The organism is Pseudomonas amygdali (assembly GCF_002699855.1).
GTDB classification, from domain to species: Bacteria; Pseudomonadota; Gammaproteobacteria; order Pseudomonadales; family Pseudomonadaceae; genus Aquipseudomonas; species Aquipseudomonas amygdali.
Genome location: NZ_LKBW01000035.1, coordinates 1 through 57,671 on the forward strand (window position 1 = coordinate 1; position 57,671 = coordinate 57,671).

Genomic DNA, 57,671 nt, shown 5'->3' on the forward strand with positions numbered 1-57,671 from the left:
CCGAGTCTGCCCAGGTGGCATGACTCAAACAAAAGGGTCTCCGAGAAACCCGGGGCGGTTCACCATCCTCGATACTGAGCCAGCTCTTGCCATGATTATTGATGGCCTGGTAAGTCACCAGCATATCTTTAGGCTCAAGCCCGGGAATGTAACTTCTTGTAAAACCCAATTGCTGTTCGACACGATTAAGCGAGGTGGGAATGTTCAGGGCGTGACGCTCGTAACTCTTAAGACTGAGGATGTCTTCCTTGGTCAAAATAAGTGCCGCGCTCCGGCCTCCGCTTTTTTCATCATCGAGTATGACGCTCAAGTACTCTACGGGTTTTAAAGTAACCCGTGCGATATCTTCGTTTTCCAAGAGTGCTGCTTGACTCAACATACTGCACGTTCCTTGTACAAGTTATTCTGTTAGAGCAAAAAGCTCCAGGAGTGAGATCTGATCGTCTGTCATCAGTGATGGCGACTATAAAGGTGTTTTTGCGCGCTACAAGTAATGGCTCGTGATTTTCGGCAGGGATTGTTTTACGGTTTGTGTGTGTTTCTCTTTGGTGTGTAGGGCCGTGCAAACAGTGTGTGTAGTATTTGAAAAATAGGGGTGCCCTTGACGCGCCGACGCGCCTAAAATGCCGGTCTGATTTTTCGAGTCCCGGCCGGGACGCTTGAGGCACATTTTCAATGTCAGTCATTACCCCCACGTCATCCAGCACTGCGCCCGATCACCGCGCGCAGTTTCTTGGCCTGCTGGACACCAGCCTTTCACAGAACTCGTTGATCAAGCTGGTGCTGGCCAAATACGTGGGCAGCGAGGCCGAATTACAGCGGGTCATCATTAAACCGCTGACCGTCAAGGAACAGCCATGCCTTACCTTTGTGTATCGCTACAAGACCCGCGATATCACCAAGAATTTTCCGCTTGCAGAAGCGGTGGGCGCTATTGCCAGCCTGATACCTGAATCGTTCAAGAACGCGCATCTGCTGTCGCTGACCGACGAGGTGCAGCTGGAGTTCAGCAAGAAGGGCAAGAGCACGCTGTTCAAAAGCAAGGCTCAGCAGGAGCGTGAAGCTCCTTCGGCCGGGCATGATCGTGAGAAAAAGCGCTATCTGGAGCTGAGCCGCCCGTTCCTGGCCGACTTGGGTGTCACCAATCGGCAGCATGAACTGATCCCTGCGATGTCGCGCAAGTGGAAGCAGATCAACAAGTTCATCGAAGTGTTTTCCCATGCCTTGAGTTCATCGCCACTCAAGCTAGATCAGCCGATCAAGGTGGCAGACTTCGGCTCAGGCAAGGGCTACCTGACCTTCGCGATCCATGACTACCTGTGCAATACCTTGCAGGCGCAAGGGCAGGTGACCGGTGTCGAGCTGCGTGAGGACATGGTCACCTTGTGCAACAACGCTGCGGCGGGTCTTGAACACCCCGGCCTGACGTTCCAGCACGGCGATGTGCGTACTGTCGCGCCCAGCGCGCTGGATGTGATGATCGCGCTGCATGCCTGTGACATCGCAACCGACTACGCCATTCATATGGGCATTCGTTCCGGCGCCTCGATCATCATGTGCTCGCCGTGCTGCCACAAACAGATTCGCCTGCAGATCCAGAGCCCGGCCTTGCTGAAACCGATGTTGCAATACGGCCTGCATATGGGCCAGCAGGCAGAAATGGTCACGGACAGCCTGCGTGCCTTGTTGCTGGAAGCGTGCGGTTACGAAACCAAGGTCTTTGAGTTCATCTCTCTGGAGCACACCAACAAGAACAAGATGATACTGGCGGTCAAGCGCGCCGAACCGGTCAACCCGGACCTGTTGATCGCGCGTATCCAGGAGCTGAAGACGTTTTACGGCATCAGCGAGCAGTGCCTTGAAACGCTGCTGAGGGCGGACGGCTTCATCGGCTGAAACCGCCACCCTGCACACGTAGACCGAAGAGTCTTCGACCAACGGTCTGCTATCAGGCTGCTTCATTGCGCCAGGTCAATGGTTGTGCCTCGCACACGGCGGATGCTTGGGCTATCACCCAAGCATCCGAGCTACCCACGAGGGTCCGTCATGATCAGCACCTTTTTCATCCCCGCAGTGAACATCATCGGCACTGGCTGCATTGATGAAGCCATGCTCGCCATTCGCAAATACGGATTTCTCAAGGCGTTGATCGTGACCGACGCAGGGCTGGCCAAGGCCGGTGTGGCCAGTCAGGTCGCGGGGCTGTTGGTGGAGCAGGGCATCGACTCGGTGGTATATGACGGTGCCAAACCCAAACCGACCATCGCCAACGTCGAGAACGGTCTGGCCTTGCTGCGGGAACGCCAGTGCGATTTCGTGATTTCTCTGGGCGGCGGTTCACCTCACGACTGCGCCAAGGGCATTGCCCTGTGCGCCAGTAACGGTGGGCATATCAGCGACTATGAAGGCGTCGACCGTTCGGCAAAACCGCAGTTGCCGCTGATCGCGATCAACACCACCGCCGGAACCGCCAGCGAAATGACCCGCTTCTGCATCATTACCGACGAAGCGCGCCACGTAAAAATGGCCATCATTGACCGTAACGTAACGCCACTGTTATCCGTAAACGACCCGAACATGATGATTGCCATGCCCAAGTCACTGACCGCCGCCACCGGTATGGATGCCTTGACTCACGCGATAGAGGCCTATGTCTCGACGGCTGCCAATCCGATCACGGATGCCTGCGCGTTGCAGGCCATGGCACTGATTGCCAACAATCTGCGCGATGCCTTCACCAATGGAGCGAACATTACTGCACGCGAGAACATGGCATACGCACAGTTTCTGGCCGGCATGGCGTTCAACAACGGATCATTGGGCTATGTACACGCCATGGCGCATCAACTGGGCGGCTTCTATGATTTGCCGCACGGTGTGTGCAACGCCGTATTGTTGCCTCATGTTCAGCGTTTCAACGCCAGCGTCAGCTCTGCGCGCCTGACTGATGTTGCGCATGCGATGGGCTGCAATATTCGTGGTCTTTCTCCGCAAGAAGGTGCTCAGGCGGCAATCGAGGCCATTCGCGCACTGTCGGCTGCCGTGGAAATCCCGGCGGGGCTGGCGGTGCTTGGCGTCAAGGAAGAGGATTTCCCGATCCTGGCCACCAATGCCCTGAAAGATGCGTGCGGTCTGACCAATCCGCGTCGTGCCGATCTTGAGCAGATTAAGGAGATATTTCGTCAGGCAATGTGATTAACCGCAACAGACAGGCTAAAAATGGCAACGCTCTTACCCTACACACTTTCGGCCCGGAATATCTGTCTGGATATTTTCGACAGCAACGTACCGCGTTACTTTGATCCTGCGGAGCGCAAGCAATTTGCCAGCTTCCTGATGGCACCGTTGGGTCAGTACTTCGTTGTCGAGCGTGATGGCGATGTTCTGGCTTGCGGAGGATACCTCGTGCTGTCAGACCCGTCAGTGGCCGAGCTTACATGGGGCATGGTCCACGGTGAGCAACACGGTAGCGGCCTGGGGAGGTTTCTGACCCAGGCGAGACTTGATGTCGTAAGGTCATTACCGGGCGTTACACGTTCCCACATCGATACCAGCCAGCACGTTCAGGGCTTCTACTTGAATCTGGGGTTTGTCGTGACCTCTGTCGAAGTGGACGGGCATGGTCCTGGAATCGACAGTATCAGAATGGAGCTCGCGTTTTCGTGAGGGATGCTCGCGGCTGAACAGAGCCTGACCAAGGCTACAGAATATGAGTAAGGCAGGCCGCTCTGCGTTTAGCATTCAGACTGTTTTCGCGACCCTTCGCGAATAGGACTGGAAGTTCAACAAATGAGGCTTTGGGGTGCTCTTTTGCAATGCGTTTCTGCTTTGTTCCTGATGCTGTCGGGTGCGCAATACCTGGAGGCAGCGGACTTGCCGGAAGGTTTTGCCAAAGGGGTTACGGGTGGCGGAGCCGCCGCGGCAGTAAACCCTTCAACGCTTGACCAGCTTCGGTCTGCACTGTGCGCGTCTTACGACTCGCGCGGTGCCTGTACCGATGAAACCCCGCGGGTCATTGTGCTGGAGCACCTGTTCGACTTTCGCGGGAGTCTCGTTGCCAAAGGCAGCGCCGAAACCACCGAACCGGGCTGCATGGTCAAGCAGTGTCCGCATGGCGGCGAGCAGCTTGCTCTCAATGGTCCCAACAACTTCTGCCAATCCAGGCCACCGGTCATGGTGACCTACGACAATGCAGGGCTGAAGCCACTGAAAGTCGGATCGAACAAGACCCTGATAGGCGTGGGCAAAAAGGCCGGTATCCAAGGTGCAGGACTGTTCATCGGTGACGGCGCGCATAACGTGATTGTCCGTAACCTGACGCTTTCAGACATCAACCCGAGTGTCGTATGGGGCGGAGATGCGCTCACTCTGAACAAAGCCGATGGCGTGTGGATTGACCACAACACCTTCGCCCGTATCGGCAGACAAATGATCGTGACAGGCTGGGGCACTGCTTCACACGTCACCATTTCCAGCAATGAGTTCGATGGTCGCACGCCTTACTCGTCGACCTGCGATGGCCATCATTACTGGGTCTGGCTGTTCCTCGGCAGTCAGGACACGCTGACGCTGTCAAAAAACTACATACACGACGCCTCGGGAAGAGCGCCGCACTCCGGAGGCATGAATAATGCGCAAGTCCGCGCTCAACTGGTCAATAACGTTTTTCAGCGCATGACCTACCAGGGCGCAATCATGTCGCGGACTTCATCCTCACAGTTGCTGGTGGAAGGAAACGATTTTGAAAACGTAGCTCATCCACTGTTCAACGATACGGATCAGCCGGGTACCGCGTTTGCTTTGTTTGGGCCGGGTTCAGCTGGCGCAAACGATGTATGTATGAGTGTTATTGTAAGAGCATGTGTGGCGAATCAGCAGCAGATGAGTGGCGATGACTATCGTCCTCAGGACACATCTGTGCTGGAGGCTTTCAGGGATTATCGGCAGTTTCTGGTGGCGCCGGTTTCGGCGCAAGAGGCCAGGGCGCGCGTGCCGGAAGACGCAGGCGTGGGGAAGGTAGGTGTTGGTTTACGATGATGATTTCAATAGTTGAGTCGTATCGATCATCGAATAAACCGACTCACTGCCGGTCTTCATTTTGTGAAACAGTTTCAGGTCCACCAAACCATTCAGTACAGTTGCCGCTGTATTGTAAGCACACCCCAGCTTGTTTTTGACATCGGTCACGGTGAAAGACTTTATGTCTGATGAGTTGGCCACGTTGAAGATGATTCGTTGTTTGTCGGACAGCTTCGTGTACAGCCCCGACTCGTAAAGGAACGCGTTGAAGCGATCAATTGCAGCCACGTTCGCTTCGTGATTTCTCGTAAACTCTTTGATGGCCCGTGCAATGACCTGGCATTGATAGTCGATGAAGTACGTCAGGTCCATGTCATCCGTTTCGGTGTACAGGTAGCTTTTTCCATACTTGATCGGAGCGATTTTCAGAAGCGTGCTGATGGCGATATACCTGAATCCGCCAAAACCACATTTGAACAGGTACCAATAAAATAACGACCTGGCGACTCGACCGTTGCCATCGTGAAATGGGTGCTCATAACCAATCACGAAATGGAGGATGACCGCTTTTATCAACGGATGAATGTAGGTTGGACTGTCCAGGTCCGAGTGCTCGCTATTCGCCCACGCAATAACCGACAGAAGCCGTTTCTGAATGCCTTGAGCGGGCGGTGGCTGATGAACAATGTTTCCGTTTCCATCCTCGACAACAACGTCATCCACTGACCGTAATTCGCCTGGATAATAACGCTCGTCTTCTATCCCTTCGACACCCACCTGATGCAGGTCGGTTATCAGCTCAAGCGACAGTTCCTGGTCCCGGCATTCCCACGCATGTTGCATCATCCGGAAATTACCGATGATCATCTTTTCGTCGGGAGTCCGGGCGCTACGCTTTCTTTTCAGCAACTCCTTTGCTGCTTTGGTAGTCGTTGCAGCCCCCTCAAGCTGGCTGCTGCTGATCGCCTCGTCTTCGACCAGATCGTTAAGCAGGTACGTCAGTTGCCTGGACTCTCCAATTCTGGAGCACATCCATTCCAGCGCCGCTGTGGTCGTATTCTGGTCACCGGCAGAGACAGCCATTTGCATTGCAGGCGTATAGAGAAAGCCGCAGGGCCGAGATGGTTCACCCAGAGATATGGCCGTGACTAGCTGGCGATTTCTGGCTTGCCTGACGACCGACCAGGCCAGAGCTGCATCCAGCGATTTCGGAAATCTGAAACGCAGTTTATCGAAATGCAGATAACGTCCCTGCGCATCGAAGGGCTGCGCAAGCTCAAGATAGGCGTCTGCCTGATCGGCGTGGTCGCTGATAATCATGGCGAACGGATTCTGGATGAGCGCAGGCGGCGACTTGACCATGATTTCAAATTTCCAGGAATTTGAGATGGAGAGTACGGAGGTTGGGGTTTTATTTCAATTTTTTGCAAAATTGAAATAAGTATCAAAGCGAAACCGGGCACTCTATCTGGAGTGTCTACCCACTATTCGAGTCACCACCGCCGATCTCCTCTATACCGCCCACCCCAGCGTGATCGCTGTCAGCGTCAAATAGCGTAAAGCTTTTGCAAAAGTGACAACCAGCAGAAAGCTCCAAAGCGGCTCACGCAGGACACCGGCGATCATGGTGATCGGGTCACCGATGATAGGCACCCAACTTAGCAACAATGCCCAGCGTCCATGGCGTCTGTAAATGATTTGAGCTTTGTCGAGGTGTCGCTCGCTGATGGGGAACCAGCGCTTGTGCCGAAAGCGTTCAACCGAGCGCCCCAGATACCAGTTCACGACCGACCCCAGAACATTGCCCGTCGTTGCGGTCAGCAACAGAAGTGTCGTCACGTAATGTTCCGAAAGGAGCATGCCAGCCAATACCGCTTCAGATTGCAGCGGCAGAAGCGTTGCGGCACCAAATGCCACGGCAAAGAGGCCCAGATAGCTGGTCAGCTCGAACACGATGTCATCTCACGAATACAATCCGTTCCAGCCGTGGACACCCACGTACACGCCGACGCAAATGATCAATACGCTGGAAAGATACGGGGCTCGTCGGGCAGCTGCATTGAGCCAGGGAAAACGGTTTGATGCTTTGCGAGCGCCGATAGCGGCAGCGGCTCCGACAGTCACCAAAGTGATTGCCAAACCAATGCTGAAACAAAGCACCATCGCGGCCCCCAGCGTGACTTGCTTCACTTGCAGGCACAACAGCAAAACAGTGATTGCAGCTGGGCAAGGGATGAGCCCGCCGGTCAAACCGAACATCAGAATCTGACCGTTGCTGACCTCACGGTGGGAGAACCGCTTGCGAATGTCTTCGGCATGGGCCTTCTCATGAGCATCCTGATAACCCTCGGCAGCTAGCGTGAATCTTTGCGGATTGCCGTGATCATGGCTATGGCCGTGCTGGTGTTCCAGGTCATGGTCATGGCTTTGATGGTGTATTTCGTGGTCGTGGTGATCGCAGTGGGCACCGTTTTCTTCTTCGAATTTAAACAGCTGCTCGCCACGCCATGTGCGCCACAACATCCACAGCGCGATGGCGATGATCAGTGCCGAGGATGCAAGTTGAAAGTAGGGCTCGGTCGTTTCGGCATCCAGGCCCTGACCCAAATACATGCCGCCGATGGCGACCAACCAGACAACAGCGGTATGGGAAAGCGTTGCCGCCAGCCCGAGCATGACAGCCTGCTTCACCGATCCCCGAATGGCCACGATGAATGCCGCCATCATGGTTTTGGAGTGCCCCGGCTCCAGGCCGTGCAATGCCCCTAAAAGGATGGCGCTGGGGAAGTACAGCCAAGCGTGGGCACCGCCTCGCTGCAATAAATCGGCAAAGTCGGGCATGTGAGGCCTTACAGGTATTTAGTGATTTGCTTGAAGGCTTCAAGTGGCGCTCGCTCGCCTTTGGCAAGAGCACCCATGGTGTTTTCAAGGCAGTGATCGATATGATCCTGGATCAGCGTGCGTTTCGCCTGACATATCGCTTTCTCGACTGCATGAAGCTGTTGAGCAATGTCCACGCATTCGCGGCCGTCTTCGATCATGGTGATGATGCTTCGCAAGTGGCCGTCTGCACGCTTGAGACGTTTGATGATCGCCTCGTGTGACTGGTGCGTATGGTCGTGTGGGTGGTCGTGCTCACTCATTGCCTGAGCCTGTTGGGTGAATGATCCAGGCTGACACCTTATCCTCCCTGGGGGGATAAGGTCAAAGGTGTTGCGCCTGACGTTGCTATTTGGTTGATTGAGGATGGGACTGGCAGGGTGTTGGTTACCCTCAGGCCCCTCTGAACTTGAGGGCTTGGGTGCAACGGATAGTGGCCTGTTAACGTTCGCAGGCCATCTTCAAAAAACAGTCAGGTAGTTGATTTCAGTTTCCAGGGTTCTGACGCTTGAGCTGGCGCGAGCACGTGCTTCCTGCCAAGTCGTTAGCATGTACCCAAGCTTGGTAAGTCGTCATTCCTGACGCTGCGTACTATCGCTTTTTCGGCGATCAGGTGGCTGGAATGCGTTGATGTATGGATATCAGTCTGACTGAAGATAGAAGCGATACCGAACATGAGCAGCTATGCGAAGGAGCGTAGATCCCGCTCGGACAGCGGTAGAGGTTGTCACGCTACGTGCCATTCGGAGATTTGAGGAGAATTAACGAGTTAGGAAAAATATGGAGCGGGTAGAGGGAATCGAACCCTCAACTAAAGCTTGGGAAGCTTTCGTTTTACCACTAAACTATACCCGCTCTGGGAGCTGCTCTGAGCGGCTGACTTTTTACCAGAACCCTGCCTTGATTTGAAGCGCTAATTTCACCGCGCANGCGATTTCCCCCCTGATCCCCCCCCCCCCCCCCGCCAGCTGCACATGCGTGTGGGCTGACGGAGAGGCGCTCACGGGTTTCAGAAGGCGAAAGTATGGTGGCCCTGAACCCGGTTGTAGACGCTGGATGACGCTTGTGCCGGTTGCAGGAAGTTCATGAGCGCCTGTTTCGAGTCGCGGCAGGCGGCCTTGTGTTCCATGTCCAGAAAGTGGCCTGTGGCTTCGATGGTGTTGAAGCTGCAGTTCTGCAGGTATCGGGAGAACTGCGCGGCGTCGTTCGCGGAGGTGTACTCGTCCCAGGCACCATTGATGAAAAGCACCGGCACCTTGATGCGCTGCCCTGCTGTCAGGTAGTTGTCCGGGTCAAGCTCCAGTACCTGACTGAAGTGATGGTGCATCTGGTCATATTCATGACCGTCCAGGCTGCTGACATGGCGATAGTTGACGCGCTTGAACAGAGCCGGCAGGTGCTTGCCGATAGTGTTGTTGATCAAATGCCCCATGTCGTAACGGCTATGTGCGCCGAGGTAGTCGAGGCCTTTGTCCAGGTACTCGCGCATTGGGCCGTTGATGACCGGTGAGAACGAGCTGATGACTGCGCTTTCGATGCGTCTTGGTTGATGCGCCAGCGCAACCAGCGTAGCTGCGCCGCCCCAGGAGAAGGACAGAACGTGCTCGGCGTTGAAATGGTCGATCAGTTCCAGCAACAGCTGACCTTCCTCTTCCCGGGTCAGCGGTGCGCCGTGCACGTTATGTGGCTTGGACCTGCCCGAGTAAGGCTGGTCATACAGCACCACGTTGAAGGTGGGGTAAAGGTTGCGGACGGTCTGAGCAAATGACGCGGTGGTGGCCAGTGAGCCGTTGACCAGAATGATGGTCTTTGCGGCGGCATCGGTGTGATAGAATTCGGTATAAACCCGAAACTGTCCTTGTATGTCCAGCACTGCTTTTTCTGGCGACATAGGTGTTACTCCTGGCGTAAACAGGTAGACGTGCACATGACGTTGCACGAGTTTCGTGACAGGCAGGCGATAGCCGATTAAAGGCCCATGTCGATCCGATAAGCTGTTCGACAGGTATTGTTATTGGCGGGCTATGTGTCGCGAACCAGCGGCTCGATACGACAAAGTGTTTCTTGGAATAATGGATTGACTCATCAGTCGCATAAGGACTGATAATCCCAGTCAAGCAGTCGATCCGTTAACCCGCAAGTGTCATTCGTACCTTGTTTGCGTAATCCGCCAAACGGTTGTGACTTTTCAGAACAGGCTGATTTCCGCAGCGTGCAACGCCCGGTAGCCGCCGGGTGCCAGGGCAGGGTCCAGCGCCAGCGCGCCAATATTCTCCCGGTGCAGGCGCAGCACTTTGTTATTGAAGTGACCGAACATCCGTTTCACCTGGTGATAACGACCTTCGACAATAGTCAGGCGTGCGCTACGTGGCCCCAGCAGGGTTAATTGCGCCGGTTGCGTGGTGATGTTCTCAAATGAAAAATACATACCGGCAGCGAATGTGGCTGCGTAGCGTTCGTCGATCGGTTGTTCGGTCTCGACGTAATACACTTTGGGCATTTTGGTCTGCGGCTGGGTGAGGCGTCGTGACCATTGACCATCGTTGGTAATCAGCATCAGGCCAGTGGTGTTGAAGTCCAGCCGCCCGGCGATATGCAGCTCGTGTCTGTCAGGCTCGTCCAGCAAGTCGAGAACTGTCGGGTGCTGTGTATCAACTGTCGCGCTGACGCAGCCTTCAGGTTTGTGCAGCATGAAATAGCGGGCAGCTTTGCCGGCTTGCAGTATTTCCCCGTCGAGCGCTACGCGACTGAACTCGCGCACTTCGTGGTGCGGGTCGCTGGTTGTTTGCCCGTCTACCTGCACCCGCCCGCTGGCCAGCGCCAGGCGCACGCTTTTGCGATTGAGGCTTGGCAGGTTACTGAGGAAGCGATCAAGGCGCATAGCAACAGCGGCTGATAGGGGATGGGGGGCGCATCTTACTTGTTGATCCGGTCGGCAGACTGGCCGGATGCGGCCTCCTGGATCCCGGCGCAACGCGGACACAGACACGCCTTATCGCGGATGTCCGCAGGCAGGGCTTCAAGCAAAGCCGGGTCGATGCTTTCCGAAAAGCACCAGCAGGCCTGATCTGCCGTACGCGGGTCAGCCAGGCTGCACTGGTTGCTGAAACCGCATAGAGGGCAAAGGCGGGTGTCGTTCATGGCGATTGTCTTGCTCGATGATCGGGGCAGTTGGTTCAGGCGCTTCTGCCAATTGGCTATGTTGCAGGGGGATGATAAACCGGTGCGCGGCGCAACAGTGCAGATATTGCTGCGCATCGGCAGTGCACCAGCAGCACCCTGTCGTAATGAATGCCCTGTGTCGACAGGCTGTGGAACAGGTCGCTCAACGAAGGGGGCGCCTTGCCGAAGCGGTTGCGTACCGTCAGTACATCCATTGGCGTTGGCGGTAACCAGCCCTTGAGGGGCGATGCGTTCGAGTTGCCTACCACCCGTGCAATATCGTCATAGGTTTCGTAACTGGCTGTCTGGAACTTGGACAGGCTGTAGTTCTTCAGCCTGCCGGGCAGTGAAGTGCCCGCGATGATCTTGTCCGTCATCAGCAATGGCTCATGCGCGGCTACTGGATACATCAGGATATTTTCCTTTGTATTGGAAATGGCAAACGGCCGGGCATTCTTGTTGACGATACGGTGCAATTTGGGGTCGACCAATTCATAACCATGCGGCGCATAGGTGCGGATCTCCGTGCCGTTGGGGATCTTCACCGTCGCAGTCCACGGGGTGTAGTACCCGTGGGTGCTGACCACCAGTGTCCGCGCCTGACCTCTGTCCGACGTCCAGAGCAGGAAGCGGCGGCCCAGCTTCCAGGCATGCACCGGCACCAAACCGGGCGACACTATGCTGGTGATGGTCCAGCGTTTTAGCAGGGCGTCGGTATGAAAGAATTTTTCCAGTCGTGTATGGCGCGGTTTTAATGGCCGCGCGCCTAAATGACTGGAGCCTCGTGAGCCACCGGACAACACTAAAGACGCCCCCGCTGTATGACCGGCAGGTTTGACGATTTTGGTCAGTGTGCGCAGTAGTCTCGGTGTCTGCGGCCCAAGCTGTAACAAGCCCAGCGATAATGTTGCCTGCAGCGCCTGATTCTTTTCTGCGTAACGACTGCCCGGCAAATTCGCGGAGGCAACGCTCAGTGCAGTAAGGCCGACATCCGCTGCCAGCGACGCTAAAAACGCCGGTGTCAGCAACAGAGACATGGGCACCAGCAAACGCTGTAAATGGTGTAGACGGTCTGTCCAGTACGCCAGCGAAACCTGTGCGGAGGTCACGATCTGCTTTTCTGCATCAGCCATCGAATTCTGTTTCAGGAGTTGATGCAGATAACCGAACGGCGAGCCCTCCAGTTTTTTTTCACACAATGAGTGGTGCAGGGCTTTTCGAGTGTCAGGGTTGTACAGCGCATCCGCCCACGGGCGCAGGATGGAGACGGGCGGACCGGGTGCCTGAACGCCGCCCCATAGCTTGAACAGGTAGTCCAGACGTTGGTGATGGCGCACGGGAATGTAGCGCATCACGGCTTCACGCCAGTCCGGTTGGGCGGTCTTCAGGTTCAGATAGCGTTCAAGTGCATCGCCGTCCGTAAACTCGATAAAGGCTTCGGGATACCCAGGCTGATAGAGCACCTTCGGTTTACCGGGTTGCTCAAGTATCAACAGCCCGGTGTATTGATGTTCCATGCCGTCGATCAGCGAGCCCTGAACGAAGAAGCCAAGTACCAGCCAGTGATTGGGCGCAGAAGGGGCGAGCGCTTCAACGACTTGATCGAAACCGCTGCGTTTGAGGCTGCCGCGCTTCAGGCTGATCAGCGCCTGATGGATGAAGGCTGATTTGAGTGCCTGTTCGATGGCTTCTTTTTGCTGCCCCCAGAATTCTTGAATACGTTTGGTCATCCAGTTCAGAAAATCGAATGCCTTGATATAGTCTTCAAGTGCCTGCGGCGTGATCGCCAAACTCTGGCCCTGAGCGCGTACGCCCTGGCCGGTGGTGTCGAGAAAGACCTCTGTAATACCGTCGTGATCAATGTAGCCCTGAGGAGCATCCACCCGGTAGTTGATCACCAGCGCTTCGCTCAGGCTGATCGGTTTTTCATCGGGCGTGTGAACATGCGTGGGTGGATTGCGGGCTCCGCCCAGCGGGCTGATAGAGTTACCGGATTGATAGGCGATGAACACGTGGTCAGGGTTGAGCGTCAGACCGTGATGTTCCAGCAGATAAGTCTCCATGACCTGCGCAGCCATTCTGGAGGCCGAGGGGATGTGCTCCAGAAGAGCAGGGTTGGCCTGCCAGAGGTCTACCGCCCCGGCCAGCTTGAGGCTGCGCGATACAGTCTTGAGCAGGTCGATGTTCTGGCTGTTGAGCTGTGTCTCGGCAAATGATGCCTGGGTCAGTTCGGTAAAAACGTCTTCTGCGAGCAGCGGCGCGCTGGCAACTATGCCTGCGTCCTGATCAAGCGCATGCAACGCGTAGCCATAGAGCCTCGAGGCATTCAGGGCCGCCAGCAGCCTGTTGGTCATCTGGTCCGGATCATCGCTGATGTATTCGATGACGTTGCCCTTGGCACTCAGTATGTGAATGAAACAGTGGGAGGTGGTTTTCGACCTGACCTGAAAAATTCCCGGCACCGTTTTGCCGTTGAGTGACAAGATTCGAACCTCGGATTTCTCACCGCGGCCGCTCTGTTCCAGTGTCGCTACGTCGGCAGGGAAATCACTGAGCCCCAGAGCGTCCAGCGTCAGGAAATAGCCGTCGCGGCTGATGTGCCCGTGGAAGAACCGGTGAGCCAGCCCATCCAGAAAACCCAACCGCGACAAGGTGCGGCAGGTGACTGTGTGTCGTGTCCTGAAAGCCTCCAGAGCCATGCTGTAGTCGCGATCCAGCGGTGTCTCGCTGAGCCACTTGAGCACCTGCCTTGCGCTCAGTGACGGGGCTTCCTCGGACAAGGGCGTGTCGATGATTTCACTGCGATACAGGGCCACGAACTGTTCTGGATCGAAGACCGCCAGTGCTACGTTGGTCAGCGACATGTCAATGCTGTAACGCTCATGCCCCTCGTCGTTCAGGGCGGGCAGGGTCTGCGTGCTGAACGTGATCCGCAGCGTGTCCGGGTCCAGCGTCTTGCCGGTCTTTTGTTTGAGCAGCATGACGAGTTGTTGGTGGACATAGTGTTTTCGAGTCGGCGGGAAGTCCATATCCAGCTGGCACGCTTCAAGGAGCAACGCCGAGTTGGCGATCAGCTGGAAACCCGGGCTTTTGCGCAGTGCTTCGAGCGTGCGTTCGATGCGTGCGGTCTTATCTTGCGTAGCGTGCTTTTCGGCCAGCGGTGGCAGTGGTTGTTCACGGGGTGGAAACCGGAGCGCAGGCAGGGCCAAGGGCGCCCAGGCATTGAGCGTATCGTGTCGGCTGTTGCTGTGCTCGGGCAGCAGAACGCTTGGCTGTTCCAGCAGAAACGATGAGGCGTGAAAGAGGGTGTCCTGGCGAAGCGGACTCCAGATGTGGTTCATGACGGCTGGTCGAAGTGAGTGGATGCGTACTATGCCGGCAAGACCGTCCGAACATGACATAACTATGTAGTAGTGGCAGAGCCTTTGGAGTAACAGAGCTGTTTCAGAAAGGGCGGCACGTCAGAGCATGCCGCCTTTTCGCTTACATCTGTTGCAAGTGGGCACGCCAGCCGCCGAGATGACTGATGTCGCGAGCACCTGTCAGGCCGTAGGCTTCACAGATAAACCCGGTCTCCCAGCGGCCATCGGCCAGTTGCACCTTACCCAGGCCCAGCGGTGCCGGAATGCCGGTCAGAAACGAACCCAGCTCGACACTGGGCAACTCCCAGACTTCCACCTCAATGGCCACACCGTCTTCGGCCACCCGTACCATGCCTGGACGAAAAGGCGGGCCACCGGCCAGCGCGAACAATTTATAGTCGGCTGAGCTGTGTGTGCACTCCAGCAAACGGGCACCGCGTCGCTTGAGCTGCCAGTTCAACGCCAGTCCGTCCAGGTGCGCGCCGCATACCACCAGCCGGGCCATATCGTTACCTGCTACGGCCTTCGGCGCGGGCAATCGAGGTGCTTCACCTCCGATCAAAGGCAGGGCGGTGTGCCGCTGGAAAGCATCGGCCAGACTGAGCAGGTATTGATCGGTGAATGCCCGTCCTAACAACGTAATGCCCCACGGCAGACCGTTGCTCATGAAGGCACTGGGTACGGCGATGGCGGCGTAGTCGAGCAGGTTGACGAAGTTCGTGTAATAGCCCAGCTCCGAATTGCGCAGCACTGGCTCGGCAGCCAGTTCTGCTGAAGTTACCGGGCGGCCGATGCTCGGCGTTACCACGCAATCCAGCCCTTCAAGCGCCCGATCGCAAATCATTTTGAGCGCCTGTAGACGGTATTGCGCCCGAAACGTATCGACCCCGCTGATTTGGGGGGCCTTGGCCAGCACGTCGCGGATCACCGGCAATACCGCGTCAGGGTGTTCTTCCATTAACTGCCCGGCAACGCTGTAGCGTTCGGCCACCCACGGCCCCTCGTACAACAACCGCGCCGCTTCGAGAAACGGTGACAGGTCTACCATGACAGCTTCGCCGCCCAGCGCAGTGAGATGGGCGATGGCCGCGCTGAACAGCCTCGGTCCTTCGTTACAGCCAAAGAATTCCAGGTCTTCAGCGCGTGGTACGCCGAAGCGAAACGGTCGAGGTGCGCCGAATGCCGAAAGGTCATTCCACTGCGGGTTGCGTCGGCTGTATTCATCGTGCGGATCAAGCGTGGCAACCAGCCCCAGCAACTGGCTGGCTTCCCTTGCTGTGGCAGTAAAGATCGACACGCAATCCTGCGTGCGGCAAGCGGGTACGACACCAGCGGTGGAAATCAGCCCCTTGCTGGCTTTCAGCCCCACCAGATTGTTCAACGCTGCGGGCACACGGCCCGAACCCGCCGTGTCAGTGCCCAGCGAGAAGCTACTGACCTCCAGCGCTACGGCCAGTGACGAACCTGAGCTTGAGCCGCCGGACGGGTACTCTTTCAAGACACTGTTGGGGCAGGCGCCATAGGGCGAGCGGCTGCCATTCAGGCCGGTGGCGAACTGGTCCAGATTGGTCTTGCCCATGGGCACCGCCCCCAGCGCGATCAATTGCTCGACGATGGTTGCCGAGCGCTCTGGGGTGTAGGCGTACGCCGGGCAGGCAGCGGTGGTCGCAATGGCGGCCAGATCAATGTTGTCCTTGATCGCGAAGGGCACGCCATACAGTGGCAGGCTTTGAATATCGCGATTTTCCAGCGCGGCCAGATAGGGCTCCAGTTCAGCCGGGCTGAGCAGGTGAATGAACAGGTGATAATCCGCGTTGAGCGTTGCGGCTTTTTCCCGTAGCGCCAGAATCAGCTGGCGTGGGGAAATCTGGCCGGACAGGTAAGCAGTGCGTACGGTATCCAGGCGCAGGTCGTTGGGCAGTGCTGAGTCGTTCATGACGCAATTCCATTGAAAGTGAAAAGTTGATCGGTTCAGTCTGCTGCCAGCACCACCACCCGCTGCCCTGCGCGTACTGCCGAGCCGGGTTGCACCCTGACTTCCTGCACCACACCTGCGACTGGCGCGAGCAGGGGGATTTCCATTTTCATGGACTCCAGAATCACCAGCACATCACCCGCTTCGACACGCTCGCCGGGTTGCACCTGGACCTGCCAGAGATTGCCAGCGATGTGGCTGTCGACGCCTTGTTGGCCCGTTTGCAGTGGCAACTCTTCGGTGTTTGGCGCGACGCCTTCATCGCTCTGAAAGTCGGCCTGGCCGTTGGCGATCCAGCGTTCGCGTTCGGCGTTGAACGCGGACTGTTGCTGAGCACGGAATGCCGTGATGCCTTCGGCTTCGCGGGTCAGGAAGGCCTGGTAGTCAGCCATGTTCAAGGTGCTGTGTTCGATGTTCAGATCGAAGCGGCCCAGCGGGAAATCGCGACGGATGCGTAGCAATTCGTCGGCGCTGACCGGGTAGAAGCGGATCTGGTCGAAAAAGCGCAGCAGCCATGGCTTGCCTTCGAAGGCGGCAACGTTGCGGTAGCGATTCCACATCTGCAGCGTGCGGCCGACGAATTGATAGCCGCCGGGGCCTTCCATGCCGTACACGCACATGTAGGCACCGCCGATGCCGACCGAATTCTCGGCGGTCCAGGTGCGCGCCGGATTGTACTTGGTGGTCACTAATCGATGACGCGGGTCCAGAGGCGTGGCGACCGGTGCGCCGAGGTACACATCGCCCAGCCCCATGACCAGATAACTGGCGTCGAACACCGTACGCTGCACCTCGTCAAGATTGGGCAGGTCGTTGATGCGCCGGATAAACTCCAGATTGCTCGGGCACCACGGTGCGTCCTTGCGCACGGTGGTCATGTACTTCTCGATGGCCAGCTGACAGGCCGGATCATCCCAGGACAACGGCAGATGAACGATGCGCGACGCCACTTGCAGGTCTTTCGCTGCGCACACTGCGTCCCACTCTCCAGCGACGATGTCGAGCAGTTGTCGGAGGGGCAGTTGTTCGGGGCGGTAATGGACTTGCAGCGAGCGAATACCAGGCGTCAGGTCAATCACGCCCCCCAGTTGCTTGGCCTCCAGCGCCAGCATCAAGGCATGGCCGCGCAGACGCAGCACCAGATCCAGCTCTGGCGCCCCGATTTCCAGGAGCAGGTGGGTATCGCCGGACAGGCGTGCAACCAGGCGTTTATCGTCCTGACCTATGTCGAGAATGACCGGGGAGGGCAAATCCTCTATGCGCACAGCTTCGCTCCCACGGGAGTTTGCGATGCCTTGTGGGAGCGGACTTGTCCGCGAAGAGGGCGGTACAGTCGATGTATTTTCTGCGTCTGGAATATAGCCTTCGCGAACAAGTTCGCTCCTACTGGAGTCCGCGGTGCCTTGTGGGAGCGAGCTTGCTCGCGAAGAGGTCGGTACAGTCGATGTATTTTCTGCGTCTGGAATATAGCCTTCGCGAACAAGTTCGCTCCTACTGGAGTCCGCGGTGCCTTGTGGGAGCGAGCTTGCTCGCGAAGAGGTCGGTACAGTCGATGTATTTTCTGCGTCTGGAATATAGCCTTCGCGAGCAAGCTCGCTCCCACGGGAGTTTGCGATGCCTTGTGGGAGCGAGCTTGTCCGCGAAAAGGGCGGTACAGTCGATGGATTTTCTGCGTTTGGAATATAGCCTTCGCGAACAAGTTCGCTCCTACTGGAGTCCGCGGTGCCTTGTGGGAGCGGATTTGTCCGCGAAGAGGGCGGTACAGTCGATGTATTTTCTGCGTCTGGAATACAGCCTTTGCGAACAAGTTCGCTCCTACACCGTTCTGCATGACACGCCTCGACGCTTACCGGAGTGAATCGGACCCTGTCGCCAGCCTTCAACTGCCCCAGCTGCCACAAGTCCGCTTCGATAATGGTCACCGGGCATACGAACCCACCCAGGCTCGGTCCGTCCGGACCTAGGATCACGGGCATATCGCCGGTGAAATCCACCGCGCCGATCGCATAGGGGTTATCGTGAATATTGGACGGGTGCAGACCTGCCTCGCCACCGTCAGCGCGCACCCATTCGGGTTTCGGGCCGATCAGGCGCACGCCGGTACGGCTGGAGTTGAAATGCACTTCCCAGTCGGTTGCAAAAAACGTCTCTATGTACGCTTCGGTAAAGTATTCCGGCGCAGCATGGGGGCCGTAAATGACCCTTATACGGCGAATGTCAGGCAGCGCCTCAAGTGCGTCATCGGCAATCCGCTGGCCCGCGCTACGATCCACCAATGGCGCAATGTGCAACACATCACCGGCCCGCAACGCCCGCCCGCCATGCCCGCCGAACTGGCCGAGGGTAAAGGTGCTTTTGCTGCCCAGATAATCCGGCACGTCCAGCCCGCCACGTACGCACAGGTAGCTGCGTACGCCGGCACCTGCAATGGTGCCCAGCGCAAGGGTCGAGCCTGCGCACACCAGCAGCGCGGCGTTCATGGCGCGGGGTTCGCCATCGAGCGTGATCGGGATCTGCGCACCGGTCACGGCAATCACGGCATCGGTATTAAAGCGCAGCAACGGCCCGCTCATGGTGATTTCCAGCACAGCGCATCCTTCGGCATTGCCCAGCAGGCCATTGCCCTGGCGCAACGCGCGGCTGTCCATCGGCCCGGATGGCGGTACACCGACCGCCCAGTAACCCAGCCGCCCCGGATAATCCTGAACGCTGGTCTGCGTGCCGCCGCTCAACACTTCGAAGGTGTCAGCGTGATACACCAGACCTTCCAGGCAGCGGGTCCACGGCTGGCCGCTGGCCGCTGGCCGCTGGCGAACGGCGTGTCGGCAATGATCTGGCGCAGGTAGTCGCGATTGGTCTCGACCCCGTACAGGCGCGTTTCGTTCAGCGCATCGATCAGCCCGGTGCTGGCCTGCTCGCGGGTCTGCGCCCAACTGATCAGCTTGGCGATCATCGGGTCAAAGTACGGCGGTATCTCGCAGCCCGCTTCAACCCAGGTGTCGATGCGCATTGCATGGCCATCGGCAGGCGGAAAATTCACCGCCGTCAGCAGGCCGGGGCAGGGCTGGAAGTCACGGCCCGGATCTTCCGCGTACAGCCGTGCCTGAATGGCATGGCCGGACGGTTTCAGGCCGGCCTGCAATTGCTCCAGTGGCGGCAGGTCTCCGGCAGCCAGTTGTACCATCCAGCTGACCAGATCTACCCCCCACACCTGCTCGGTGACGCCGTGTTCGACCTGCAGACGAGTATTTACTTCCAGAAAATAGAAGCGCTGATCCTCACTGTCGAAGACGAATTCGACGGTGCCTGCGCTGCGGTAATTGACCGCTCTGGCGAGTTTGATGGCTGCCGCGCAAAGTTCATCGGCCATGCCGTCGGGCAGGTTGGGGGCCGGGTTTCTTCCAGCACTTTCTGGTTGCGGCGTTGCACCGAGCAGTCACGTACGCCGAGCGCAAGCACCTCGCCCTGACCATCACCAAACACCTGCACTTCCAGATGGCGGGCACGCTGAATGTATTTCTCGATGAACACACCCGCGTCGCTGAAATTGTTCTGGCCGAGGCGCTTTACCGCCTCGAACGAATCTGCCAGCTCTTCAGCGCTGCGGCACACTCGCATGCCAATGCCGCCACCGCCTGCAGTGCTCTTGAGCATGACCGGATAGCCGATATCACGCGCCGCTGCGATGGCTGATTCCACGCTGTCGAGCAGTTCGGTGCCTTCCAGCATGGGCACGCCGTGCTGTCTGGCCAGTGCGCGAGCGGTATGCTTGAGGCCGAAGACGCGCAGTTGCTCGGGCGTTGGCCCGACGAAGGCGATACCTGCGTCTTCACAGGCCTGGGCAAACGCGGCGTTTTCGGAGAGAAAGCCGTAGCCAGGATGAATGGCTCTGGCACCGCTGGCTTTAGCGATGGCGAGGATCTTGTCCACCGCCAGATAAGTTCCCGCTGCGCCGCCTTCGCCCAGGCTGTGGGCTTCGTCGGCCTGCATCAGGTGCAGGCTTGCGGCGTCGGCTTCGGAATACACCGCCACACCTTTAACCTGCAAGGTGCGCAGGGTCCGCAGGATACGGCAGGCAATGGCGCCACGGTTGGCGATCAGCAGTTTGTCGAACATGGCATAACCCCGGAAACCCAGACGCGCTTGGTTTCGTGATGGGAAGCGGGCCGTCCCGCTATTGATCTATCTACGCAACGGTCGTCCGTTGCTGAGGGTTGGTGCCGGGTCAGTCGCGAATCAGCAACTGCGCAGGCGTCGGGTTGTAGCCGTTGCAGGGGTTGTTGAGCTGCGGACAGTTGGAAATCAGCACGATCACGTCCATCTCGGCGCGCAGTTCAACGTACTTGCCGGGCGCGGAAATACCGTCTTCGAAGGTCAGGCCGCCTTCGGCTGTCACCGGCACGTTCATGAAGAAATTGATGTTCGGACCGATGTCGGCCTTGGTCAGACGCCCGTCGTGCAGGCAGGCGCGCAGGTAGTTGTCGCGGCAGCTGTGCATGTAGCGTTTTTCCAGGGCGTAGCGCACGGTGTTGCTCTCTTGCGCGCATGCGCCACCGAGCGTGTCGTGGCGACCGCAGGTGTCATCGACAATGGTCAGCATCGGCTGACCGAGGTTGGAAAACAGCACGCTGCCGGTGGTCAGGTACACGCTGTTCTGGCGGCGCAAGGTGCGTTGTACGTCGTAGCGTTCACGCGGGTTGGCGAGGCTGAAAAACAGCGTGTCGACCGCCTGGTTGCCTTGCAGATCGAGGATGCGCACGGTCTGCCCGGCCTTGACTTCGGCCAGGAACGGCTCGCCTGCCGGTATGGTTGCGTCGCAGCAAATGTGAGTGTGTGAATTCATGACAGGGCTCCTCAGGCGAACAGGCGGTCGGTGTTGATGAAGCCGCGCTCGTTTTCCGGGCGCGAGGTGCGGCAGTGCTCGGCAACGCTGGCGTCGGCCTTCATCCAGCTGAGTCTGAGCGGTTGTGGGGCGTATTGCGGGTTGGGGTCCATCGGATGTTGCAAGGCGGTCAGCACCACCAGCGTGTCCATCGGTGCGTACAGCTCGATGTAGTCACCGGCTTTCGAGTTGTTCGCGGCGAAGTGCAGGATTCCTGCCTCGTCGACATTGATGCGGCTGAACAGGTTGAGGGTCATCAGCAGGTCGGACAGCCCCAGCCCCCATTTGCCCAGCTCGACCAACAGGTTGTCGACGCCATTGCGAAAGAAGCCGTTGCGCAGTTCCTGATAGCGGCCCTGACCGTATTTTTCAGCGACTTCCTGAGCATTGAGCACGCCACCAATGCTGTCGCTCCAGCCACAGGTGTCGGTGACGATGGCCGCCAGCACGCGGCCCATGTCCGAATACAGGCAATGGCCGTTGCTCAACCTGGCGGTGTGCTGGCATTTGAGGCTGTCGGGCAGGTTCAGCCGCTCGGTTTTTTCGTGAGCGTTGAGCAGGGTCAGGCTGACGTTGGCGTTGCCGTGCAGGTCGGTCAGGCGCAGCAGTTCGCCGCGCTTGAGGATGAACGAACGATGGCCGCCACCGGGCAGCATCTCTTCGGCGAAAACCGGGTACAGCGTGGTTGAGTCAGTCATTGAACGGGCTCCTCTGAAACGTTGAGCAGCGAATCGATGGCGGCGCGTTCGGCGCGGCGTTCGCTGTTGAGGGGAATGTCGTAAGTGATGCGCGCGCCATACGCGCCGGGTTCGTGCGGGTCGTGGCGGACCTTGTCGAACACCAGCAGGCGGGTGCCGAGGTTGAAACCTTCGGACAGGTCGTGAGTGACCATGAACACGGTCAGCTTCGTTTCGCGCCACAGGTCCAGCAGCAAGTGGTGCATGTCTTTGCGAATGCCGGGGTCGAGCGCGCCGAAGGGCTCGTCCAGCAGCAGCACGCGGGGTTTCATGATCAGCGCCTGAGCAATGGCCAGACGCTGCTGCATGCCGCCGGACAATTGCGTGGGGTACTTATCCAGCGCATGCCCCAGGCCAACCTTGCCAAGCAGTAGCGCGGCGTGCTCGCGTGCCTCGCTTTTTGCCTGGCCGAACAGTCGGCCCAGCCACGCCGAGCGGGGCAGTTCCAGACCCAGCGCCACGTTGTCCAGCACCGACAGGTGCGGGAACACTGAATAGCGCTGAAACACCACGCCACGGCTGGCGTCTGGCTCATTGAGCAGGGCCTTGCCGTCCAGCGTGATCAGTCCACGGCTCGGAGTTTCCTGACCCAGCAGCAGGCGCAGAAAAGTCGACTTGCCGCAGCCCGATGCGCCGACCAGCGTGCAGAACTCACCTTCGGCCACGTCCAGATTCAGGCCTTCAAGCACCACCTGATCATCGTATTGTTGCCAGACATTGCGCACACAGATAAAGCTCATGCCCGCGCCCCTTCGTACCAAGGAAAGGCGCGTCGGGTCAGGGCTTTGAGGCCCCAGTCCATCAGCCAGGCAAGCAGGGTGATCCACACCACATAGGGCAGAATCACGTCCATCGCCAGATAGCGCCGCACCAGGAAGATCCGGTAGCCCAGACCGTCAGTCGAGGCAATCGCCTCGGCGGCGATCAGGAACAGCCATGCCGAACCCAGCACCAGGCGCAGGGCGATCAACAGGCGTGGCAGCAATTGCGGCAGGATCACCCGCAGGATCAGTGTCCAGGTCGAGGCGCCGAGGGTCTGCGCCTTGATCAGCAGCTCAACCGGAATTTCCCGGGCACGCTGTTCCAGATCCCGGGCCAGAATCGGCGTGATGCCGATCACGATCAGCATCACTTTCGACAGCTCGCCCAGACCAAAGACGATGAACAGAATCGGCAGGATCGCCAGCGGCGGCACCATCGACATTACCGTCAGCAAGGGCGACAGCGGCGCACCGAACAGCGGCAGGATGCCCGCCGCAATGCCCAGGCACAGTCCCAACAGCGCGCTGATCCCAAGGCCGATGGCCAGACGGTGCAGACTCGATGCCGTGTCCTGCCACAGCAGGTAGTCGCTGCTGCGGGTATCGGCGGTGAACGCCATGCGTTTGACCGCATCGGCCATCTGTACGGCGCTGGGCAGCAGTTTGTCGGTGGGGTTTTCCGCAAGCCGGGTGGCCGAGCCCATGAAGTAGGCGAACAGCAACAGGGCGAACGGCAGGATCACCAGAATCAGGCGACCGGCACGGTCCGGATGGCGGTTTATCAAACGCATGGCAATGACCTTTCTACTGAACGTGATTTACAGCTTGCCGTCGACGGCCATCTGCACGTAGCTGGGGTCAAAGTGCAGCTTGAGATTGCCCTTGTCGCCGAGCATCACGCCATTGGCGAACGACATGCCGACCGCGTTGGCATCGCGTGCGCCTTCACCGAGCAAACCATGGGCGAACGAGAAGTCAGCGCACCTTGCGCTGAGTGTCCGGCAGCTGTTTGCTGGTCGCGAACTCAAGCGCTTCCTTGGGCGTGGCAAACAGCTTGGTGGTGTCCAGTTGCGCCTGGAAGCCCGCCAGATCGGTGCCCGATGCCTTGGCCATGTGTTCCAGCGCTGCCTTGCTCTGGGCGTTTTTGGCGTTCATCAGCGCGACCACTTCAAACCAGGCACCGGTCAGGGCTTTGCCCAGCGCCGGGTTGTCCTTCAGGGTCTGAGTGTTGACGACCATCATGTCCATGATCTCGCCAGGAATCTGACTGGAGTTGAACACTTCGGTCACGCCGGGTTTGGCTTTAATGTCCGACAGCATCGGGTTCCAGGTGGTAACGGCCTGCACATCATCGGTATTGAAGGCTGCCGAGATATCGGCATCCGAGGTGTTGACGACCTTCAGGTCTTTTTCGCTGAGCTTGACGGTGTCCAGCGCCCGGGCCAGCAGGTAGTGAGACACCGACAGCTCGACCAAGTTGACGTCCATGCCTTTCAGGTCGGCGACTTTTTTGCCCTCGCCCTTGAGCACGATGCCGTCGTTGCCATTGGAGAAATCGCTGACGATCAGTGCCGTGCTTTCCACACCGCCCGCAGCCGGAATGGTCAGTGCGTCCATGTTGGTCATGGTGCAGCCATCGAACTGGCCAGCGGTGTACTGGTTGATGGATTCGACGTAGTCATTGAGCTGGGTGACATCGATCTTGATGCCGTATTTTTTCGCCCACTTGTCGACGATGCCCTGGCTACCTGCGTATTCCCACGGCATCCAGCCTGCGTAGATGGTCCAGCAGACATTGAAGTGATCTTTTTGGGCGGCATTCGCCGAGAGGCTCAACGCAGCAAGCAGGCCTGCCGTGAGCAGACCGAAGAGACAAGACTTTTGCATGTTGAGAAATCTCCAGTAGTGAAAAAAGGCGGCCAGGAGCAACGTGACACCACTGGTGTCCCTGTCTCCCGGGCTTTTGTCCCGCCGTGTAACCTCTACTGGAGGTCGCCAACTCTCGGACCAGCCACTTGCCTGTCGGCAAGCCGGAACCCTAGTCGGCTATTGCAAATTGTGGTGCCGCGAACCTGTGTTGACTCCTGCACGCCATTCATCAAGCGAGACTTGTGCCAACTCGCCAAGTCCTTTGTTTTTCAAGGCCTGCCCGGACCATCGCAGGTCAGCCCCGAGGGAAACTGCCTTGTGCTGGTGCGTAACCGCACTGTGTTGATGCATGGGTGCTTTGAAATGTTTTGTAGCATCTTTGCAGGAAGTCGAAACATGCCTGCATGCCCCGGCTTTAGAGCCCTTGAGTGAAGGATGGCCATCATCTTTACTAGGGTTTACACGCTGCGCCAACGCACTAGATTCCCTTTTCGGTGTCTGAACTTCTGTCCGTCAACCGCTTTGGCGGACGCCGATCAGCGTCGCTGATTCGTGCCCAATCGCGGTCCAGGAGGCCGCCATGTATCGAAGACCCTTGCTTATCACGTTGCTGACCCTTTTCCTTGCCGGTTGCTACGCAGGCCCTGGTTACTACGAATCCGATGTGTACACGCAGCCGACAACCGTCGTCGGTGGCGCTTACGCGTACGACAATGGCTACCGCTCCACCTACTATCAGGAGCAGCGCATCTATGTAGCGCCTCAGCCACGCTATTACACCCAACCACGCTACTACGCCCCGGCACCGCGTTATTACGCGCCGCCGCCAGTGCCACGCTACTACCAGCCGGGACGCCCACCGGGTTATGGCTGGAGAAACGACGGCTTTCGCGGCAATGGCGGTTTTGGGCGTAATGACGGCTTTCGAGGCAATGGTGGTTTCGGACGCAATGACGGCTTCCGCGGCGACCGAGGCAACCGCGGCTGGGAGGACCATGGCGGTCGAGGCGGACGCGATGGTCGTGATCATGGACGAGGCGGGCGCGGTGATGGTCGGGGCGGGCATCGGTAGCTGAAACCTGCGCTCACTGCCATGCCAGAGCGGTGAGCTGGCTGCTGCGAACTGACTATCGTGCCGACGCTCCGCGTCGGCACTTCTTTCTGGACGCTCTGCGTCCGATCGTAAAGGCGCATGTAGAAACTGGCATTGACTTTGCTGCCGGGCTTTCCTAGTGTCCGCGCATTGTTTTTACCGGATGTAACCATGACTAGCGACGACCGCATCAAGCTTGAGCCCAGCTGGAAGGAAGCGCTGCGCGATGAATTCGAGCAGCCCTATATGGCGCAGTTGCGCGAGTTTCTGCGCCAGGAGCATACCGCGGGTAAAGAGATCTATCCGCCTGGGCCGCTGATTTTCAATGCGCTGAATTCGACGCCGCTCAACAATGTGAAAGTGGTTATCCTCGGTCAGGACCCGTATCACGGTCCGAATCAGGCTCACGGTCTGTGTTTCTCGGTGCAGCCAGGCGTGCCGACGCCGCCGTCACTGGTCAATATCTATAAAGAACTCAAACGCGACCTGAATATCGACATTCCCAATCACGGCTGCCTGCAATCATGGGCTGATCAGGGCGTGCTGTTGCTTAACACGACTCTTACCGTCGAGCGCGCCAACGCAGCTTCGCATGCGGGAAAAGGCTGGCAGCACTTCACGGACCGGATCATTCAAGTGGTCAGCGAGCATCAGCCGCATCTGGTGTTCCTGCTGTGGGGCGCTCATGCGCAGAGCAAGCAGAAACTGGTCGATGCGACCAAGCACCTGGTGCTGACCTCCGTCCATCCTTCGCCGTTGTCAGCCTACAAAGGCTTCCTGGGTAACGGGCATTTCGGGCGTGCCAACAAGTACCTTGAGCAAAACGGCATCGAGCCAATCGACTGGCGCTTGCCCGTTCTCTGATCAAAGTGCTTCTGATTGGGCTCAGTCAGCGAACCGCTTGTCCCAGCGCCGGTACAGCGGCTCAGCAAGAAACAGCACGAACAGCAGGCGCATGACCTGCATGGCCGTCACCAGGGGGACCGACAGTTGCAGCACTTCTGCTGTCAGGCTCATTTCGGCAATGCCACCGGGCATCATGCCCAGCGTCAGTGAGCGCAGATCCAGGTGGGTGAGGGCGCTCAGCCCCAGCGCAGCCAGTGCGGCAATCAACATGGTCAGCGCGGTGCCCAACAGCGTGCGCGCGAGGAACGATGGCGCACGCCGAAAGAATGCCCGATTGAAATGACAACCCAGCCCGCTGCCGATCAGTAGCTGACCCAGCTGGCTGGCACCGTTGGGCAAGCCGATTTTCAGGTCCCAGACCACGCTCACTACGGCACTGAGCAACAGAGGGCCGAACAGCCACGGGTTGGGTTGCTTGAGACGTTGCCACAGCCAGGCCAGAGCTGCGCCGACCGGCAGCAGGAATGCCAGCCAGCGCCAATCGACCGCCGTGGCATGCAGTGAAGGCGTACCGTCACCCAGCAGGTATTTGAAGATCGCCGGCACGCACAATACTACTGCCAGCACCCGAAGACTTTGCGCGGCTGCGACGCTGCTTAGCGTTGCACCGTTACGTGCGCCAAGGTTGACCATCTCCCCGGAACCGCCCGGCATGCTCGAAAAGAACGCCGTAGGGCGATCTTCTCCGGTGCGCAGCATCAGCCAGACGCCAACCAGACACGACAGACTGGTGACCAGCGCGCCGATGAAAATCAGCCCGAAATGCGCGAGCACCTGCTCGATAACCACTGGCGTGAAATGCAAACCGATGCCGATACCGATGATCAGTTGCCCGCATTTACGGCCACCCGGAATCTGCGCCAGTTGCCAGGGTGTCAGGCAGCGCACCAGGATGATTGCCAGCAACGAGCCAACCATCCACGGCAGCGGCCAGCCAACCTGGCTGGCGAGGTAGCCGCCGAGCAGGCCGACCAGCGGCGTTGCCCACCATTGACGCAGTGACGAATCAGCCATGCGTTGCGGCAGCCTGCTGTTTTGCGCGCTTGCGCCAGATACGGATCAGCGGAAACAGCAGCATGAACACGGTCACCACCCAGACCCCGAGGGTGATCGGGCTGGCCCAGAGAATCCCCAGTTCGCCGTTGGAGATCGACAGGGCGCGTCGCAGGTTCTGCTCCATCAGACCACCGAGGATGAAACCGAGCAGAATCGGCGACAGCGGGAAATCCAGCTTGCGCAGGATGTAACCGAAGATGCCGATGCCGACCATCAGGAACAGGTCGAAGGTGGTAGCGTGCACTGCATACACGCCGATCCAGGTGATGATCGCAATCACCGGGACCAGCGCCCAGTTCGGCACGGCGAGGATGCGCGTGAAGATACGGATCATCGGGATGTTGAGGATCACCAGCATGATGTTGGCGATGAACAACGAAGCGATCAGGCCCCATACGATGTCCGGTTGCTGTTGGAACAGCATCGGACCGGGCGTGATGTTGTACAGCGACAACGCGCCGATCATCACCGCCGTGGTGCCCGAGCCCGGAACACCCAGCGTCAGCGTCGGCACCAATGCGCCGCAAGCGGTTGCCCCGATGGCGGTCTCGGGAGCTGCCAGACCGCGCATGTCGCCCTGGCCAAACTTGCCGCCAGGGCCGGCGATACGTTTTTCCGTCATGTAAGCGACTGCGCTGGCCAGTGTCGCACCGGCACCCGGCAGTACGCCAAGAATGAAGCCCAGCAGACCACAGCGAATGTTCACCACGAACACGGCAGCGGCTTCCTTGACGTTGAACATCATGCGCCCAGTGGCCTTGACCGCCTCTTGGCCGCGATGAGTCTTTTCCAGCAGCAACAGGATTTCACTGATTGAAAACAGACCCAGGACCAGCACCACGAACTGAATGCCGTCGGTCAGATGAATGTTGTCGCCCGTAAAACGGTACACCCCGCTGTTGGCATCAATGCCTACCGCAGACAGGAAAAGCCCGATCAGCGCGGCAATGAATGTCTTCAATGGCCTGTCACCGGCCACGCCGCCCAGGCAGACGATGGCGAACACCATCAGTACGAAATATTCCGCCGGACCGAAGGCAATCGCCCACTTGGCGAGCAACGGCGCGAACAGCACCATGCCGCAAGTGGCGATGAATGCACCGATGAACGAACTCCATGCTGACAGCGACAGAGCGACGCCGGCCAGCCCCTGGCGTGCCATTGGATAGCCGTCCAGCGTGGTCATGACGGTGGACGCTTCGCCCGGAATGTTCAGCAGGATCGAACTGATACGTCCGCCGTATTCACAGCCCAGGTACACGGCCGCTAACAGAATCAGTGCCGATTCAGGCGGCAGGCCCAGCGCAAAGGCAATGGGGATCAGCAGCGCCACCCCGTTGATAGGCCCAAGCCCCGGCAGCAGGCCGACGACGGTACCAATCAATGTGCCGGACAGTGCGGTAATCAGGTTGTAAGGGGTGAGGGCGACGCCGAACCCCTGGCCCAGGTAGCTGAAAGTATCCATATCAGTTCTCCAGAACGCTGAGCAGGCCTAAAGGCAAGGGAACGTCCATGGCCTTGTCGAATAACAGGTAAAGGCCGACGCTCATCAGAATCACCACCACCACGCTCGGCAGCCAGCGTCCGCCATACAGGCGTGCCATGGGAATGCCGATCAGGATGCTGCTGAGGATGAAGCCCAGGGGTTCGAACAGCCCGGCGAATATCAGCAGCAGAATGATGCATGCGCCAATCTTGATCAGGGTTTCACGGTCCAGTGCCGGTTCTTCCTCGGTGTAGACAATGGGTGTGGGCCGAATCAGCAGGTACAGCAGGGCGGCACCCATCAACCCGAGCATCAGCAGCGGGAAAGCGCGTGGTCCGACCGGTTCATAGGAGAACGGCGCTTGATAAGGCCAGGCCATAAGGGCCAGACCTGCGCATGCCAGTAGCAGTACGGCAGCAAAAATGCGTTGTATGACCATGAGAAGCTCCTGAGTCGCGCCCGCTGTGCGGGCGCAACTTAACGTCAGTCAATTGAGTTCAATTACTGAATCAGGCCGAATTCCTTGGCCAGCAGTTTGTAGTCGGCAACCTGCTTCTTGACGTAGGTGTCCAGCTCCGCGCCGGTCATGGCGAAGGGGAACAGCTCGCGCTGATCACGCAGTTTGGCGAAGTCTTCAGAGGCCAGGATCTTGTCGAACGAGGCTTTCCACCAGTTGTAGTCTTCGTCGCTGACCTTCGGCCCGAGGTAGAAGCCACGCACCACAGGCCAGACGATGTCGTAGCCCTGCTCCTTAGCGGTGGGGATGTCTTTCATTTCGGGTTCGTCGATGCGCTTCTCGGCGAATACGGCGAGCAGGCGCATGTCGCCACTCAAAATGTGCGGCATGGAGTCGGAGATGTCGGTACTGCCCACCTGAATGTGGCCGCCAAGCAGGGCAGTAGCGATTTCCCCACCGCCCTCCAGCGCGACATAACGCAAGGCGCGCGGGTTGATGTCTGCAGCCTTGGCGATCAATGCGGTCTGCATCCAGTCCTGGCTGCCTACGGTGCCGCCTGAGCCGATGACTACCTTGCTCGGATCGGCCTTGAGCGCTTTGACCAGATCGTCGAGGTTCTTGTATGGCGAGTCGCTCTTCACTGCAATGGCGCCATAGCTTGTGCCCACGGCGGCGAGCCAGCGTACTGCGTTTTCATCGAAACGGCCGAATTTTCCCTGCGCCAGATTGAGCAGCGAACCGCTGGACCACGCGACCAGCGTGCCAGCATCTGCGGGGCGCTGAGCTACAACTGCGTTGTAGGCCACTGCGCCGACGCCCCCAGGCATGTAGGTCACGCGCATGGGCGAGGTCAGAATCTTTTCGTTGATCAGCGCGCTTTGCACCAGCTTGCAGGTCAAGTCGAATCCGCCACCTGGTGAGGCGGGTGCAATGCATTCCGGACGCTTTGGCTCGGCAGCAAACAACTGGCTGGCAACCAGCATGCAGGCGGCGGTGGCGGCTATCTGACGCAGAGGGGATTTCATGTTCAGTCTCCAGAGATATTTTTGTTTTTGGAAGAGAGAAGCTGTTCAGCAGATGCTTTTGTCTCGCGCACCACGAGACCTGTTGGCTGACACGCAAGTGCCATCGGTACAGCGGTGGGCGCTGATGTTTTGCAGGAAGGTGGATCAGGGGCGCGACGGGTGCGGGGAAAACCGCGACGGGCTGTGCTCAATGGACTGGCAAGCCTGGGCTGGCATAGACATGACGTGACTCCGTTTAGCGATTTATTGTTTTTATTGTCCAGACGCATCCGGGCGCCTGTTTTGTACGTACCCTTTTGCCGGGTCGTCTGGCGATGGTAAATGACGAACCTTTCGCAAACCTTTCAGCTTCCTTTCATGTCGCAATTGAAGGGCCGCGAATCGTTTCTGTCCTTCACAGGCGGCGGCCTGCCTGTAAACTCCACCGCCACAAGCCTCGATGCCCAGATCGATAACAACAGTGACAATCAGGAGACGGCGATGCGTGTTCTTCTTGTGGAAGATCATCTGCAATTGGCTGAAAGTGTCGCGCAGGCGCTCAAAAGCGCAGGTTTGACCGTTGATGTACTGCATGATGGCGTTGCCGCCGACCTGGCGTTGAGCAGCGAGGAATACGCCGTCGCCATTCTCGACGTCGGCTTGCCGCGTATGGACGGCTTTGAAGTGCTGGCGCGTCTGCGGGCGCGCAGCAAAAACCTTCCGGTGTTGATGCTGACCGCGCGCAGCGACGTCAAGGATCGCGTTCATGGCCTGAACCTGGGGGCCGACGACTACCTGGCCAAGCCTTTCGAGCTGTCCGAGCTGGAGGCCAGGGTCAAGGCATTGCTGCGTCGCAGCGTGCTGGGTGGCGAGCGGCAACAGCGCTGCGGCGTACTGGCCTATGATCTGGACACCCGGCGTTTCACGCTCGGCGAGGAGCTGCTGGCCCTGACGTCTCGCGAACAGGCGGTGCTGGAAGCGCTTATCGCCCGGCCAGGTCGGGTGATGAGCAAGGAGCAACTGGCCGCGCAGGTTTTCGGCCTCGACGAGGAGGCCAGCCCTGACGCCATCGAAATCTACGTCCATCGCCTGCGCAAGAAGCTCGACGGGCATTCTGTGGCTATCGTGACCTTTCGGGGTCTGGGGTATCTGCTTGAAAGCCGCGATGATTAACGACAGCCTGCGCTGGCGGTTATTGTGGAACCTGGCGTTGCTGCTGGTGGTGTTGATGCTGGCCAGCGGCATGAGCGCTTACTGGAATGGCCGCGAAGTGGCCGATACCGCCTACGACCGCACGTTGCTGGCGTCAGCAAGAACCATCGCTGCCGGCCTGACCCAGCGTGATGGCACGCTGAGCGCCGATATTCCCTATGTGGCGCTGGATACCTTTGCCTACGACAGCGAAGGACGAATCTATTATCAGGCCAACGACATCCATCAGAAGCTGATTTCCGGTTATGAAAATCTGCCTTCGCCACCACCGGGCACTTTGCGTACCGACGATTACCCTGCGCTGGCGAAGTTTTATAACGGGATTTATCAAGGGCAGGATGTACGTGTGGTCAGCCTGCTCAAGCCGGTGACTGATCCAGGCATGAACGGCACGGCTGAAATTCGTGTTGCCGAAACCCAGGAGGCGCGCAAGGGCATGGCGCGCAGCCTGATGGCCGACACGTTGCTGCGTCTGGGCATGCTCGGTGGGGGCGCACTGCTGCTGGTCTGGTTCACGGCCAGTGCGGCACTGCGACCGCTGGAGCGCTTGCGCACCGCAGTAGAAGAGCGTCAGCCGGATGATCTGCGCTCATTGCCAATGGTTGAGGTGCAGCATGAACTACGTCCGCTGGTAGGGGCGCTGAACCACTTTACCGAGCGGCTGCGCCTGCAGTTCGAGCGCCAGGCGCAGTTCATCGCCGATGCTGCCCATGAACTGCGCACGCCGCTGGCCGCGCTCAAGGCGCGGGTTGAGCTGGGCCTGCGTGAGCGCGACCCGCAACATTGGCGCAGTACGCTGGAATCAGCCGCACTTGGCACGGATCGGCTCACGCATCTGGCCAATCAGTTGCTGTCACTGGCGCGGATTGAAAACGGCGCGCGGGCCATTGCCGAAGGTGTCGCGCAACAACTGGACCTCAGCCAGCTGGCAAGAGAGCTGGGCATGGCCATGGCGCCGTTGGCTCATTCACGCGGCGTCGCGCTGGCGCTGGAGGCTGACGAGCCGGTCTGGCTGCGTGGCGAGCCGACGTTGCTGAACGAACTGTTGAGCAACCTGATCGACAATGCGCTGGCTCACACTTCACCGGGCGGTAACGTGGTGTTGCGGGTGTATGCGCCGGGTGTTCTGGAGGTCGAGGATGATGGCCCTGGCATTCCGGCAGATGAGCGGGAGCGGGTTTTCGAGCGTTTCTACCGTCGCAGTCAGCAGGGCAGCGGTGCCGGGCTCGGTCTGGCTATTGTGGGAGAGATATGCCGTGCGCATCTGGCCAGAATCACCTTGCACGATGGTGCCGAGCGGGGTTTGAAGGTTCGGGTCAGTTTCAGTGCGCCCTGATCCTAGTAAAGCATGCTCTTCGCTTCGTCCATCTGGGCGCTCAGCATGCCTTCAGCCCTGGCAAGCCTCAGTTGGCTGAACGCAGGCAGGTCGACCATCTCGATGAGGCTGAAGGGGTGATCGGTGTTCCTGTGGATATGCACTGTGGCGATCTGCACCAGATCTGTGTAGTCCGGACTTTTCGATACGCGCGCGAAGTTCTGGAACTGAATCGGCACGCAGGCCAGCGGCTCGGGAAAGTCCCATGAGCGCAGCAGGCGTTCGCCAATGACCGGGTGAATGCTGTCGATCACGTGGTTGAGGCTGATCGGATCGGCCAGCAGCTCGTAATGGTCTTCGGCATACGTCAGGATCGGCAGAATCCCGATCAAGTGGATCAGCCCGGCGAGTGTGGCCTGGTCGGGTTTGAGATTCGTGTAGTTCTGACACAGTGTGTAACTGATGTCGGCAACCTGCAGGCTCTGCTTCCAGATATCGCGCATCTTCTGCTCGATGACGGGAGACTTCGCGTGGAACATCTGCTCGACCACCAGGCCGATAGCCAAGTTACAGGTGTAATTGACGCCCAGGCGCCGAACCGCGGTGGTGACGTCGCTGACTTCAAAATTCGGGCGCAGCAGAGGGCTGTTCGCGACCTTTATCAGGCGTGCGGAAAGGGCTGTATCGCTACCGATGACCTTGCTCAGGGCCGAAATGCTGATTTCGGTGTCTTCGGCGGCAAGGCGAATTCTCAGTGCTACTTCCGGCAGGGTAGGCAGAAACAAGGCATCTCTGTCGATGGCCTTGATCAAGTTTCTCTGCACCTCGTCAGCCATCTTGCTCATGTTGCATCTCGCAGCCGTTGGGGGTGTCCAGAGTTTTCCGCGCGCTCCGCAGAGCGCCAGCATGTGCACTGGAACGCTCTAAAGACACTAGGAACCTGAATGTGTTCGTCTGGCTTAGCGCTGAGTTTCGAGTTTGCTGTCCAGTATGTAGGGCAGATCACTCATTTGCAGCGCTGCGCCTTCTGGCGAGCCAAGATTTATATGGCCATTTTCTGCCGCATCGCCCTGCAATACGGCGAGCAGTTCAACATTTTGGCCGGACTGTGCGGCGATGACCACGTTGCCCACCGCGCTGGCGTGTACCGGCGAAAACATTGCCGTACCCGGCTCGGGGATTTCTTCGCTGCTCAGCGTCAGGCGGTAGAGCCTGCGTTTGAGTTTGCCCAGGTATTGCATGCGCGCAACGATTTCCTGGCCGGTGTAGCAGCCCTTCTTGAAGCTGACGCCGCCGACCGTCTGCAGGTTGATCATCTGCGGGATGAACTCCTCGCGGGTGCTACCGAATACCTGGCCGATGCCGGCCCGTATCTGACCCAGCAACCAGTCATTGAGCGGACCTTCGCTCAACTGCGAAGCCAGCTGCGATTTGACGCTGTCTGCCTGCCCGGCGCGTACCCAGAGTTCGGCGCGGCCCGGTGAGACGCGGATTGCGATGAGCTCATTGGCTCGTACCACCGCATCGGTTTCCTGCGCCAGGTCCAGGCCCAGGCCGACCAGGGCACTGTCGCCATCCTGCAGGCCGAAGCGCACCCATTCTGCGCTTTCGTCAGTCAGTTTCGATTTGGAGAACACTGCGTATTTACGCAAGTCCAGCAGTTGCGGCTCGATCAGCTCGCTGGCCATCGCCAGCAGGCAACCGTCGCCTTCGAAAACGATGCGAAAACTCGACTGCATCCGGCCCTTCTGCGTGCAGCGGGCACCGAGGCTGGACTTGTCTTCATTCAGATAATTGAGGTTGCACGTCAGCTGACCCTGAAGAAACTTGCTGGCATCCACGCCGCGAACGGCGAGAACGCCCTCATGGGATAGCGTGCAGAAAAAAGCTTTTTGGGTCATGGTCATCGCAGATTGGGAAAAAAGTCCGGGGGCACATCATAGTGCCGAGTCGAGGTTATGCATACGGGGTGCGTGAAAACTGCTGCGACCATTGCAAGATTCGCGTGCCCGGCTCACGGCTGTATACTTGCCGCCTACTTTGAGGAGCGCTCCATGGTCGAAGACGTCGAACTCAACCGCCTTTACTGGCACAGCCGCCGTGGCATGCTTGAACTGGACGTGCTGCTGGTGCCGTTTGTCCGGGAGGTCTATCCGCATTTGAATGACGTGGACCGCGATCTGTATCGCCGTTTACTCACTTGTGAAGATCAGGACATGTTCGGCTGGTTCATGCAGCGCGCCGAGTCCGAGGATGCTGAATTGCAACGTATGGTTCGCATGATTCTGGATCGTGTCCAGCCCAAGTGATCGATTTGAATGTCACTGGCAGGCCTCGCGCCTGCTATTGACGGCGTATCTCGCCGTTCAGCTGCTGGCGCTGATCGCGTTGTCCTGGCTGAACATCGCTTCGTTGGCGTTGGCACTGGGTGTGCTGTTCTGTCTGATGCATGCTGCCTGGACGTTGCCGCGCTCGATCCTGCTCAGTCATCCGGCAGCCTTCACTGCGCTGAAGCGCGATCATCAAGGCTGGCGATTGTGGAATCAACGCGACGGCTGGCAGCCCGTGCAGTTATGTCCGGACAGCCTCGCGTTACCGTTGGTCGTGATTCTGCGTTTTCGCCCGATTGTCGCAGGCCGGCCGGGCCGCTCGATAAAAAGCTGCTGCATCCCGCTTGATGCGCTCACGCCGGACACGCACCGGCGTCTGCGTGTGCGCCTGAAGTTCAGCCGACGTAAGTGGGCGGTACCAGAATAGTGTCCAGCGCCTCCGGCAACATGTCGGGATAGTCCAGCGTGTAATGCAGGCCACGGCTTTCCTTGCGCCGCATGGCCGAACAGATCATCAGTTCCGCCACCTGCGCCAGGTTGCGTAACTCGATCAGGTCACGGCTGACCTTGTAGTTGCTGTAGAACTCGTCGATCTCATCCAGCAACAAACGCACACGGTGCTGAGCGCGTTGCAGGCGCTTGTTGGTACGCACAATGCCGACGTAGTCCCACATGAATCGTCTCAGTTCATCCCAGTTGTGCGCGATGATCACGTCTTCGTCCGAATCAGTGACCTGGCTGGCGTCCCACGCCGGAAGGTTGGTGGGCATCTGTACGTCGGCCAGTTGCTGCTCGATGTCTGCCGCTGCCGAGCGTGCATACACGAAGCACTCCAGCAGTGAGTTGCTGGCCATGCGGTTGGCACCGTGCAGGCCGGTGAAGCTGGTCTCGCCGATGGCGTACAGGCCAGGCACGTCGGTGTGGCCCTTGCTGTCTACCATGACACCACCACAGGTGTAATGCGCCGCCGGGACCACCGGAATCGGCTGACGAGTGATGTCGATGGAGAATTCCAGGCAGCGCTCGTAGACGGTTGGAAAGTGGGTCTTGATGAAGGCTTCCGGTTTGTGGCTGATGTCCAGATAAACGCAGTCGATACCCAGTCGCTTCATTTCGTGGTCTATCGCACGGGCAACAATATCGCGAGGGGCCAGTTCTGCCCGTTCGTCGAACCGTGGCATAAAACGTTCGCCGCTGGGCAAATTGAGGTAAGCGCCTTCACCGCGAAGTGCTTCGGTGATCAGAAAACTCTTGGCCTGGGGGTGATACAGGCAGGTGGGGTGAAACTGGTTGAATTCCAGATTCGCCACCCGGCAACCGGAACGCCAGGCCATGGCGATGCCATCGCCGCAGGCACCGTCGGGGTTGCTGGTGTACAGATAAACCTTGGCAGCGCCACCTGACGCGAGGATGGTAAAGCGCGCGCCGTAGGTGTCCACTTCACCGCTGTTGCGATTGAGTACATAAGCGCCCAGGCAGCGCTGGCCTTCCAGCCCGAGACGGCGTTCGGTGATCAGGTCGATGGCGGCGCGCTGTTCGAGCAGTTCGATATTCGGCCGTTTACGGGCTTGTTCAAGCAGGGTACGAAAGATCGCTGCGCCTGTGGCATCGGCGGCGTGGATGATCCGCCTGTGGCTGTGACCGCCTTCGCGTGTCAGGTGGAATTCAAAGCCGCTTTCGTCGGTATCTGCGTCATCGCCCCGAGTGAAAGGCACGCCCTGATCGATCAGCCACTGAATGGCCTCGCGGCTGTGCTCGACGGTGAAACGCACTGCTTCTTCGTTGCAAAGGCCGCCGCCGGCATTCAGCGTGTCTTCAACATGAGACTGCACGGTATCGGTGTCATCCAGTACTGCTGCCACACCGCCCTGGGCCCAGAATGTCGAGCCATTGGCCAGATCGCCTTTGCTCAGCACTGCGATGCTCAGGTGTCCGGGAAGCGTCAGTGCCAGGCTCAATCCGGCAGCGCCACTGCCAATTACCAGTACGTCATGCTGAAAATGTTGACTCATCTACGAATTCTGCCCTTGGCGACCACTAGTATAAGTATTGGGGTAACGGCACAATAGCCACGCCTACATGGCAATGTGAGACCACAGCGGGTATGGATTGTGCTCCAGTCCCGGATGTCATGCATATTGTTTTCCCTGTTATCTGTTACTGGAAATGCTCCAGTGCACTGATTTCAAAGAGCTTTGTGCAGTCTGCGGCTCACGCCTGTGATTGTGCCAATGGAACTTTTTGCCAGGATCCATGCTCAATAGCAGGTTGCCTACACAGGAACAGCGTCGTTTTCGCAGGGTTAGATAAGTGATCATCAACTGCGAAACCGGCGACAAGACTATTCACGCAGCCGACCGTGTCGCGCTGCGTTTTTCGTGCAGGCTTTACGATGGCCCGCAGGAAACTTGCTTGAAGGGGGAGAACTTTTGCGAAAAGCCCGAGTCTATGTTTGCGAGCCTGAACAATGTCAGTTGCAGCACTCCTTCATGCTTAACGAGGAGTGTTCATGCTAACCCAGGAAGAGGATCAGCAGCTTGTCGAGCGCGTACAGCGTGGCGATACGCGAGCATTTGATCTGTTGGTGCTGAAGTATCAGCACAAAATTCTAGGGTTGATCGTGCGATTCGTGCACGACACCCATGAGGCTCAGGACGTTGCACAGGAAGCCTTTATCAAGGCTTACCGTGCTCTCGGAAACTTTCGCGGTGACAGTGCTTTTTATACCTGGCTGTATCGCATCGCCATTAACACGGCGAAAAACTATTTGGTGTCGCGAGGTCGGCGTCCACCGGATAGCGATGTAAGGTCTGAAGACGCGGAGTTCTACGACGGCGATCATGGCCTCAAGGACATCGAGTCGCCGGAACGTGCATTGTTGAGAGATGAGATCGAGGGCACCGTCCATCGGACCATCCAGCTTCTCCCGGAAGATTTACGTACGGCGCTAACTTTACGTGAATTCGATGGTCTGAGTTATGAAGACATTGCGAGCGTCATGCAGTGTCCTGTTGGTACCGTGCGCTCTCGGATCTTCCGCGCTCGGGAAGCCATCGATAAAGCCCTGCAGCCGTTGTTGCAGGAATCCTGAGACAGCGGCGATAGCCCAAGAGAGGAACCCGCCATGAGTCGTGAAGCCCTGCAGGAATCGCTGTCCGCGGTACTGGATAACGAAGCGGACGAACTGGAATTACGTCGGGTATTGAATGCCATTGACGATGCCGATACTCGCGCTACCTGGTCGCGTTACCAAGTTGCCCGTGCAGCTATGCACAAAGAGCTGCTGATCCCGCATCTGGATATTTCGGCTGCTGTATCTGCCGCGATCGCCGATGAAGTCAGCCCGCTCAAAGCAGCACGTGGACCTTGGCGCACGCTGGGTCGTCTGGCTGTTGCAGCGTCGGTTACCGTAGCCGTTCTGGCCGGTGTCCGCCTGTACAACCAGGACGATATCGCCGGTGCACAACTGGCACAGCAGACCCAACAGCCTGCCAACCTGACTGTTTCACAAGTGAAAGGCCCTGCCGTACTGGCTGGCTACACTGAAAGTACCGAGCAGGCGCCTGGCCCTATGGCCAACGGCGTGTTGCAGGGTGCTGGTCAAGGTGATCAACGTCTGCCTGGCTACCTGCGTCAGCACGCCCAGGAAGCAGCGTTGAAAGGTACTGAAAGCGCGCTGCCTTACGCACGTGCTGCGAGTCTGGAAAACCGTTAAGGAGGATCATGCGAGCCGTCCCTCTACTGCCATTACTGCTTGGTGGATGGCTTGCCCTCCCGGTACAGGCTGATGATGCGCAAGACGCAATCAATCGTCTTGCCAAGGTTGATCAGCAGCAGAGCTATCAAGGCACCTTTGTATACGAACGCAATGGTAGTTTTTCTACCCATCGAATCTGGCACCGCATAGCGGATGGGCATGTTCAGGAGCGTTTGTTGCAGCTTGATGGCTCTGCTCAGGAAGTTCTGCGTGTTGACGGGCTTACACAGTGCGTCAGCGGCACGCTTGAAGCGGGTGTGGCCAATCCGGCCGACTCATCTGCCCGCGCATTCGATGTCAAAAGACTTTCCGCCTGGTACGACATAAAAATTGTCGGAAAATCCAGAGTGGCCGGTCGTCAGGCAACTATCGTTGCGCTGTCCCCCAAGGACCAGCATCGATACGGCCTTGAACTTCACTTGGATAACGAAACCGGTCTTGTGCTCAAGTCGCTTCTGTTGAGCGAGAAGGGGCAACTGCTCGAACGTTTCCAGTTTACCGATCTCGATACCGTCGGCGTTCTGTCTGAGCAAATGCTCAACACTAGCGCCGACTGCAAGCCCGTGTCTGTGTTGAAAGCCAAGCCTGAGCCGTCCATAAGTTCTGTGGCATGGCATTCTGATTGGTTGCCGCCTGGTTTCGAAGTCAGCAGCAGTGGTGTGCGCAAGGACTCCTCCACGCAATCCTCCGTTACCCATCTGATGTATGGCGACGGTCTGGCGCGTTTTTCAGTGTTCATCGAGGCAGTGAAAGGCGGGGCATCTTCGGATATTCGCACTCAGCTAGGCCCGACAGTGGCGGTCTCGCGTCGTCTCACAACACCGCAGGGCGATATGATGGTGACGGTCGTCGGAGAAATACCGATGGGCACCGCCGAGCGTATAGCCTTGTCGATGCGTAACGACGAATCTCCAGCCAAAAAATAAACATTTGAAGTCACGAATTCCAGGATGTAAAAATTTTCATCCTGGGTTTCAAGAGTCGCCAGGGCGCATTCAACCTGGCCTGGGCGCAGGTACTGAGATGTTTGGTGAGGTTTGCACGTTGCAAAAACTCTGGTTTTTTTCTATAGGTCACAGCCTCGCAGCTTTGGCCTTTTGTCGTTTCCAGAGGCCATGTCGCTGATCCAGAGATGAGCATCGCTGCTTGAGGTCTTTGAGTCAGTTGCTTGTACTGCTTAATTTTTTGCTCGTTACCAACGGGAGCTATATGTCGATACCACGCATGAAGTCCTACTTTTCACTGATTGCCGCTGTGCTCATGCTCGGCCAGGTTGCTACGGCTCAAGCCGAGAACCTGCCGGATTTTACCGGGCTGGTCGAGCAGGCCTCGCCAGCAGTGGTGAATATCAGTACGCGCCAGAAACTGCCTGATCGCGCCATAGCCAATCAGCAGATGCCTGACCTGGAAGGCTTGCCGCCCATGCTGCGCGAATTTCTTGAGCGCAGCATGCCGCCAGGGTCGCGTCCGCCGGGAGCCGGCAAGGGTGATCGTCAGCGCGAAGCCCAGTCACTGGGCTCGGGCTTTATCATTTCCCCCGATGGTTACATTCTGACCAATAATCATGTGATCGACGGTGCCGACGAGATTCTTGTGCGCCTTTCTGATCGCAGCGAGTTGAAAGCCAAGCTGATCGGTACCGACTCGCGCACCGACGTTGCGGTTCTGAAAATTGACGGCAAGGACCTCCCTACAGCGAAACTGGGCAACTCCAACACGCTCAAGGTGGGTGAGTGGGTGCTGGCGATCGGCTCGCCATTCGGCTTCGATCACTCCGTGACCAAAGGCATTGTCAGCGCCAAGGGTCGTAGTCTGCCAAACGACACATATGTGCCGTTCATTCAGACGGACGTTGCCATCAACCCGGGTAATTCGGGTGGCCCACTGTTCAACATGGCGGGTGAGGTAGTCGGGATCAACTCGCAGATATTTACCCGTTCCGGTGGTTTCATGGGGCTGTCGTTCGCGATTCCGATTGACGTCGCCATGGATGTGGCCAACCAGCTCAAGGCCAGCGGCAAAGTCAGCCGTGGCTGGCTGGGTGTGGTTATTCAGGAAGTGAACAAGGACCTTGCCGAATCGTTTGGTCTGGACAAGCCTGCCGGTGCACTGGTTGCCCAGGTGCTTGAAGATGGCCCGGCTGCCAAGGGTGGTCTGCAGGTCGGTGACGTAATTCTGAGTGCCAACGGCCAGCCAATCATCATGTCGGCTGACCTGCCGCACTTGATAGGCAACCTCAAAGACGGTAGCAAAGCAGAACTAGAAGTGATTCGCGACGGCAAGCGTCAGAAACTGACGGTCACTGTTGGCGCGCTGCCTGATGAAGGTCAGGAAATGGGCGATGTTGCTGGCACAGGCGCCGAACGCAGCAGCAACCGTCTGGGCGTGTCAGTGATCGAACTGACTGCCGAGCAGAAGAAATCCCTGGACCTCAAGGGCGGTGTGGCCATCAAGGAAGTTACAGGTGGTCCGGCTTCGCTGATTGGCCTGCAACCGGGGGATGTGATCACTCACCTGAACAATCAGGCGATTACGTCCAGTAAGCAGTTCACTGAGGTGGCGAAAAGCCTGCCCAAGGATCGCTCTGTCTCGATGCGCGTTCTGCGTCAGGGCCGTGCGACCTTCATCACCTTCAAGCTGTCCGAGTAACAGGGCGGTTTGACCGGGAAGGGTGGCTACGGCCACCCTTTTTTGTGCATGTTTGTTTCCCTTGCGTCTATCCGGGTGCCTGTAAGCGTGACGCCTCTTGCTTAGTTCAGGTACAATTCCCGGCTATTTTTCGGCGGGCAATCTGCCTGCAACCTTTTTGAGTGTTGATCCGTGAGTGATTTGAGTCATATCCGCAATTTCTCCATCATCGCCCACATTGACCATGGCAAGTCGACGCTGGCCGACCGCTTCATTCAAATGTGCGGCGGCCTGTCCGAGCGCGAAATGGAAGCCCAGGTGCTCGACTCCATGGATCTTGAGCGCGAGCGCGGGATCACCATCAAGGCCCATAGCGTTACCCTGTATTACAAGGCCAAAGACGGTATCACCTACCAGTTGAACTTCATTGACACCCCGGGGCACGTCGACTTCACCTATGAAGTCAGCCGTTCTCTGGCTGCGTGCGAAGGTGCGTTGCTGGTGGTCGATGCAGGGCAGGGCGTCGAGGCTCAATCGGTCGCCAACTGCTACACCGCCATCGAGCAGGGCCTTGAGGTCATGCCGGTATTGAACAAAATGGACTTGCCGCAGGCCGATCCGGACCGCGTCAAGGAAGAGATCGAGAAGATCATCGGTATCGACGCCACTGATGCCGTGGCGTGCAGCGCCAAGAGCGGTATGGGTGTGGACGAGGTCCTCGAGCGTCTGGTAGCAACCATTCCCGCACCGACCGGCAACATCGAAGATCCGCTGCAAGCGTTGATCATCGACTCCTGGTTCGACAACTACCTGGGCGTCGTGTCTCTGGTGCGCGTGCGCCACGGTCGCGTCAAGAAAGGCGACAAGATCCTCGTCAAGTCCACCGGCAAGCTGCATCTGGTCGACAGCGTTGGGGTGTTCAACCCCAAGCACACGGCAACCGTTGATCTGAAAGCCGGCGAAGTGGGCTTTATCATTGCCGGTATCAAGGACATTCATGGCGCGCCGGTCGGTGACACCCTGACCCTGAGCACCACGCCCGATGTTGACGTGCTGCCCGGCTTCAAGCGTATCCAGCCTCAGGTATACGCCGGCCTGTTCCCGGTCAGCTCGGACGATTTCGAAGACTTCCGTGAAGCCCTGCAAAAGCTGACGCTGAATGACTCTTCGCTGCAATACCTGCCGGAAAGCTCCGATGCACTGGGCTTTGGCTTCCGTTGTGGCTTCCTCGGCATGCTCCACATGGAGATCATCCAGGAGCGTCTTGAGCGTGAATACAATCTCGACCTGATCACCACTGCGCCAACCGTAATCTTCGAGCTGTTGCTGAAGACCGGCGAAACGATTTATGTCGATAACGCGTCCAAATTGCCTGACGTGTCGGCCATCGAAGACATGCGCGAGCCTATCGTTCGCGCAAATATTCTTGTGCCGCAGGAGCACCTGGGCAACGTCATTACGTTGTGCATCGAAAAACGTGGCGTGCAGCACGACATGCTGTTCCTCGGCACCCAGGTTCAGGTGAGCTACGATTTGCCGATGAACGAAGTGGTTCTGGACTTCTTCGATCGTCTCAAGTCTGTCAGCCGCGGTTATGCTTCGCTGGATTATCATTTTGATCGTTACCAGTCGGCCAACCTGGTCAAGCTCGACGTTCTGATCAACGCCGAGAAGGTCGATGCCCTGGCATTGATCGTTCACCGCGACAACGCTCATTACAAAGGGCGTGCGTTGACCGAGAAGATGAAAGAGCTGATCCCTCGACAAATGTTCGACGTGGCAATTCAGGCCGCCATTGGCGGTCAGATCGTGGCCCGGACAACCGTCAAGGCGCTTAGAAAGAACGTACTGGCCAAATGCTACGGCGGCGACGTCAGCCGCAAACGTAAATTGCTGGAGAAGCAAAAGGCCGGTAAAAAACGCATGAAGCAGGTCGGCAACGTGGAAATTCCACAGGAAGCCTTCCTCGCAGTGCTCAGGTTGGAATAGTCAGGTCCTATGTCACTAAATTTTCCGCTGTTGTTGGTCATCGCTGTGTTCGTCTGTGGCGTGCTTGCACTGATTGATCTGGTCATCCTGGCGCCTCGTCGCCGGGCTGCCATTTCGAACTATCAGGGAAGTGTCGGCGAACCTGACATTGCTGTCGTAGAGCGCTTGAACAAAGAGCCTTTGCTGGTTGAGTACGGCAAATCGTTCTTTCCGGTGTTGTTTATCGTGCTGGTGCTTCGTTCGTTTCTGGTAGAGCCGTTCCAGATTCCTTCGGGCTCCATGAAGCCGACGCTGGATGTGGGTGATTTCATTCTGGTCAACAAGTTCGCGTATGGCATCCGCCTGCCGGTACTGGATCAGAAGGTCATCCAGCTCGGTGATCCGCAGCGTGGCGATGTGATGGTGTTCCGTTACCCAAGCGACCCAAGCGTCAACTACATCAAGCGTGTCGTCGGTCTGCCGGGTGATCGCATTCGCTATACCAGCGACAAGCGGTTGTTCATCAACGGTGAGCTGGTTGCCAAGAAACTGATCGGCGCCGAGCCCGGTACACTGGGCAGTGCAGAACTGTACGAAGAACAACTGGGCGCAGTCGAACATCAGATCCGTCAGGAAATGAGCCGATACCGCGCGCCGCCTGACAGTGAATGGACAGTGCCTGCTGCGCACTACTTCATGATGGGCGACAACCGCGACAACTCGAATGACAGCCGTTACTGGGATGATCCCAATATTCCCAAGGACGAACTGGGCATGGTCCCGGACAAGAACATCGTAGGCAAGGCGTTCGCCGTCTGGATGAGCTGGCCGGAGCCGAAATTGAGCCACTTCCCTAGTTTTGCACGCGTAGGGTTGATCAAGTAATCGATGCGGCGCTGCCTGGAGCAGCGCCGTATGTCATTTGGGCTGACTGGAAACGCCTCTAAACCCTGAGTCGACCCGGTCGGGCAGGCAGTGAACTCTCGAGGTTGAAGTCGAACATGACGTTCTCTACTTCTCAAAAAGGTTTTTCGCTAGTGGGATGGCTGTTGGTGCTGGCGCTTGTCGCGTTCGCGACGAGCACGGCCTTCAAGCTGGTCCCGCATTACCTCGACTATATGACGATGAAGAAAATCATCGAAACGGTCGACACCAATCAGGCCCTGGACATTACCACGGTCGACGATTTCTACGGTTATGTCGGTAAGAACATGCAGGTCAACAGCATTCGGGATATAGATTTGAACAAGGCGTTGAAAGTGACGGTGGAGAACAATGCGTTCAAGGCTCATTTGAACTATGAGCAGCGTGAACCGTGGTTCCAGAACATCGATCTGGTGATGAAGTTCGACAAGCAATTCAGTGTGGGTAAACCGTGAGCGTATCCTTGAGCCGCCTTGAGCGTCAGCTCGGCTATACCTTCAAGGATCAGGAACTGATGGTCCTGGCCCTGACCCATCGCAGTTTTGCCGGTCGCAACAACGAGCGTCTGGAATTTCTCGGCGATGCCATTCTCAACTTCGTGGCGGGCGAGGCGTTGTTCGAACGCTTCCCTCAGGCCCGCGAAGGCCAGTTGTCGCGCTTGCGTGCGCGCCTGGTGAAGGGTGAAACCCTGGCGTTGCTGGCCCGTGGTTTCGATCTGGGCGAGTACCTTCGTCTGGGTTCCGGCGAGCTGAAAAGCGGTGGTTTCCGTCGCGAGTCGATTCTCGCCGACGCCCTTGAAGCGCTGATCGGGGCGATCTACCTGGACGCTGGCATGGAGGCTGCGCGCGAGCGCGTTCTGGCCTGGCTGACGACCGAGTTCGACAGCCTGACGCTGGTAGACACCAACAAGGACCCCAAGACCCGACTGCAGGAATTTCTCCAGTCGCGGGCCTGCGAACTGCCGCGTTACGAGGTGGTGGATATCCAGGGTGAACCGCATTGCCGGACGTTTTTCGTCGAATGCGAGATCAACCTATTGAATGAAAAAAGCCGAGGACAGGGTGTCAGCCGCCGGATTGCCGAACAGGTAGCCGCAGCAGCAGCACTTATTGCCCTGGGCGTGGAGAACGGTCATGAATGATACAACCGCAACACGCTGTGGCTATGTTGCCATTGTCGGCCGTCCCAATGTAGGCAAGTCCACGCTGCTCAACCATATTCTGGGTCAAAAGCTGGCGATCACCTCGCGCAAGCCGCAGACCACGCGTCACAACATGCTCGGAATCAAAACCGAGGGTGCCGTCCAGGCGATCTATGTCGACACTCCCGGCATGCACAAGAATGGCGAGAAAGCGCTCAACCGCTACATGAACAAGACTGCTTCGGCTGCGTTGAAAGACGTCGACGTGGTGATCTTCGTCGTGGATCGCACCCGCTGGACCGACGAAGACCAGATGGTTCTGGAGCGTGTTCAGTACGTGCAAGGCCCGGTCATTCTGGCGATCAACAAAACCGATCGCATTGAAGACAAGAGCGATCTGATGCCGCACCTGGAGTGGCTGCAAGGCCAACTGCCGAATGCGTCCATCGTGCCTATCTCCGCGCAGCATGGCCACAACCTGGAAGCGCTGGAAAGCCTGATTGCCTCGCACCTGCCCGAGAATGATCACTTCTTCCCGGAAGATCAGATCACTGATCGCAGCAGCCGCTTTCTGGCTGCCGAGCTGGTTCGCGAGAAGATCATGCGTCAGTTGGGTGCCGAGCTTCCGTACCAGATCACCGTCGAGATCGAAGAGTTCAAGCAGCAGGGCCGCACCCTGCATATCCATGCGCTGATTCTCGTCGAGCGTGACGGCCAGAAAAAAATCATCATTGGCGACAAGGGCGACCGTATCAAGCGCATCGGCAGTGATGCGCGTCGCGACATGGAGCTGCTGTTCGACTCCAAAGTCATGCTTAACCTGTGGGTCAAGGTCAAAGGTGGCTGGTCCGATGACGAGCGCGCCCTTCGCTCGCTCGGCTACGGCGACCTCTAAGCTGCCCTTTCGCCTGACCCTTCTGCGGTTGGGCGAACACTTCTTTTTCGAGCCAGCCTGATGAGCGCGCCCACCGGCCAACCTGCTTATGTGCTCCACAGCCGTGCGTATCGCGAAAACAGCGCGCTGGTCGATTTCCTCACGCCCCAAGGGCGGCTACGTGCCGTGCTGCGCAGTGCCAAAGGCAAGGCAGGCTCGCTGGCGCGTCCGTTCGTGCCCCTTGAAGTCGAGTTTCGAGGGCGTGGCGAACTAAAGAATGTCGGGTGCATGGAGAGCGCAGGCGTTGCTACCTGGATGACCGGCGAGGCGCTGTTCAGCGGCATGTACCTCAACGAACTGCTGATTCGCCTGTTGCCTGCCGAAGATCCGCATCCAGCTGTATTCGAACATTACGCCGCCACATTGCTGGCCCTCGCACTGGGCCGTCCGCTGGAACCGTTGCTGCGTTCGTTCGAATGGCGGTTGCTGGATGATCTGGGCTACGGCTTTGCGATGGACGCCGACATCAACGGCGAGCCGCTGGCAATTGATGGCATGTACCGCCTGCAAGTGGATGCCGGGCTTGAGCGTGTTTATCTGCTTCAGCCCGGCCTGTTTCAAGGCGCAGAATTGCTGGCCATGTCCGAAGCGGAATGGAGCGTCCCTGGTGCGTTGTCTGCTGCCAAGCGTCTGATGCGTCAGGCGCTGGCTGTGCATCTGGGCGGCCGCCCACTTGTCAGTCGTGAACTGTTTCGCAAGCCTTGATCAGGCTTTATTCTCTACAGCCTGCTTCGACCAGCTCGCCCATTTTTCTGGAGACAACCGTGACCCAAAGCACTCGCATCTTTCTCGGCGTGAACATCGACCATGTAGCCACCTTGCGTCAGGCCCGTGGCACGCGCTACCCGGACCCGGTCAAGGCTGCCCTGGACGCCGAAGAGGCAGGTGCCGACGGCATCACCGTTCACCTGCGTGAAGACCGTCGGCATATTCAGGAGCGCGACGTCCTGCTGCTCAAGGACGTGCTGCAGACTCGCATGAACTTCGAGATGGGCGTGACCGAGGAAATGCTCGCATTTGCCGAGCGCATTCGTCCTGCGCATATCTGCCTGGTGCCGGAGACACGTCAGGAGCTGACTACCGAAGGCGGGCTGGACGTCGCGGGCCAGGAAGCGCGGATCAAGGCAGCGGTCGAGCGGCTGGCGAAAATCGGCTGCGAGGTCTCGTTGTTTATCGACGCCGATGAGCGCCAGATCGCCGCTTCAAAGCGCGTCGGTGCGCCAGCCATTGAACTGCATACCGGTCGCTATGCCGATGCTCAGACCCCGACTGAAGTCGCCGAAGAACTGCAGCGAATAGCCGATGGAGTAGCGTTCGGCGTAGCTCAGGGCCTGATCGTCAACGCCGGTCACGGCCTGCATTATCATAACGTCGAAGCAGTCGCCGCGATCAAGGGCATCAACGAACTGAACATCGGCCACGCGTTGGTGGCTCATGCTCTGTTCGTAGGGTTCAAAGCGGCGGTGGCAGAAATGAAAGCGCTGGTCGTGGCGGCCGCTCGGTAGTCGTCCTGATCAAGGCTTGCGCCCCACAATCACAGCGCGCATCGGCGCTGGCAAGCCTTCGACGGTCTTGCTGTGATCGGCAGGGTCCAGATAGTCGCTCAGTGACTGGAAGCGCATCCATTCGGTGCTGCGCTGTTCCTCGATCGTCGTATGGCTGACGTCGACGCAGCGCACATCGGTGAAGCCTGCGCGGCGCATCCACAGCTCCAGCGCGGGGACCGACGGCAGGAACCAGACGTTGCGCATCTGTGCGTAACGGTCTTCCGGCACCAGCACCTGATGAACATCGCCAGGCACTACCAGCGTTTCCATCACCAGCTCGCCGCCTTTTACCAGGCAGTCTTTCAAGGCCAGCAAATGGTCGATGGGCGATTTGCGGTGATACAGCACGCCCATTGAGAACACGGTATCGAAGCCTTCCAGGTTGGCTGGCAAGTCCTCAAGTGCGAAGGGCAGATGCCAGGCAGGAAGGTCAGGCAGGTAGCGCTGCATGGCCTGAAACTGGCAGAAGAACAGCCAGTTGGGGTCAACACCAATCACGCTGTCAGCCCCGGCACCGAGCATGCGCCACTGGTAATAGCCGTTGCCGCAACCAACATCCAGAACCCGTTTGCCCTTCAGGTCCAGATGCGGCGATACCCGTGACCACTTCCAGTCCGAGCGCCATTCGGTGTCGATATGTACGCCGAACACATTGAACGGCCCTTTGCGCCAAGGCGACAGGCCTAATAACGCCTTGCGCAGCACGGTTCGGGTTTCGCCGTTGCACTCGGCTTGCAGGGTAAAGCTATCGAGCAGATCGATTCGCTCGGGTTGCAGGTCTGGAAGCGCATCCAGCGCACTTTGCCAGCGCTGCAAGTCACCATGACCCTTGGCCATTTTCGTATCAAGCTGGGCTTGCAAGCCGTTTGCCCAATCAGCCAGAGGGGTTCCCGCCAGACGGCGGACAAGAGGAGCGAGATCAATCATGGCAGGGCAATCAACGAGGTGAAGTTAAGGCATTGAAACCAGGGCACCACCTTGGAAAAACCGGCGGCGAGCAGACGTTGGCGATGTTCTTCCAGGCTGTCGGGCTTCATCACGTTTTCGATGGCACTGCGCTTCTGGGCAATTTCCAGATCGCTGTAGCCGTTGGCGCGCTTGAAAGCGATGTGCAGATCCGTCAGCAGCGCATGCTCCTGTTCGTCATCAAAACGCAGTTTCTCCGAAAGGATCAACGCGCCGCCTGGCACCAGCGCATCACGAATGCGCCCGAGCAATGTCAGGCGCTGCTCGGGGGCAATGAATTGCAGGGTGAAGTTAAGCGCGACCACCGACGCGGGCTTGAACTCCAGCGCCAGAATGTCACCTTCGATGACCTGCACCGGCAACAGCTCCTGAAACATGGAGTTCTGCGCATTGAGGTACTCACGGCAGCGCTCGACCATCGCACTGGAGTTATCTATCGCAATGACTTCACAGCCTTCGCTGCGTACATGGCGACGCAAGGCTTGAGTCACGGCACCCAGCGAACTGCCAAGGTCGTAAAGTACGGTTTCCGGCTGGGCGAACTGCGCGGCAAGTACGCCGAGGTTTTCGACAATCGTCGGATAGCCGGGCACCGAGCGTTTGATCATGTCCGGGAAGACCCGCACCACGTCTTCGTTGAAGGCGAAGTCAGGTACCTGGGCCAGTGGCTGGGCGAAAATGCGGTCGGTTTCTTTGCTCACGGCGGTTCCGGCGAAGGCTTTGAAAAGCGGGCATTCTAGCCAAGTTGTCGCCGTGATGCATGGTGCAGCGCGTGCCTTCGGACAAGCCGCGGGCAAACGGTCAGTTCACCGTGATTGCGCATTCGAAAGTCTGCTCCGGCGCTACTTCCGGAGCCCACGGCTGCTGGTAGGTCATCACCAGTCGCCCGGTCCCTGCGTCGGTTGCCTTGTAGCGCCAGACTGACTGCCCGCCGCTGCCGACCATCTCCTTGCTCTCGGCGTTGGCATACACTTCCGGCCCGAGGCTGCGCAGGATGTTCTGCGCCGGGTTTTGGGTCAGCCAGCGAAAGCCGGTTGTCGGGTTGCTGGGCAGGGTGAGGATCAGCGTCTGTCCGCTCTGGAGCGTCAGTGGGCAGTCGTTTTCAGCCTCGATGGACACGATGTTTTTCGGTGTTTGCGCGCACGCCGTCAGCAGCGCAAGGCTCAACGGTGCAAGGAAACGGGCAGGGGTCATGGCAAGTTCCGGTTTTGCGAGACGAGGCGCAAGGATAACCGATCAGGGTTTTAGGGGGGAGTACGGCAGGTATACCACTCAGGATCGGAATCAGTTGATCAGATCAGATAGTCAAGGCCGTGGGAGCGGACTTGTCCGCGAAAGAGCCAGTATGATCGCCGAAAATACGTCGTCTGAAGCATCCTCTTTGCGGACAAGTCCGCTCCCACGCCCTGCGGGCAGAAGCCCCGTTGTGGGTCAGATCATTCAGCGTTAAACACACGTCCGCTTTTGATTCTGCCCGAAGGGCGCGGGAGCGAGTCAGTGTGAGACGTGCCCCCCGCATCAATCTTTAAAACAACACCTTCACCACATCTGCAAAGCGTTTGGCAAAGTGAACGGTGATGCCTTCCTTGAGATAGTCCGGCAGTTCTTCGAAGTTGCCACGGTTAGGTTCCGGAAGGATCAGTTCGTGAATCTTCTGACGTCGCGCGGCAATGACTTTCTCGCGCACCCCGCCGATAGGCAATACGTGCCCCGTCAGGGTCAGTTCGCCGGTCATGGCCACGCCTTTTTTCGGCGGCTGGTTACGCGCCAGGGACAGCAGGGCACTGGCCATGGTAACGCCCGCGCTAGGGCCATCTTTCGGGGTTGCTCCTTCGGGAACGTGTACGTGTACAAACGCCTCATCGAAGAACTTCGCGTCGCCGCCAAACTTCGACAGGTTGGCGCTGACGTAGCTGTAGGCAATTTCAGCCGACTCTTTCATGACATCGCCCAGTTGCCCGGTCAGTTTGAAGCCGCGATTCAGGGTGTGAATGCGCGTTGCTTCAATCGGTAACGTCGCGCCGCCCATACTGGTCCAGGCCAGGCCTGTGATCACACCGGTGCCCGACAGCACCTGTTCGCTGCGAAACACCGGCATGCCCAATGACGCTTCAAGGTCTTTCGGGCCGATCTTGATCACCGAGTCAGGCGTATCCAGCAGTTTGACCACCGCTTTGCGCACCAGCTTGCCCAGTTGTTTTTCCAGATGCCGCACACCGGCTTCGCGAGCGTAGCCTTCGATGACGGCGCGCAGGGCGCTGTCGCTGATGCTCAGCTTGCTTTTGGCAACACCGGCTTTCTCCAATTGCTTTGGCCACAGGTGGCGTTTGGCAATCGCAAGCTTCTCTTCAGTGATATAGCCGGACAGGCGAATCACTTCCATGCGGTCAAGGAGCGGGCCGGGGATTGAGTCCAGGGTGTTGGCGGTGCACACGAACAGGACTTTGGAAAGGTCCAGACGCAGGTCCAGGTAGTGATCGAGGAATTCGACGTTCTGTTCCGGGTCCAGGGTTTCCAGCAGCGCAGACGCCGGGTCGCCCTGGTAGCTTTGGCCCATCTTGTCGATTTCATCGAGCATGATGACCGGGTTCATGACTTCTACATCCTTCAGCGCCTGCACCAGCTTGCCTGGCTGGGCGCCGATGTAGGTACGGCGGTGGCCCTTGATTTCGGCCTCGTCGCGCATGCCGCCCACGCTCAGTCGATAGAATGGTCGCCCCAGCGACTCGGCAATCGAGCGCCCGACGCTGGTCTTGCCGACACCCGGTGGGCCCACCAGCAGGACGATCGAGCCGCTGATCTCGCCTTTATAGGCACCCACTGCAAGAAACTCGAGAATGCGCGCCTTGATGTCATCCAGGCCGGCATGGTGTTGATCGAGCACTTTACGAGCGTGCTTGAGGTCCAGCTTGTCTTCGCCGTAGACACCCCACGGCAACGAACTGGTCCAGTCCAGATAATTACGTGTCACGGCGTATTCCGGCGAGCCGGTTTCCAGCACCTTGAGCTTGCCTATTTCTTCGTCGAACTTCTTGCGCGCCTGCGGTGGCAGGGTCTTGCCTTCCAGTCGCTGTTCGAACTGTTCGATGTCGGCACTACGGTCGTCCTTGCTCAGCCCCAGCTCCTGCTGAATAACCTTGAGCTGCTCCTTGAGGAAGAACTGACGCTGATGCTCGCCGATCTTGCGATTGACCTCGGCAGAAATTTCCTTCTGCAGGCGGGCGACCTCGACTTCCTTGCGCAGCATCGGCAGGACTTTCTCCATGCGCCTGAGCATCGGCACGCAGTCGAGTACCTCTTGCAGCTCGACGCCGGTGGCCGAGGTAAGGGCCGCGGCGAAGTCGGTGAGCGGCGAAGGATCATTGGGGCTGAAGCGGTTGAGGTAATTCTTCAGCTCTTCGCTGTACAGCGGGTTGAGCGGCAGCAGCTCTTTGATCGCGTTGATCAAAGCCATGCCGTAAGCCTTCACCTCGTCGGTCGGATCGTTGGGTTGCTGCGGGTATTCAACTTCCACCAGATACGGTGGGCGGTGATGCTTGAGCCAGGTACGAATGCGCACACGGCTCAAGCCTTGCGCCACAAACTGCAACCGGCCATTTTCGCGGCTGGCGTGGTGAACCTTGACCAGAGTGCCGTACTCGGGAAGCGCATCGGTCTTGAAGTGGCGCTGGTCTTCCTGAGGAGTGTCCATAAAGAACAACGCCAGCGAATGGTGCTCGGACTTGCTGACCAGTTCCAGCGTTTCGGCCCACGGTTCTTCATTGACGATAACCGGCAAGACCTGCGCCGGAAAGAACGGACGGTTGTGGATCGGGATGATGTAAACCTTGTCGGGCAGGTTCTGGCCGGGCAAGGCAAGCGAGGTGCTGTCGGAACTCAGAGACACGTTGTGCTCGTCTGCGTCATCGGGCAAATCTGGCGAGTCTGTCTGCTGGTCGCTCATGGGGCACCTGAGAAGTTGAACATGCTTCTTAGATGGGGCAGCAGCCCTCAGGTTTCAATAGTCTTGGTCGATAGTCTGTAAAGCGTGTGCAAAACTGTCATTTATTAGTTGTTGGTCCAGTCCGTGCTGGCCAGCGCTGGCTTATTTCATTTACGGCGCTGCCGTTATGGGTTGAATCAGGTATGACCAACGTATTTATTTCGGCATTACTGGCTGGACTATGGATGGCATCGGCTGCTAATGCATCGGCTTCTGCCTTTACCGCACAGGTATTCGACAAGCAGGGCAAGCCCCTTGCAGATGCAGTCGTGACGCTCAAAGGCCCGGCTGATCCGTCGCCCGCTGTGCTCAAGGCTGCCATGGACCAGCGCGACCAGGAGTTTGCACCCCATGTGCTGGCTGTACATACCGGCACGCAGGTCAAGTTTCCCAACAGCGACAACATCCGCCATCAGGTTTATTCCTTTTCCCCGGCCAAGCGTTTCGAGTTGCGACTTTACGAAGGCACCCCCTCGGAACCGCTGTTGTTCGACAAGCCTGGTGTGGTAGTGCTGGGCTGCAACATCCATGACTGGATGGTCGGCTACATCTATGTCACGGACGAACCCTGGTTCGGCGTGACGGACAGCAATGGCCTGCTCAAACTCGATCAGGTGCCAGCCGGACACTACGCTGCCACGCTCTGGCATCCGCAAATTGAAGACATGCAGCCTGTATCGGGCGGTGAATTCGATGTGCCCGCATCGGGCCTCACCCAGCGTTTCAACCTCGCGGTCGAAGTGAAGGCCGAGGATAAACCCGGCAAGCCGGCCCCCGGCGGTTTCGGCGACGCTTTTCACAAGGCCGCACATGAATGAAATTTAGAGCCAGCTTTCAGGCACGCATTGCCGGGGTTCTGATTGTCCTGTTGCTGATTGTCGTGAGTGCGGTCTATCTCGCCGTCAAGGTTGCGACCGACGACGCGGTGCGCACTCAGGCCCAGGCGCAGCTGGAAGTGGGTAGCCGTGTGTTCGAGCGGCTGATTGATCTGCGCGGCAAGCGTCTGCGTGACGCCGTGCAACTGTTGGCGGCCGACTTCGGGTTTCGTGATGCTGTAGCGAGTGCCGATTCATCGACCATTCGATCGGTACTGCTCAACCATGGCAAACGCATCAACGCCAGCGATATGTTCCTGCTGGGCATGGATGGCGTGGTGGTTGCCAGTACCGAGACAGCGGTGCCGGAGGGGTCCAGGTTTGTCTATGACCAGGCGTTGCGCAACGCCAAGCTTGCCGGTCAGTCAGTGCTTATTATTCCGGGTGGCGGAATACCTCATTTGCTGGTGGAAAGTACCGTGCTTGCGCCGTTGCCGATAGGCCGCGTAGTGATGGGCTTCACCATCGACAGTGGCATTGCCGAAGAGCTGCGTTCTCTCAGTGGGCTGGAAGTGTCGTTTCTCACGGTGGAAAACGGCCAGTCCGGGGAACTGATCAGCACCCAGCCGAAAGCCTTGTACGCTGGTCTGATCGAGCTGATGCGCAGTTCCTCTGAAGGGCAGATGCTGCTGACCGAGCAAGCGAACCTCAACTTTCTCAGTCAAACGCTGATGCTGGCCAAAAGCAGCAATGGCGACGACGGACAAGTGATCGCGCTGTTGCAGAGCCCGCTGGACAAGGCTTATCAAGCGTTTGCACCGCTGAATGAAAAGATTTTCTGGATTTCCATGATCGCATTGCTGGCGTCGCTGCTGGGTACGCTGGCGCTGGCCCGCAGCGTGTCGCTGCCGGTGCAGGAGTTGGCTATTGCGGCCAAACGTATTGGCGATGGCGACTATAAAACGCCGGTAACCCTGGTGCGCAGTGACGAATTGGGCATGCTCGCCGACGCGATCAACACCATGCAACAGGGCATCGCCGTGCGCGAAGGGCAGTTGGCTCACAACGCTCTGCATGACAACCTGACCGGCCTGCCCAATCGAGCGTTGGTGATGGAACGTCTTGGCAGTTTGATTGCGGCAAATCGCACGGTCGCTTTGCTGTACCTAGGCATCGAGAACCTGGCCACGATCAACGAAAGTGCGGGTGCCGAAGGCGTTGAGCAACTGTTACGCCAGTTGGGGCAGCGTTTGCAGGGCAATTTGCGGTCTGGCGACACGGTGGCACGGCTGAGTGCCAACGAGTTCTTGCTGTTGCTGGACAACACTGCCAGTGACGGCGCGGTGGGCATGGCCGACGCCGTGCAGCGCTTGCTCAGCGAGCCGCAACGTATCGACAACCATGATCTGATGCTTGAGTGCTGCATAGGCATCACGGTTTATCCGGAACACGGTGATTCGGCTCAGGAACTGGTCAACCGTGCGGCGATTGCACGCAAGGACGCAGCGTTCATTCCCGGTCGCCTGCAGATCTACCAGGACGGACGTGACCTCGCTCACCAGCGTCAGATATGTCTGATCCGCGACCTGCGCAAGGCTCCGCAGACTGGCGAACTGATGCTCCATTACCAACCCAAACTGGATATCCGTCAGGGCTATGTTCGTCAGGCCGAAGCCCTGCTGCGCTGGACTCACCCGCGCTTTGGCAATGTTTCGCCAGCCGAATTCATTGTGCTCGCCGAGCGCACCGGCAGTATCAACCTGCTGACCAACTGGGTTATCGAAGAGGCAATGCGTCAGTTGGCCGAATGGCGCCAGCGCGGTCTGGTGCTGCAGGTATCGGTCAACATTTCCGCCGACGACCTGCTGGGCGACGATCTGGCCGGTTATGTCATGAAACTGCTCAAGCAATACGCGGTGCCTGCCGAACAACTGGTATTCGAGATAACCGAGAGCGCGGTCATGAGCGAGCCGGAGAAAGCCCTGGTGGTTCTGCATCGTCTACGCGACTGCGGTATCAGCCTGTCGGTCGATGACTTCGGCACCGGTTACTCGTCACTGGCCCACTTGAAGCGTCTGCCAGTGCAGGAGTTGAAAATCGACCAGTCTTTCGTGCGCAACCTGGATGAAACCAGCGAAGACGCGGTGATCGTGCGGTCGACCATCGAAATGAGCCATAACCTCGGACTCAAGGTGGTGGCAGAGGGTGTCGAGTACCAACACAGTCTGGACCTGCTCCGGCGTTGGCATTGCGATACGGCCCAGGGTTACCTGATCAGTCGGCCGCTGACGGCGTCAGCATTCGAGGCATGGATTGCTACGTATCAGGCATCACCCAGTCTTATGGTGAATTAATCCATGTCCTACAAGACATCATTACTGTTGGGTTATCTTTTGGCGGGTGTGGCAGGGGTTGCCCCGACGCTCGCGCTGGGCGACAACGGCCGACTTATCGCCACGGGTGGCGCAACCAGTATTGAGGGCAGTGCCGGTGGCGGTATCACCCCATGGGCGGTGATCACCGGTTACAGCGAGCAAGGCGAGTGGGGGGCGACAGCCTTCGCCACGCACATCAATCTGCCGGACTACAACCTTGATGTGGCAGGCCTCGCCGTCGCCTATGGCAACCGCGTCGAGTTTTCCTATGCTCACCAACGTTTCGATATCAGCAACCTGCAGCACAGGCTCAGCCTGCCGGACGACAACCTCAGCCAGGACGTGTTCGGCGTCAAAGTGCGCCTGTTCGGCGACCTGATCTATGAAAGCCTGCCGCAGGTTTCCTTAGGCGTGCAGTACAAGCATCAGAACGATTTCCTGATCCCCAGTCTGGTGGGGGCCAAGCGTGATTCGGATGTCGAAGGGTATCTGACGGCCAGTCGGCTGTTCATGGGCGCGGCGTTTGGCTACAACGTCGTGGTCAACGGTGGCATGCGTTATAGCCGCGCCAACGAAACCGGTCTGCTCGGGTTTGGCGGGGACCGGCGTGACAGTCGCAGTATGCTCAAGGAGGGCTCGGTTGCGGTGCTGTTCAATCCGCGCTGGGCGCTCGGCGTCGAATATCGCGAAAAGCCGGATAATCTTTCGTTTGCTGGCGAAAGCGATTGGGCAGATGTGTTTCTCGGTTATTTCCCCAACAAGCATCTGTCCGTTGTATTGGCCTACGCCCGTCTGGGCGAAATCGCCACGCTGGATAACCAGAACGGCACTTATCTGTCTGTGCAGGGGAGTTTCTGATGAGACGCTTGCTGATCTGTCTGATGCTGACGGTACTGGCCGGTTGCGCCCAACAGCAACAGCCCCCCAAGGATGACAGTCTTTATCGAGACCTTGGCCAGCGTGCCGGCATCCAGCGCATCGTCGAAGGCATGCTCATGAACGTGGCCAGGGATGACCGGATTGTCGAGCGCTTCAAGAAAGTCGACATCGTGCGTCTGCGCGACAAACTGGTCGAGCAACTCTGTGTCGAAGCGGGCGGCCCGTGCCGCTACACCGGTGACAGCATGG

Annotated in this window: 49 protein-coding genes, 1 tRNA gene, 3 pseudogenes and 1 riboswitch (1 of these 54 running past the window's edge); of the genes and pseudogenes, 25 read left to right on the plus strand and 28 right to left on the minus strand. The window is 58.2% G+C overall.

Features of this window, described 5'->3' with window-relative positions:
• Positions 1-379, minus strand: a pseudogene (locus AO277_RS04075) (hypothetical protein); the annotation flags it as partial.
• 296 nt (positions 380-675) lie between these two features.
• On the opposite strand from AO277_RS04075, the gene AO277_RS04080 reads away from it, so the two are divergent.
• From AO277_RS04080 to AO277_RS04095, 4 genes are all read left to right on the plus strand, one after another.
• Positions 676-1,896 (plus strand): class I SAM-dependent methyltransferase, encoded by a 1,221-nt coding sequence (locus AO277_RS04080; protein ID WP_044317847.1) that lies wholly within the window; start codon positions 676-678, stop codon positions 1,894-1,896.
• A gap of 150 nt (positions 1,897-2,046) precedes the next feature.
• Positions 2,047-3,195, plus strand: coding sequence for an L-threonine dehydrogenase (gene yiaY / locus AO277_RS04085; protein WP_044317848.1), 1,149 nt, complete (start codon positions 2,047-2,049; stop codon positions 3,193-3,195).
• 24 nt (positions 3,196-3,219) lie between these two features.
• Positions 3,220-3,666, plus strand: a complete 447-nt coding sequence (locus AO277_RS04090; RefSeq protein WP_002554939.1) for a GNAT family N-acetyltransferase — start codon at positions 3,220-3,222, stop codon at positions 3,664-3,666.
• 123 nt (positions 3,667-3,789) lie between these two features.
• The gene (locus tag AO277_RS04095) at positions 3,790-5,037 is read left to right on the plus strand and encodes a polysaccharide lyase family 1 protein (RefSeq protein WP_044317849.1); all 1,248 of its coding nucleotides are present in this window, start codon (positions 3,790-3,792) and stop codon (positions 5,035-5,037) included.
• Here AO277_RS04095 and AO277_RS04100 read toward each other — a convergent pair.
• The 16 genes and pseudogenes from AO277_RS04100 to AO277_RS04175 form a co-directional block, all read right to left on the minus strand.
• Positions 5,029-6,381, minus strand: a complete 1,353-nt coding sequence (locus AO277_RS04100) for a Fic family protein (protein ID WP_002554937.1) — start codon at positions 6,379-6,381, stop codon at positions 5,029-5,031. The genes AO277_RS04095 and AO277_RS04100 overlap by 9 nt on opposite strands.
• A gap of 150 nt (positions 6,382-6,531) precedes the next feature.
• Positions 6,532-6,972: a YqaA family protein gene (locus AO277_RS04105; RefSeq protein WP_005779098.1), complete on the minus strand. Its 441-nt coding sequence runs from the start codon at positions 6,970-6,972 to the stop codon at positions 6,532-6,534.
• A gap of 9 nt (positions 6,973-6,981) precedes the next feature.
• Complete coding sequence (locus AO277_RS04110; RefSeq protein WP_044317850.1) at positions 6,982-7,860, minus strand: nickel/cobalt efflux protein RcnA; 879 nt, start codon at positions 7,858-7,860, stop codon at positions 6,982-6,984.
• An 8-nt stretch (positions 7,861-7,868) separates the two neighbouring features.
• Positions 7,869-8,162 (minus strand): metal-sensing transcriptional repressor, encoded by a 294-nt coding sequence (locus AO277_RS04115; RefSeq protein WP_005735142.1) that lies wholly within the window; start codon positions 8,160-8,162, stop codon positions 7,869-7,871.
• 518 nt (positions 8,163-8,680) lie between these two features.
• Positions 8,681-8,754 (minus strand) — tRNA-Gly (locus tag AO277_RS04120).
• Between the two features lie 154 nt (positions 8,755-8,908).
• The gene (locus AO277_RS04125; RefSeq protein WP_044317851.1) at positions 8,909-9,790 is read right to left on the minus strand and encodes an alpha/beta fold hydrolase; all 882 of its coding nucleotides are present in this window, start codon (positions 9,788-9,790) and stop codon (positions 8,909-8,911) included.
• 297 nt (positions 9,791-10,087) lie between these two features.
• The gene (locus AO277_RS04130) at positions 10,088-10,780 is read right to left on the minus strand and encodes a pseudouridine synthase (protein ID WP_002554932.1); all 693 of its coding nucleotides are present in this window, start codon (positions 10,778-10,780) and stop codon (positions 10,088-10,090) included.
• 35 nt (positions 10,781-10,815) lie between these two features.
• Positions 10,816-11,040, minus strand: coding sequence for a cysteine-rich CWC family protein (locus AO277_RS04135; protein ID WP_044317852.1), 225 nt, complete (start codon positions 11,038-11,040; stop codon positions 10,816-10,818).
• 56 nt (positions 11,041-11,096) lie between these two features.
• The gene (locus AO277_RS04140) at positions 11,097-14,402 is read right to left on the minus strand and encodes a dermonecrotic toxin domain-containing protein (protein ID WP_044317853.1); all 3,306 of its coding nucleotides are present in this window, start codon (positions 14,400-14,402) and stop codon (positions 11,097-11,099) included.
• 142 nt (positions 14,403-14,544) lie between these two features.
• A complete protein-coding gene (gene atzF / locus AO277_RS04145) occupies positions 14,545-16,359 on the minus strand; it encodes an allophanate hydrolase (RefSeq protein ID WP_044317854.1) in 1,815 nt (604 codons plus the stop codon).
• A 35-nt stretch (positions 16,360-16,394) separates the two neighbouring features.
• Positions 16,395-20,514 (minus strand): annotated as a pseudogene (locus tag AO277_RS04150) (5-oxoprolinase/urea amidolyase family protein).
• 109 nt (positions 20,515-20,623) lie between these two features.
• A complete protein-coding gene (locus tag AO277_RS04155) occupies positions 20,624-21,241 on the minus strand; it encodes an urea amidolyase associated protein UAAP2 (protein ID WP_005735135.1) in 618 nt (205 codons plus the stop codon).
• A gap of 11 nt (positions 21,242-21,252) precedes the next feature.
• Positions 21,253-21,978 (minus strand): urea amidolyase associated protein UAAP1, encoded by a 726-nt coding sequence (locus AO277_RS04160; protein ID WP_044317855.1) that lies wholly within the window; start codon positions 21,976-21,978, stop codon positions 21,253-21,255.
• Positions 21,975-22,757: an ABC transporter ATP-binding protein gene (locus AO277_RS04165; RefSeq protein ID WP_044317856.1), complete on the minus strand. Its 783-nt coding sequence runs from the start codon at positions 22,755-22,757 to the stop codon at positions 21,975-21,977. Before AO277_RS04165 ends, AO277_RS04160 begins: the two co-directional genes overlap by 4 nt.
• On the minus strand, positions 22,754-23,569 hold the full coding sequence (locus AO277_RS04170) for an ABC transporter permease (RefSeq protein ID WP_044317857.1): 816 nt from the start codon (positions 23,567-23,569) through the stop codon (positions 22,754-22,756). Before AO277_RS04170 ends, AO277_RS04165 begins: the two co-directional genes overlap by 4 nt.
• Before the next feature lie 27 nt (positions 23,570-23,596).
• Positions 23,597-24,665 (minus strand): annotated as a pseudogene (locus AO277_RS04175) (putative urea ABC transporter substrate-binding protein).
• A gap of 63 nt (positions 24,666-24,728) precedes the next feature.
• A riboswitch (guanidine-I (ykkC/yxkD leader) is annotated at positions 24,729-24,831 on the minus strand.
• Positions 24,832-25,311: 480 nt separating this feature from the next.
• Here AO277_RS04175 and AO277_RS04185 point away from each other — a divergent pair.
• Together AO277_RS04185 and ung are read left to right on the plus strand one after the other, a co-directional pair.
• The gene (locus AO277_RS04185; RefSeq protein WP_005735129.1) at positions 25,312-25,719 is read left to right on the plus strand and encodes a hypothetical protein; all 408 of its coding nucleotides are present in this window, start codon (positions 25,312-25,314) and stop codon (positions 25,717-25,719) included.
• 192 nt (positions 25,720-25,911) lie between these two features.
• Entirely contained in the window at positions 25,912-26,604 is a 693-nt protein-coding gene (ung, locus tag AO277_RS04190) for a uracil-DNA glycosylase (RefSeq protein ID WP_044317859.1), read from the plus strand.
• A 21-nt stretch (positions 26,605-26,625) separates the two neighbouring features.
• Here the strand turns inward: ung and AO277_RS04195 are convergent, their stop codons facing one another.
• From AO277_RS04195 to AO277_RS04210, 4 genes are all read right to left on the minus strand, one after another.
• Positions 26,626-27,660 carry an AbrB family transcriptional regulator gene (locus tag AO277_RS04195; RefSeq protein ID WP_010215414.1) on the minus strand — a complete coding sequence of 345 codons (1,035 nt, stop codon included), beginning with the start codon at positions 27,658-27,660 and terminating at the stop codon, positions 26,626-26,628.
• Entirely contained in the window at positions 27,653-29,167 is a 1,515-nt protein-coding gene (locus AO277_RS04200; protein WP_044317860.1) for a tripartite tricarboxylate transporter permease, read from the minus strand. The genes AO277_RS04195 and AO277_RS04200 overlap by 8 nt, the downstream gene beginning before the upstream one ends.
• 1 nt (position 29,168) lies before the next feature.
• Positions 29,169-29,627 (minus strand): tripartite tricarboxylate transporter TctB family protein, encoded by a 459-nt coding sequence (locus AO277_RS04205; RefSeq protein WP_044317861.1) that lies wholly within the window; start codon positions 29,625-29,627, stop codon positions 29,169-29,171.
• 62 nt (positions 29,628-29,689) lie between these two features.
• The gene (locus AO277_RS04210) at positions 29,690-30,670 is read right to left on the minus strand and encodes a Bug family tripartite tricarboxylate transporter substrate binding protein (RefSeq protein WP_005735125.1); all 981 of its coding nucleotides are present in this window, start codon (positions 30,668-30,670) and stop codon (positions 29,690-29,692) included.
• Positions 30,671-31,150: 480 nt separating this feature from the next.
• On the opposite strand from AO277_RS04210, the gene tctD reads away from it, so the two are divergent.
• Positions 31,151-31,822, plus strand: a complete 672-nt coding sequence (tctD, locus tag AO277_RS04220) for a two-component system response regulator TctD (RefSeq protein ID WP_002554918.1) — start codon at positions 31,151-31,153, stop codon at positions 31,820-31,822.
• Positions 31,815-33,197, plus strand: a complete 1,383-nt coding sequence (gene tctE, locus AO277_RS04225; RefSeq protein ID WP_044317863.1) for a two-component system sensor histidine kinase TctE — start codon at positions 31,815-31,817, stop codon at positions 33,195-33,197. Before tctD ends, tctE begins: the two co-directional genes overlap by 8 nt.
• Positions 33,198-33,199: 2 nt before the next feature.
• On the opposite strand, the gene AO277_RS04230 is transcribed toward tctE, so the two are convergent.
• Complete coding sequence (locus AO277_RS04230) at positions 33,200-34,021, minus strand: HDOD domain-containing protein (RefSeq protein ID WP_044317864.1); 822 nt, start codon at positions 34,019-34,021, stop codon at positions 33,200-33,202.
• A 114-nt stretch (positions 34,022-34,135) separates the two neighbouring features.
• A complete protein-coding gene (gene ygfZ / locus AO277_RS04235; protein WP_044317882.1) occupies positions 34,136-35,077 on the minus strand; it encodes a CAF17-like 4Fe-4S cluster assembly/insertion protein YgfZ in 942 nt (313 codons plus the stop codon).
• A 153-nt stretch (positions 35,078-35,230) separates the two neighbouring features.
• On the opposite strand from ygfZ, the gene AO277_RS04240 reads away from it, so the two are divergent.
• Both AO277_RS04240 and AO277_RS04245 read left to right on the plus strand, forming a co-directional pair.
• Positions 35,231-35,485: an FAD assembly factor SdhE gene (locus AO277_RS04240; protein ID WP_003378499.1), complete on the plus strand. Its 255-nt coding sequence runs from the start codon at positions 35,231-35,233 to the stop codon at positions 35,483-35,485.
• Positions 35,469-35,933: a protein YgfX gene (locus AO277_RS04245; protein ID WP_002554914.1), complete on the plus strand. Its 465-nt coding sequence runs from the start codon at positions 35,469-35,471 to the stop codon at positions 35,931-35,933. Before AO277_RS04240 ends, AO277_RS04245 begins: the two co-directional genes overlap by 17 nt.
• Here AO277_RS04245 and nadB read toward each other — a convergent pair.
• Positions 35,902-37,518 carry an L-aspartate oxidase gene (gene nadB / locus AO277_RS04250; RefSeq protein ID WP_044317865.1) on the minus strand — a complete coding sequence of 539 codons (1,617 nt, stop codon included), beginning with the start codon at positions 37,516-37,518 and terminating at the stop codon, positions 35,902-35,904. The genes AO277_RS04245 and nadB overlap by 32 nt on opposite strands.
• A gap of 497 nt (positions 37,519-38,015) precedes the next feature.
• Between nadB and rpoE the strand changes: the two genes are divergently transcribed.
• The 11 genes from rpoE (at position 38,016) to pdxJ (ending at position 48,363) form a co-directional block, all read left to right on the plus strand.
• The gene (gene rpoE / locus AO277_RS04255) at positions 38,016-38,597 is read left to right on the plus strand and encodes an RNA polymerase sigma factor RpoE/AlgU (protein WP_002554912.1); all 582 of its coding nucleotides are present in this window, start codon (positions 38,016-38,018) and stop codon (positions 38,595-38,597) included.
• Positions 38,598-38,630: 33 nt separating this feature from the next.
• Positions 38,631-39,221, plus strand: coding sequence for an RseA family anti-sigma factor (locus AO277_RS04260; protein WP_044317866.1), 591 nt, complete (start codon positions 38,631-38,633; stop codon positions 39,219-39,221).
• A gap of 8 nt (positions 39,222-39,229) precedes the next feature.
• Positions 39,230-40,189 (plus strand): MucB/RseB C-terminal domain-containing protein, encoded by a 960-nt coding sequence (locus AO277_RS04265; RefSeq protein WP_044317867.1) that lies wholly within the window; start codon positions 39,230-39,232, stop codon positions 40,187-40,189.
• 298 nt (positions 40,190-40,487) lie between these two features.
• The gene (locus tag AO277_RS04270; RefSeq protein ID WP_223216152.1) at positions 40,488-41,912 is read left to right on the plus strand and encodes a DegQ family serine endoprotease; all 1,425 of its coding nucleotides are present in this window, start codon (positions 40,488-40,490) and stop codon (positions 41,910-41,912) included.
• A 171-nt stretch (positions 41,913-42,083) separates the two neighbouring features.
• Positions 42,084-43,880, plus strand: a complete 1,797-nt coding sequence (gene lepA / locus AO277_RS04275) for a translation elongation factor 4 (RefSeq protein ID WP_044317868.1) — start codon at positions 42,084-42,086, stop codon at positions 43,878-43,880.
• A 9-nt stretch (positions 43,881-43,889) separates the two neighbouring features.
• Positions 43,890-44,744, plus strand: a complete 855-nt coding sequence (lepB, locus tag AO277_RS04280) for a signal peptidase I (RefSeq protein WP_044317869.1) — start codon at positions 43,890-43,892, stop codon at positions 44,742-44,744.
• 116 nt (positions 44,745-44,860) lie between these two features.
• Entirely contained in the window at positions 44,861-45,238 is a 378-nt protein-coding gene (locus tag AO277_RS04285; protein WP_002554907.1) for a DUF4845 domain-containing protein, read from the plus strand.
• A complete protein-coding gene (rnc, locus tag AO277_RS04290) occupies positions 45,235-45,924 on the plus strand; it encodes a ribonuclease III (RefSeq protein WP_002554906.1) in 690 nt (229 codons plus the stop codon). The genes AO277_RS04285 and rnc overlap by 4 nt, the downstream gene beginning before the upstream one ends.
• A complete protein-coding gene (gene era / locus AO277_RS04295; protein ID WP_003363707.1) occupies positions 45,917-46,819 on the plus strand; it encodes a GTPase Era in 903 nt (300 codons plus the stop codon). Before rnc ends, era begins: the two co-directional genes overlap by 8 nt.
• A gap of 60 nt (positions 46,820-46,879) precedes the next feature.
• A complete protein-coding gene (recO, locus tag AO277_RS04300) occupies positions 46,880-47,563 on the plus strand; it encodes a DNA repair protein RecO (RefSeq protein WP_044317870.1) in 684 nt (227 codons plus the stop codon).
• Between the two features lie 59 nt (positions 47,564-47,622).
• Positions 47,623-48,363, plus strand: coding sequence for a pyridoxine 5'-phosphate synthase (pdxJ, locus tag AO277_RS04305; RefSeq protein ID WP_044317871.1), 741 nt, complete (start codon positions 47,623-47,625; stop codon positions 48,361-48,363).
• A gap of 9 nt (positions 48,364-48,372) precedes the next feature.
• On the opposite strand, the gene cmoB is transcribed toward pdxJ, so the two are convergent.
• The 4 genes from cmoB to lon form a co-directional block, all read right to left on the minus strand.
• Complete coding sequence (gene cmoB / locus AO277_RS04310; RefSeq protein WP_002554902.1) at positions 48,373-49,332, minus strand: tRNA 5-methoxyuridine(34)/uridine 5-oxyacetic acid(34) synthase CmoB; 960 nt, start codon at positions 49,330-49,332, stop codon at positions 48,373-48,375.
• The gene (cmoA, locus tag AO277_RS04315) at positions 49,329-50,072 is read right to left on the minus strand and encodes a carboxy-S-adenosyl-L-methionine synthase CmoA (protein WP_044317872.1); all 744 of its coding nucleotides are present in this window, start codon (positions 50,070-50,072) and stop codon (positions 49,329-49,331) included. Before cmoA ends, cmoB begins: the two co-directional genes overlap by 4 nt.
• 100 nt (positions 50,073-50,172) lie before the next feature.
• The gene (locus AO277_RS04320) at positions 50,173-50,565 is read right to left on the minus strand and encodes a protease inhibitor I42 family protein (protein ID WP_002554900.1); all 393 of its coding nucleotides are present in this window, start codon (positions 50,563-50,565) and stop codon (positions 50,173-50,175) included.
• A 331-nt stretch (positions 50,566-50,896) separates the two neighbouring features.
• On the minus strand, positions 50,897-53,314 hold the full coding sequence (lon, locus tag AO277_RS04325; protein ID WP_099258765.1) for an endopeptidase La: 2,418 nt from the start codon (positions 53,312-53,314) through the stop codon (positions 50,897-50,899).
• Between the two features lie 182 nt (positions 53,315-53,496).
• Between lon and AO277_RS04330 the strand changes: the two genes are divergently transcribed.
• The 4 genes in view from AO277_RS04330 to AO277_RS04345 are tightly spaced (at most 3 nt apart) and all read left to right on the plus strand, a layout consistent with a single transcriptional unit that may run on beyond the window.
• Positions 53,497-54,171 (plus strand): methylamine utilization protein, encoded by a 675-nt coding sequence (locus AO277_RS04330; RefSeq protein ID WP_002554898.1) that lies wholly within the window; start codon positions 53,497-53,499, stop codon positions 54,169-54,171.
• Positions 54,168-56,522, plus strand: coding sequence for a bifunctional diguanylate cyclase/phosphodiesterase (locus tag AO277_RS04335; protein WP_044317874.1), 2,355 nt, complete (start codon positions 54,168-54,170; stop codon positions 56,520-56,522). The genes AO277_RS04330 and AO277_RS04335 overlap by 4 nt, the downstream gene beginning before the upstream one ends.
• A 3-nt stretch (positions 56,523-56,525) precedes the next feature.
• Positions 56,526-57,401: a DUF3034 family protein gene (locus tag AO277_RS04340; RefSeq protein ID WP_044317875.1), complete on the plus strand. Its 876-nt coding sequence runs from the start codon at positions 56,526-56,528 to the stop codon at positions 57,399-57,401.
• A protein-coding gene (locus AO277_RS04345; protein WP_044317876.1) for a group I truncated hemoglobin crosses the window boundary here: on the plus strand, positions 57,401-57,671 show its 5' portion. Its footprint extends 158 nt past the window's final position; the window shows 271 of its 429 coding nt (coding positions 1-271); the start codon lies at positions 57,401-57,403; the stop codon falls past the right edge of the window. The genes AO277_RS04340 and AO277_RS04345 overlap by 1 nt, the downstream gene beginning before the upstream one ends.

What these genes read in the sequence shown, in the direction of transcription:
- AO277_RS04080 (WP_044317847.1), top strand. Translation starts at nt 676, where the DNA reads ATGTCAGTCATTACCCCCACGTCATCCAGCACTGCGCCCGATCACCGC.
- yiaY (WP_044317848.1), top strand. Translation starts at nt 2,047, where the DNA reads ATGATCAGCACCTTTTTCATCCCCGCAGTGAACATCATCGGCACTGGC.
- AO277_RS04090 (WP_002554939.1), top strand. Translation starts at nt 3,220, where the DNA reads ATGGCAACGCTCTTACCCTACACACTTTCGGCCCGGAATATCTGTCTG.
- AO277_RS04095 (WP_044317849.1), top strand. Translation starts at nt 3,790, where the DNA reads ATGAGGCTTTGGGGTGCTCTTTTGCAATGCGTTTCTGCTTTGTTCCTG.
- AO277_RS04100 (WP_002554937.1), bottom strand. Translation starts at nt 6,381, where the DNA reads ATGGTCAAGTCGCCGCCTGCGCTCATCCAGAATCCGTTCGCCATGATT.
- AO277_RS04110 (WP_044317850.1), bottom strand. Translation starts at nt 7,860, where the DNA reads ATGCCCGACTTTGCCGATTTATTGCAGCGAGGCGGTGCCCACGCTTGG.
- AO277_RS04115 (WP_005735142.1), bottom strand. Translation starts at nt 8,162, where the DNA reads ATGAGTGAGCACGACCACCCACACGACCATACGCACCAGTCACACGAG.
- AO277_RS04125 (WP_044317851.1), bottom strand. Translation starts at nt 9,790, where the DNA reads ATGTCGCCAGAAAAAGCAGTGCTGGACATACAAGGACAGTTTCGGGTT.
- AO277_RS04130 (WP_002554932.1), bottom strand. Translation starts at nt 10,780, where the DNA reads ATGCGCCTTGATCGCTTCCTCAGTAACCTGCCAAGCCTCAATCGCAAA.
- AO277_RS04135 (WP_044317852.1), bottom strand. Translation starts at nt 11,040, where the DNA reads ATGAACGACACCCGCCTTTGCCCTCTATGCGGTTTCAGCAACCAGTGC.
- AO277_RS04140 (WP_044317853.1), bottom strand. Translation starts at nt 14,402, where the DNA reads ATGAACCACATCTGGAGTCCGCTTCGCCAGGACACCCTCTTTCACGCC.
- atzF (WP_044317854.1), bottom strand. Translation starts at nt 16,359, where the DNA reads ATGAACGACTCAGCACTGCCCAACGACCTGCGCCTGGATACCGTACGC.
- AO277_RS04155 (WP_005735135.1), bottom strand. Translation starts at nt 21,241, where the DNA reads ATGAATTCACACACTCACATTTGCTGCGACGCAACCATACCGGCAGGC.
- AO277_RS04160 (WP_044317855.1), bottom strand. Translation starts at nt 21,978, where the DNA reads ATGACTGACTCAACCACGCTGTACCCGGTTTTCGCCGAAGAGATGCTG.
- AO277_RS04165 (WP_044317856.1), bottom strand. Translation starts at nt 22,757, where the DNA reads ATGAGCTTTATCTGTGTGCGCAATGTCTGGCAACAATACGATGATCAG.
- AO277_RS04170 (WP_044317857.1), bottom strand. Translation starts at nt 23,569, where the DNA reads ATGCGTTTGATAAACCGCCATCCGGACCGTGCCGGTCGCCTGATTCTG.
- ung (WP_044317859.1), top strand. Translation starts at nt 25,912, where the DNA reads ATGACTAGCGACGACCGCATCAAGCTTGAGCCCAGCTGGAAGGAAGCG.
- AO277_RS04195 (WP_010215414.1), bottom strand. Translation starts at nt 27,660, where the DNA reads ATGGCTGATTCGTCACTGCGTCAATGGTGGGCAACGCCGCTGGTCGGC.
- AO277_RS04200 (WP_044317860.1), bottom strand. Translation starts at nt 29,167, where the DNA reads ATGGATACTTTCAGCTACCTGGGCCAGGGGTTCGGCGTCGCCCTCACC.
- AO277_RS04205 (WP_044317861.1), bottom strand. Translation starts at nt 29,627, where the DNA reads ATGGTCATACAACGCATTTTTGCTGCCGTACTGCTACTGGCATGCGCA.
- AO277_RS04210 (WP_005735125.1), bottom strand. Translation starts at nt 30,670, where the DNA reads ATGAAATCCCCTCTGCGTCAGATAGCCGCCACCGCCGCCTGCATGCTG.
- tctD (WP_002554918.1), top strand. Translation starts at nt 31,151, where the DNA reads ATGCGTGTTCTTCTTGTGGAAGATCATCTGCAATTGGCTGAAAGTGTC.
- tctE (WP_044317863.1), top strand. Translation starts at nt 31,815, where the DNA reads ATGATTAACGACAGCCTGCGCTGGCGGTTATTGTGGAACCTGGCGTTG.
- AO277_RS04230 (WP_044317864.1), bottom strand. Translation starts at nt 34,021, where the DNA reads ATGAGCAAGATGGCTGACGAGGTGCAGAGAAACTTGATCAAGGCCATC.
- ygfZ (WP_044317882.1), bottom strand. Translation starts at nt 35,077, where the DNA reads ATGACCCAAAAAGCTTTTTTCTGCACGCTATCCCATGAGGGCGTTCTC.
- AO277_RS04240 (WP_003378499.1), top strand. Translation starts at nt 35,231, where the DNA reads ATGGTCGAAGACGTCGAACTCAACCGCCTTTACTGGCACAGCCGCCGT.
- nadB (WP_044317865.1), bottom strand. Translation starts at nt 37,518, where the DNA reads ATGAGTCAACATTTTCAGCATGACGTACTGGTAATTGGCAGTGGCGCT.
- rpoE (WP_002554912.1), top strand. Translation starts at nt 38,016, where the DNA reads ATGCTAACCCAGGAAGAGGATCAGCAGCTTGTCGAGCGCGTACAGCGT.
- AO277_RS04260 (WP_044317866.1), top strand. Translation starts at nt 38,631, where the DNA reads ATGAGTCGTGAAGCCCTGCAGGAATCGCTGTCCGCGGTACTGGATAAC.
- AO277_RS04265 (WP_044317867.1), top strand. Translation starts at nt 39,230, where the DNA reads ATGCGAGCCGTCCCTCTACTGCCATTACTGCTTGGTGGATGGCTTGCC.
- AO277_RS04270 (WP_223216152.1), top strand. Translation starts at nt 40,488, where the DNA reads ATGAAGTCCTACTTTTCACTGATTGCCGCTGTGCTCATGCTCGGCCAG.
- lepB (WP_044317869.1), top strand. Translation starts at nt 43,890, where the DNA reads ATGTCACTAAATTTTCCGCTGTTGTTGGTCATCGCTGTGTTCGTCTGT.
- AO277_RS04285 (WP_002554907.1), top strand. Translation starts at nt 44,861, where the DNA reads ATGACGTTCTCTACTTCTCAAAAAGGTTTTTCGCTAGTGGGATGGCTG.
- era (WP_003363707.1), top strand. Translation starts at nt 45,917, where the DNA reads ATGAATGATACAACCGCAACACGCTGTGGCTATGTTGCCATTGTCGGC.
- recO (WP_044317870.1), top strand. Translation starts at nt 46,880, where the DNA reads ATGAGCGCGCCCACCGGCCAACCTGCTTATGTGCTCCACAGCCGTGCG.
- cmoB (WP_002554902.1), bottom strand. Translation starts at nt 49,332, where the DNA reads ATGATTGATCTCGCTCCTCTTGTCCGCCGTCTGGCGGGAACCCCTCTG.
- AO277_RS04320 (WP_002554900.1), bottom strand. Translation starts at nt 50,565, where the DNA reads ATGACCCCTGCCCGTTTCCTTGCACCGTTGAGCCTTGCGCTGCTGACG.
- lon (WP_099258765.1), bottom strand. Translation starts at nt 53,314, where the DNA reads ATGAGCGACCAGCAGACAGACTCGCCAGATTTGCCCGATGACGCAGAC.
- AO277_RS04330 (WP_002554898.1), top strand. Translation starts at nt 53,497, where the DNA reads ATGACCAACGTATTTATTTCGGCATTACTGGCTGGACTATGGATGGCA.
- AO277_RS04335 (WP_044317874.1), top strand. Translation starts at nt 54,168, where the DNA reads ATGAAATTTAGAGCCAGCTTTCAGGCACGCATTGCCGGGGTTCTGATT.
- AO277_RS04340 (WP_044317875.1), top strand. Translation starts at nt 56,526, where the DNA reads ATGTCCTACAAGACATCATTACTGTTGGGTTATCTTTTGGCGGGTGTG.